This is a genomic window from Lentilitoribacter sp. JB5-8, assembly GCF_055693385.1.
In genome coordinates, this window is record NZ_CM146332.1 from 238187 (window position 1) to 295010 (window position 56824).

General features: G+C 44.9%; 61 protein-coding genes, 1 tRNA gene and 1 pseudogene (2 of these 63 cut by a window edge). 25 read left to right on the forward strand and 38 right to left on the reverse strand.

What is annotated here, in order from left to right:
• The 4 genes and pseudogenes from ACZ1GZ_RS01175 to ACZ1GZ_RS01190 form a co-directional block, all read left to right on the forward strand.
• A protein-coding gene (locus ACZ1GZ_RS01175; protein ID WP_472666596.1) for a phosphoadenylyl-sulfate reductase crosses the window boundary here: on the forward strand, positions 1-647 show its 3' portion. Its footprint begins 79 nt before the window's first position; the window shows 647 of its 726 coding nt (coding positions 80-726); its start codon lies beyond the left edge, outside the window; the stop codon is at positions 645-647.
• Between the two features lie 3 nt (positions 648-650).
• Positions 651-1567 (forward strand): annotated as a pseudogene (gene cysD, locus ACZ1GZ_RS01180) (sulfate adenylyltransferase subunit CysD).
• Positions 1567-3030, forward strand: coding sequence for a sulfate adenylyltransferase subunit CysN (gene cysN, locus ACZ1GZ_RS01185; protein ID WP_472666597.1), 1464 nt, complete (start codon positions 1567-1569; stop codon positions 3028-3030). Before cysD ends, cysN begins: the two are co-directional and overlap by 1 nt.
• 139 nt (positions 3031-3169) lie before the next feature.
• Positions 3170-3952, forward strand: coding sequence for a class II glutamine amidotransferase (locus ACZ1GZ_RS01190; RefSeq protein WP_472666598.1), 783 nt, complete (start codon positions 3170-3172; stop codon positions 3950-3952).
• Positions 3953-3964: 12 nt separating this feature from the next.
• Here the strand turns inward: ACZ1GZ_RS01190 and ACZ1GZ_RS01195 are convergent, their stop codons facing one another.
• From ACZ1GZ_RS01195 to ffh, 12 genes are all read right to left on the reverse strand, one after another.
• Positions 3965-4984, reverse strand: a complete 1020-nt coding sequence (locus ACZ1GZ_RS01195) for an AbrB family transcriptional regulator (RefSeq protein WP_472666599.1) — start codon at positions 4982-4984, stop codon at positions 3965-3967.
• Entirely contained in the window at positions 4981-5619 is a 639-nt protein-coding gene (locus ACZ1GZ_RS01200) for a GntR family transcriptional regulator (RefSeq protein WP_472666600.1), read from the reverse strand. The genes ACZ1GZ_RS01195 and ACZ1GZ_RS01200 overlap by 4 nt, the downstream gene beginning before the upstream one ends.
• 140 nt (positions 5620-5759) lie before the next feature.
• Positions 5760-6242: an L-2-amino-thiazoline-4-carboxylic acid hydrolase gene (locus tag ACZ1GZ_RS01205; RefSeq protein WP_472666601.1), complete on the reverse strand. Its 483-nt coding sequence runs from the start codon at positions 6240-6242 to the stop codon at positions 5760-5762.
• 3 nt (positions 6243-6245) lie between these two features.
• Entirely contained in the window at positions 6246-6620 is a 375-nt protein-coding gene (locus ACZ1GZ_RS01210) for a VOC family protein (RefSeq protein ID WP_472666602.1), read from the reverse strand.
• 87 nt (positions 6621-6707) lie between these two features.
• On the reverse strand, positions 6708-7328 hold the full coding sequence (locus ACZ1GZ_RS01215; protein ID WP_472666603.1) for a VOC family protein: 621 nt from the start codon (positions 7326-7328) through the stop codon (positions 6708-6710).
• 72 nt (positions 7329-7400) lie between these two features.
• On the reverse strand, positions 7401-7934 hold the full coding sequence (gene rplS / locus ACZ1GZ_RS01220; RefSeq protein ID WP_472666604.1) for a 50S ribosomal protein L19: 534 nt from the start codon (positions 7932-7934) through the stop codon (positions 7401-7403).
• A 202-nt stretch (positions 7935-8136) separates the two neighbouring features.
• A complete protein-coding gene (gene trmD, locus ACZ1GZ_RS01225; protein WP_472666605.1) occupies positions 8137-8838 on the reverse strand; it encodes a tRNA (guanosine(37)-N1)-methyltransferase TrmD in 702 nt (233 codons plus the stop codon).
• A gap of 2 nt (positions 8839-8840) precedes the next feature.
• A complete protein-coding gene (gene rimM / locus ACZ1GZ_RS01230) occupies positions 8841-9419 on the reverse strand; it encodes a ribosome maturation factor RimM (protein ID WP_472668209.1) in 579 nt (192 codons plus the stop codon).
• Between the two features lie 141 nt (positions 9420-9560).
• Entirely contained in the window at positions 9561-9977 is a 417-nt protein-coding gene (gene rpsP / locus ACZ1GZ_RS01235; RefSeq protein ID WP_472666606.1) for a 30S ribosomal protein S16, read from the reverse strand.
• Between the two features lie 66 nt (positions 9978-10043).
• Entirely contained in the window at positions 10044-10334 is a 291-nt protein-coding gene (locus ACZ1GZ_RS01240; RefSeq protein ID WP_472666607.1) for a chorismate mutase, read from the reverse strand.
• Positions 10331-10873 carry a GNAT family N-acetyltransferase gene (locus tag ACZ1GZ_RS01245; protein WP_472666608.1) on the reverse strand — a complete coding sequence of 181 codons (543 nt, stop codon included), beginning with the start codon at positions 10871-10873 and terminating at the stop codon, positions 10331-10333. The genes ACZ1GZ_RS01240 and ACZ1GZ_RS01245 overlap by 4 nt, the downstream gene beginning before the upstream one ends.
• Positions 10874-10875: 2 nt before the next feature.
• Positions 10876-12426 (reverse strand): signal recognition particle protein, encoded by a 1551-nt coding sequence (ffh, locus tag ACZ1GZ_RS01250; RefSeq protein WP_472666609.1) that lies wholly within the window; start codon positions 12424-12426, stop codon positions 10876-10878.
• Between the two features lie 353 nt (positions 12427-12779).
• On the opposite strand from ffh, the gene ACZ1GZ_RS01255 reads away from it, so the two are divergent.
• Positions 12780-13775, forward strand: coding sequence for an MBL fold metallo-hydrolase (locus ACZ1GZ_RS01255; RefSeq protein ID WP_472666610.1), 996 nt, complete (start codon positions 12780-12782; stop codon positions 13773-13775).
• 15 nt (positions 13776-13790) lie between these two features.
• On the opposite strand, the gene ACZ1GZ_RS01260 is transcribed toward ACZ1GZ_RS01255, so the two are convergent.
• The gene (locus ACZ1GZ_RS01260) at positions 13791-14240 is read right to left on the reverse strand and encodes a GNAT family N-acetyltransferase (protein WP_472666611.1); all 450 of its coding nucleotides are present in this window, start codon (positions 14238-14240) and stop codon (positions 13791-13793) included.
• Between the two features lie 218 nt (positions 14241-14458).
• Here ACZ1GZ_RS01260 and ACZ1GZ_RS01265 point away from each other — a divergent pair, with 218 nt between their 5' ends.
• A complete protein-coding gene (locus tag ACZ1GZ_RS01265) occupies positions 14459-16306 on the forward strand; it encodes a dihydroxy-acid dehydratase domain-containing protein (protein WP_472666612.1) in 1848 nt (615 codons plus the stop codon).
• A gap of 123 nt (positions 16307-16429) precedes the next feature.
• Positions 16430-17305, forward strand: coding sequence for a diaminopimelate epimerase (gene dapF, locus ACZ1GZ_RS01270; protein WP_472666613.1), 876 nt, complete (start codon positions 16430-16432; stop codon positions 17303-17305).
• Positions 17306-17603: 298 nt separating this feature from the next.
• On the opposite strand, the gene ACZ1GZ_RS01275 is transcribed toward dapF, so the two are convergent.
• Positions 17604-18239, reverse strand: coding sequence for an SH3 domain-containing protein (locus tag ACZ1GZ_RS01275; protein WP_472666614.1), 636 nt, complete (start codon positions 18237-18239; stop codon positions 17604-17606).
• Positions 18240-18391: 152 nt separating this feature from the next.
• On the opposite strand from ACZ1GZ_RS01275, the gene mtaB reads away from it, so the two are divergent.
• The 3 genes from mtaB to ACZ1GZ_RS01290 all read left to right on the forward strand — a co-directional run bounded on the left by mtaB (position 18392) and on the right by ACZ1GZ_RS01290 (position 22337).
• Positions 18392-19723 carry a tRNA (N(6)-L-threonylcarbamoyladenosine(37)-C(2))-methylthiotransferase MtaB gene (gene mtaB / locus ACZ1GZ_RS01280; RefSeq protein WP_472666615.1) on the forward strand — a complete coding sequence of 444 codons (1332 nt, stop codon included), beginning with the start codon at positions 18392-18394 and terminating at the stop codon, positions 19721-19723.
• Between the two features lie 6 nt (positions 19724-19729).
• Positions 19730-21352: a signal recognition particle-docking protein FtsY gene (gene ftsY / locus ACZ1GZ_RS01285; protein WP_472666616.1), complete on the forward strand. Its 1623-nt coding sequence runs from the start codon at positions 19730-19732 to the stop codon at positions 21350-21352.
• 346 nt (positions 21353-21698) lie between these two features.
• A complete protein-coding gene (locus ACZ1GZ_RS01290; RefSeq protein ID WP_472666617.1) occupies positions 21699-22337 on the forward strand; it encodes a septation protein A in 639 nt (212 codons plus the stop codon).
• A 10-nt stretch (positions 22338-22347) separates the two neighbouring features.
• On the opposite strand, the gene ACZ1GZ_RS01295 is transcribed toward ACZ1GZ_RS01290, so the two are convergent.
• The 6 genes from ACZ1GZ_RS01295 to ccmA all read right to left on the reverse strand — a co-directional run bounded on the left by ACZ1GZ_RS01295 (position 22348) and on the right by ccmA (position 26501).
• Entirely contained in the window at positions 22348-23565 is a 1218-nt protein-coding gene (locus ACZ1GZ_RS01295) for an MFS transporter (protein ID WP_472666618.1), read from the reverse strand.
• A gap of 80 nt (positions 23566-23645) precedes the next feature.
• Positions 23646-24227: a DsbE family thiol:disulfide interchange protein gene (locus ACZ1GZ_RS01300; protein WP_472666619.1), complete on the reverse strand. Its 582-nt coding sequence runs from the start codon at positions 24225-24227 to the stop codon at positions 23646-23648.
• Between the two features lie 12 nt (positions 24228-24239).
• Positions 24240-24398: a heme exporter protein CcmD gene (gene ccmD / locus ACZ1GZ_RS01305; RefSeq protein ID WP_472666620.1), complete on the reverse strand. Its 159-nt coding sequence runs from the start codon at positions 24396-24398 to the stop codon at positions 24240-24242.
• An 11-nt stretch (positions 24399-24409) separates the two neighbouring features.
• Positions 24410-25162 (reverse strand): heme ABC transporter permease, encoded by a 753-nt coding sequence (locus tag ACZ1GZ_RS01310; RefSeq protein WP_472666621.1) that lies wholly within the window; start codon positions 25160-25162, stop codon positions 24410-24412.
• Between the two features lie 35 nt (positions 25163-25197).
• A complete protein-coding gene (gene ccmB, locus ACZ1GZ_RS01315; protein ID WP_472666622.1) occupies positions 25198-25854 on the reverse strand; it encodes a heme exporter protein CcmB in 657 nt (218 codons plus the stop codon).
• A complete protein-coding gene (gene ccmA / locus ACZ1GZ_RS01320; RefSeq protein WP_472666623.1) occupies positions 25854-26501 on the reverse strand; it encodes a heme ABC exporter ATP-binding protein CcmA in 648 nt (215 codons plus the stop codon). The genes ccmB and ccmA overlap by 1 nt, the downstream gene beginning before the upstream one ends.
• Before the next feature lie 267 nt (positions 26502-26768).
• Here ccmA and acnA point away from each other — a divergent pair, with 267 nt between their 5' ends.
• The 4 genes from acnA to ACZ1GZ_RS01340 all read left to right on the forward strand — a co-directional run bounded on the left by acnA (position 26769) and on the right by ACZ1GZ_RS01340 (position 31504).
• Positions 26769-29459 carry an aconitate hydratase AcnA gene (gene acnA / locus ACZ1GZ_RS01325; protein WP_472666624.1) on the forward strand — a complete coding sequence of 897 codons (2691 nt, stop codon included), beginning with the start codon at positions 26769-26771 and terminating at the stop codon, positions 29457-29459.
• Between the two features lie 238 nt (positions 29460-29697).
• Entirely contained in the window at positions 29698-30435 is a 738-nt protein-coding gene (locus ACZ1GZ_RS01330) for a helix-turn-helix transcriptional regulator (RefSeq protein ID WP_472666625.1), read from the forward strand.
• A gap of 101 nt (positions 30436-30536) precedes the next feature.
• Entirely contained in the window at positions 30537-31199 is a 663-nt protein-coding gene (locus tag ACZ1GZ_RS01335) for an acyl-homoserine-lactone synthase (RefSeq protein ID WP_472666626.1), read from the forward strand.
• Between the two features lie 119 nt (positions 31200-31318).
• Positions 31319-31504 carry a hypothetical protein gene (locus ACZ1GZ_RS01340; RefSeq protein WP_472666627.1) on the forward strand — a complete coding sequence of 62 codons (186 nt, stop codon included), beginning with the start codon at positions 31319-31321 and terminating at the stop codon, positions 31502-31504.
• 6 nt (positions 31505-31510) lie between these two features.
• Here ACZ1GZ_RS01340 and ACZ1GZ_RS01345 read toward each other — a convergent pair whose 3' ends face one another.
• Positions 31511-31948 (reverse strand): helix-turn-helix domain-containing protein, encoded by a 438-nt coding sequence (locus ACZ1GZ_RS01345; RefSeq protein ID WP_472666628.1) that lies wholly within the window; start codon positions 31946-31948, stop codon positions 31511-31513.
• 393 nt (positions 31949-32341) lie between these two features.
• Here ACZ1GZ_RS01345 and ACZ1GZ_RS01350 point away from each other — a divergent pair, with 393 nt between their 5' ends.
• Positions 32342-33085, forward strand: coding sequence for a DUF1223 domain-containing protein (locus ACZ1GZ_RS01350; protein ID WP_472666629.1), 744 nt, complete (start codon positions 32342-32344; stop codon positions 33083-33085).
• 613 nt (positions 33086-33698) lie between these two features.
• On the forward strand, positions 33699-34079 hold the full coding sequence (locus ACZ1GZ_RS01355) for a DUF2794 domain-containing protein (RefSeq protein ID WP_472666630.1): 381 nt from the start codon (positions 33699-33701) through the stop codon (positions 34077-34079).
• A gap of 2 nt (positions 34080-34081) precedes the next feature.
• Here ACZ1GZ_RS01355 and ACZ1GZ_RS01360 read toward each other — a convergent pair whose 3' ends face one another.
• The 5 genes from ACZ1GZ_RS01360 to ACZ1GZ_RS01380 all read right to left on the reverse strand — a co-directional run bounded on the left by ACZ1GZ_RS01360 (position 34082) and on the right by ACZ1GZ_RS01380 (position 39368).
• Positions 34082-34504 (reverse strand): universal stress protein, encoded by a 423-nt coding sequence (locus tag ACZ1GZ_RS01360; protein ID WP_472666631.1) that lies wholly within the window; start codon positions 34502-34504, stop codon positions 34082-34084.
• An 83-nt stretch (positions 34505-34587) separates the two neighbouring features.
• Positions 34588-35142, reverse strand: coding sequence for a GNAT family N-acetyltransferase (locus tag ACZ1GZ_RS01365; protein ID WP_472666632.1), 555 nt, complete (start codon positions 35140-35142; stop codon positions 34588-34590).
• Between the two features lie 66 nt (positions 35143-35208).
• On the reverse strand, positions 35209-35943 hold the full coding sequence (locus ACZ1GZ_RS01370; protein WP_472666633.1) for a Bax inhibitor-1/YccA family protein: 735 nt from the start codon (positions 35941-35943) through the stop codon (positions 35209-35211).
• Positions 35944-36108: 165 nt separating this feature from the next.
• Complete coding sequence (locus ACZ1GZ_RS01375) at positions 36109-38679, reverse strand: ABC transporter permease (RefSeq protein WP_472666634.1); 2571 nt, start codon at positions 38677-38679, stop codon at positions 36109-36111.
• Positions 38679-39368, reverse strand: a complete 690-nt coding sequence (locus tag ACZ1GZ_RS01380; RefSeq protein WP_472666635.1) for an ABC transporter ATP-binding protein — start codon at positions 39366-39368, stop codon at positions 38679-38681. The genes ACZ1GZ_RS01375 and ACZ1GZ_RS01380 overlap by 1 nt, the downstream gene beginning before the upstream one ends.
• Positions 39369-39439: 71 nt before the next feature.
• Here ACZ1GZ_RS01380 and ACZ1GZ_RS01385 point away from each other — a divergent pair, with 71 nt between their 5' ends.
• Together ACZ1GZ_RS01385 and thpR are read left to right on the forward strand one after the other, a co-directional pair.
• On the forward strand, positions 39440-40096 hold the full coding sequence (locus ACZ1GZ_RS01385) for an arylesterase (RefSeq protein WP_472666636.1): 657 nt from the start codon (positions 39440-39442) through the stop codon (positions 40094-40096).
• Between the two features lie 86 nt (positions 40097-40182).
• Positions 40183-40785 (forward strand): RNA 2',3'-cyclic phosphodiesterase, encoded by a 603-nt coding sequence (gene thpR / locus ACZ1GZ_RS01390; RefSeq protein WP_472666637.1) that lies wholly within the window; start codon positions 40183-40185, stop codon positions 40783-40785.
• Here thpR and ACZ1GZ_RS01395 read toward each other — a convergent pair.
• Positions 40731-41207, reverse strand: coding sequence for a low molecular weight protein-tyrosine-phosphatase (locus ACZ1GZ_RS01395; protein WP_472666638.1), 477 nt, complete (start codon positions 41205-41207; stop codon positions 40731-40733). The two genes, thpR and ACZ1GZ_RS01395, sit on opposite strands and share 55 nt — an antisense overlap.
• A gap of 103 nt (positions 41208-41310) precedes the next feature.
• Here ACZ1GZ_RS01395 and ACZ1GZ_RS01400 point away from each other — a divergent pair, with 103 nt between their 5' ends.
• Positions 41311-41727: a YkvA family protein gene (locus tag ACZ1GZ_RS01400; RefSeq protein WP_472666639.1), complete on the forward strand. Its 417-nt coding sequence runs from the start codon at positions 41311-41313 to the stop codon at positions 41725-41727.
• Positions 41728-41739: 12 nt separating this feature from the next.
• Here ACZ1GZ_RS01400 and ACZ1GZ_RS01405 read toward each other — a convergent pair whose 3' ends face one another.
• Positions 41740-42312, reverse strand: coding sequence for a sigma-70 family RNA polymerase sigma factor (locus tag ACZ1GZ_RS01405; protein WP_472666640.1), 573 nt, complete (start codon positions 42310-42312; stop codon positions 41740-41742).
• A gap of 291 nt (positions 42313-42603) precedes the next feature.
• Here ACZ1GZ_RS01405 and ACZ1GZ_RS01410 point away from each other — a divergent pair, with 291 nt between their 5' ends.
• From ACZ1GZ_RS01410 to ACZ1GZ_RS01420, 3 genes are all read left to right on the forward strand, one after another.
• On the forward strand, positions 42604-43164 hold the full coding sequence (locus tag ACZ1GZ_RS01410) for an invasion associated locus B family protein (RefSeq protein ID WP_472666641.1): 561 nt from the start codon (positions 42604-42606) through the stop codon (positions 43162-43164).
• A 154-nt stretch (positions 43165-43318) separates the two neighbouring features.
• Positions 43319-44569: a dual-specificity RNA methyltransferase RlmN gene (gene rlmN / locus ACZ1GZ_RS01415; protein WP_472666642.1), complete on the forward strand. Its 1251-nt coding sequence runs from the start codon at positions 43319-43321 to the stop codon at positions 44567-44569.
• Positions 44570-44593: 24 nt separating this feature from the next.
• Positions 44594-45028: a hypothetical protein gene (locus ACZ1GZ_RS01420; protein ID WP_472666643.1), complete on the forward strand. Its 435-nt coding sequence runs from the start codon at positions 44594-44596 to the stop codon at positions 45026-45028.
• A gap of 149 nt (positions 45029-45177) precedes the next feature.
• Here the strand turns inward: ACZ1GZ_RS01420 and ACZ1GZ_RS01425 are convergent, their stop codons facing one another.
• The 3 genes from ACZ1GZ_RS01425 to ACZ1GZ_RS01435 all read right to left on the reverse strand — a co-directional run bounded on the left by ACZ1GZ_RS01425 (position 45178) and on the right by ACZ1GZ_RS01435 (position 47977).
• Entirely contained in the window at positions 45178-46494 is a 1317-nt protein-coding gene (locus ACZ1GZ_RS01425) for an ammonium transporter (protein WP_472666644.1), read from the reverse strand.
• Positions 46495-46515: 21 nt separating this feature from the next.
• Positions 46516-46854 carry a P-II family nitrogen regulator gene (locus ACZ1GZ_RS01430; RefSeq protein ID WP_472666645.1) on the reverse strand — a complete coding sequence of 113 codons (339 nt, stop codon included), beginning with the start codon at positions 46852-46854 and terminating at the stop codon, positions 46516-46518.
• A 238-nt stretch (positions 46855-47092) separates the two neighbouring features.
• Positions 47093-47977 carry an acyl-CoA thioesterase gene (locus ACZ1GZ_RS01435; protein WP_472666646.1) on the reverse strand — a complete coding sequence of 295 codons (885 nt, stop codon included), beginning with the start codon at positions 47975-47977 and terminating at the stop codon, positions 47093-47095.
• A gap of 131 nt (positions 47978-48108) precedes the next feature.
• Between ACZ1GZ_RS01435 and ACZ1GZ_RS01440 the strand changes: the two genes are divergently transcribed.
• The gene (locus ACZ1GZ_RS01440; protein ID WP_472666647.1) at positions 48109-49341 is read left to right on the forward strand and encodes a ubiquinone biosynthesis hydroxylase; all 1233 of its coding nucleotides are present in this window, start codon (positions 48109-48111) and stop codon (positions 49339-49341) included.
• Between the two features lie 10 nt (positions 49342-49351).
• On the opposite strand, the gene ACZ1GZ_RS01445 is transcribed toward ACZ1GZ_RS01440, so the two are convergent.
• From ACZ1GZ_RS01445 to ACZ1GZ_RS01475, 7 genes are all read right to left on the reverse strand, one after another.
• Positions 49352-49543: a Trm112 family protein gene (locus tag ACZ1GZ_RS01445; protein WP_472666648.1), complete on the reverse strand. Its 192-nt coding sequence runs from the start codon at positions 49541-49543 to the stop codon at positions 49352-49354.
• Between the two features lie 9 nt (positions 49544-49552).
• Positions 49553-50203 carry an LON peptidase substrate-binding domain-containing protein gene (locus tag ACZ1GZ_RS01450; protein ID WP_472666649.1) on the reverse strand — a complete coding sequence of 217 codons (651 nt, stop codon included), beginning with the start codon at positions 50201-50203 and terminating at the stop codon, positions 49553-49555.
• A gap of 95 nt (positions 50204-50298) precedes the next feature.
• A complete protein-coding gene (gene trxA / locus ACZ1GZ_RS01455; protein WP_472666650.1) occupies positions 50299-51312 on the reverse strand; it encodes a thioredoxin in 1014 nt (337 codons plus the stop codon).
• Between the two features lie 76 nt (positions 51313-51388).
• Complete coding sequence (locus ACZ1GZ_RS01460; RefSeq protein WP_472666651.1) at positions 51389-51892, reverse strand: prolyl-tRNA synthetase associated domain-containing protein; 504 nt, start codon at positions 51890-51892, stop codon at positions 51389-51391.
• Between the two features lie 21 nt (positions 51893-51913).
• Positions 51914-52831, reverse strand: a complete 918-nt coding sequence (locus ACZ1GZ_RS01465; RefSeq protein WP_472666652.1) for a sugar kinase — start codon at positions 52829-52831, stop codon at positions 51914-51916.
• A gap of 35 nt (positions 52832-52866) precedes the next feature.
• Positions 52867-54354, reverse strand: a complete 1488-nt coding sequence (locus ACZ1GZ_RS01470) for a mannitol dehydrogenase family protein (protein ID WP_472666653.1) — start codon at positions 54352-54354, stop codon at positions 52867-52869.
• The gene (locus tag ACZ1GZ_RS01475) at positions 54351-55067 is read right to left on the reverse strand and encodes a GntR family transcriptional regulator (RefSeq protein ID WP_472666654.1); all 717 of its coding nucleotides are present in this window, start codon (positions 55065-55067) and stop codon (positions 54351-54353) included. The genes ACZ1GZ_RS01470 and ACZ1GZ_RS01475 overlap by 4 nt, the downstream gene beginning before the upstream one ends.
• 299 nt (positions 55068-55366) lie before the next feature.
• Here ACZ1GZ_RS01475 and ACZ1GZ_RS01480 point away from each other — a divergent pair.
• A tRNA-Gly gene (locus ACZ1GZ_RS01480) sits at positions 55367-55441 on the forward strand.
• Positions 55442-56292: 851 nt separating this feature from the next.
• A protein-coding gene (locus tag ACZ1GZ_RS01485) for a hypothetical protein (protein ID WP_472666655.1) crosses the window boundary here: on the forward strand, positions 56293-56824 show its 5' portion. The gene runs 5 nt beyond the window's last position; the window shows 532 of its 537 coding nt (coding positions 1-532); its start codon is at positions 56293-56295; its stop codon lies off the right edge, out of view.

Here is a 56824-nt window from a genome sequence, read left to right on the forward strand (position 1 = left end):
ACAATTTTACCAAAAATGCAACATTTACAACAAGCTTAGGCAAAGAGGACCAGCTCATTACGCACCTCATTGATGCTGGTACGCATAATATTTCCATCGCCGCGATCAATACGAGAAGATTATTTCCACAAACGATCGAACTTTTAAACACCACGCGACAAAGATATCAGACCAAAATCAACGAATATCTCCCTGACAATAAGAATGTAAAATCCTACGAGGACAATTTTGGCGCAAACGGATTTTATGAAAGCGTTGAAGCGCGCCATGAATGCTGCCGCATTCGTAAACTTGTGCCGCTTGAACAGATACTAAACCCAGCTGACGCGTGGATCACCGGTTTACGTCGCGAACAATCCAACAATCGTTCGCATGTTCCGTTTTGTGAATGGTCTGAGAAATATCAGGTTCTCAAATTCAATCCGCTCGCCGATCTATCATCGCGAACAATGGACGACCTGATTGCTAAATTTAACGTTCCTATCAACCCGCTTCACAACAAAGGCTTCCCCTCCATCGGGTGTGAACCATGTACACGCGCCATTAAACCGGGCGAAGACGAACGCGCCGGACGTTGGTGGTGGGAAAACGACAATTCACGCGAATGCGGTCTCCATCAAAGAAAAACTCTTGAAACAAACGAATAAATTATGACTGATACAAATACAAAACCGCCACTCGATCCGCATTTAAAGGCGCTTGAGAACGAAGCAATATATATTTTCCGAGAGGTTGCAGCCGAGTTTCAAAACCCGGTTATGCTCTATTCGGTGGGAAAAGACTCATCCGTGCTGCTACATCTTGCGCGCAAAGCATTTTTTCCCGGACCCATCCCGTTTCCGCTTCTGCACGTAAACACCGGATGGAAATTTACCGAAATGATCGCCTTCCGAGACCAAATTGTATCGGACTATGGCCTCGATCTCATCTCCTACACAAATCCGCGTGGACCTGCGGAAAATATCACCCCGTTTAACCATCCGCGTTACACGGATATTATGAAAACCGAAGCCCTGCGCACGGCACTTGATAATGGCGGTTATGATGCAGCCTTTGGCGGGGCGAGACGCGATGAAGAAGCATCCCGCGCCAAGGAGCGGATTTACTCCTTTCGTAAATCAGATCACACTTGGGACCCACGCAATCAGCGCGCTGAACTTTGGTCGATTTATAACGGTGATATTTTCAAAGGCGAGAGCGTTAGAGCCTTCCCTTTATCCAACTGGACCGAGCTTGATATCTGGCAATATATTAAAGCTGAGGATATTCCAATCGTTCCGCTTTATTACGCAAAAGAACGCCAATTTGTTGAACGCGATGGCATGATCATCCTTGCTGATGATGAACGCTTAGAACTCGCGCCCGGCGAAGTTGTCCAAAAAGAAAATATCCGTTTTCGAACCCTAGGGTGTTTCCCGTTAACGGGTGGCGTACGTTCAACAGCATCCGATATTGACGAGGTCATTGCAGAGATCCAAACAGCGACAACGTCTGAACGACAAGGTCGCGCAATTGACAAAGATAAAGCCGGTTCCATGGAACTGAAAAAAGAGAAGGATATTTCTGATGAGCGTCGCTGAGAAAATTTCAGAAACTGAATTACAAACAAATATACAGAGCGCCGCAACGCTGGCTGCGAAAAATTCTATTCCTTTGCGCTTTATCACATGCGGCAGCGTGGATGACGGCAAGTCAACTTTAATCGGTCGATTATTGTGGGACACCAAAGCTGTGTTTGACGATCAAATCGGCGCGATTGAAAAACAACCGGGCCAGATTGGTCATGCTCATGGCTCACTTGAATTTGCTAATCTACTTGATGGTCTACAAGCCGAACAAGAGCAAGGCATCACCATTGACGTGGCTTACCGGTATTTTTCAACGCCGAAAAGATCATTCATCGTTGCGGACACCCCAGGTCATGCTCAATATACCAAAAATATGGTGACCGGTGCGTCAACAGCAGATCTTGCTGTTTTGCTCATCGATGCACGATCGGGCATTTTGGAACAGACACGCCGTCACGCCAATGTCGTCTCATTAATGGGTATCAAGCAAGTCGTTTTGATCATCAACAAAATCGACCTGATTGATTATGATCAGGCACGCTTTGATGAAATCAACGCTGAATTTACAGCGCTTGCAAAATCATTTGACTTCACATCCATTACCGCTATCCCGACCTCTGCAATCAATGGTGAAAATGTCGCCTTCCCGGCGTCTGAAAATATGCCTTGGTATGAAGGAAAAACGCTTCTAGAAACGCTTGAATTAGCGCCTAAATCAAACCCACGTTCCATGGGTTTTCGTTTTCCCGTTCAGCGTATTTCAAGACCGGATGAAAGTTTTCGCGGCTATCAAGGCACGATTGCCGCAGGATCGATTAAACCCGGTGATCCAATCACTGTGCTTCCATCTGGTGAACAGGCAAATGTTAGCAAAATTGTAACCTTCGACTTGGTCAGAAATGCTGGCGTTCAGGGTGATGCAGTGACACTGGTGCTCGATCGTCAGATCGATATTTCACGTGGTGATATGATCGTCTCAAACGATGACAAACCCAATCTTGAATATTCTTATAAAGCTCAGCTGATTGCACTTACCGATCATGGGGTTCAGCCCGGCAAACAATATTGGCTAAAATCCAATACGCGCAAACAATATGTCATTGTAACCGCTGAAGAAACGCTCAATCTGGACACCGCTGTTTGGGAAACTTCTGATAAAATTGCGCTTAATGATCTTGCAAATGTGCAGCTAGATTTTTCTACTCGGATTGCCTTTGACACCTATCTCGATAACAAGACAACAGGGTCCTTCATTCTCATTGATCCTGACACAAATAATACGATTGCTGGCGGCATGATCACCAATGCGATTGATAATGTCGAGAGATTGGCTGCCAAGGACGAAACAAAGCTTCTATCATTTACGATCCCAAGCGGCTTAGTAGATGAATTCTACAAATCGGAATTCTACCAGAAGCACAAGAATGATATTGAGAATATTACGACACAACCCAAGTCATAATCATATAAATATCCCACAGAATTGAAATATCTGGGTAAACATCTCAGACTTTTCCAATTAAGCGGAAAATTTGGGAGGTAATACCCAGATTATTATGGCATAATCATCGTATCTCATCATCAAAAGGACATACGGTTTAATGTGTCGACTAACTGCCTATCTGGGACCAGATATTCCGCTAGAACGGATCATAGTTCTACCCAGTCATTCATTGCTCCAACAAAGCCAGCAAGCCAATGAAGCAAAGCTTGCAGTAAACGGCGATGGATTTGGGATTGCCTGGTATTCTGACGAGACACATCCTGGACTATATCGTGATGTTCTTCCTGCATGGTCAGATGGCAATCTGACCAGCCTATGCCGGATGATCAAATCAAGGTTGTTTTTAGCACATGTGCGCGCCTCAACAGTTGGCGAAACGACACGCTCCAACTGCCATCCTTTTACATTCAAAAACTGGTCCTTTGCCCATAATGGACAAATCGCCGAGTTTGGAAATATCCGTCGCGGGCTAGAGGCTGACTTGTCCGATGATTTATATAATCATCGAAAAGGCACGACAGATTCTGAATTGTTCTTCCTGCTGGCCTTGCAATTTGGATTGCAGTCCGATCCGCAAAAAGCGATTGAAACAACCATTGCAAAAATCCGCGATGCGCAAAATGCTTTGGGTAAAAAAATCCGAGATCCCAACCGAATAGCTTGCGTCTTTTCTGACGGTGAAAACGTTTATGGATTTCGCTGTTCAAGCGACCGCAAAAGCCCAACGCTTTATGCCTCAGGTGATCTAACTTCCGGCGGCCACGCGTTAGCGTCAGAACCTTTAGATGGCACAATGGATAATTGGACAACCATCGACGAGGGCCAGTTTGTAAAAATGAACAAAGACGGCGTTGAATATTCTCAGCTTGTAGTTGCCTAAACTCAAGTTCAGCTATTTTGTGAAGCGCGCAAATAATGGCGCGCCGAGAATGACCATCACAATACGTACAAGATGATGCGCCACAACATGCGCAACATCTGCGCCAGCGACAATGGCAATCACCGCCATTTCTGCTTGCCCGCCTGGTGCGAAAGATAGCAACGTATCAATGTCTGTACCCAAACCTAGCAACAAAATCACTTCGATAAATATACCACTGATTATTGCCAGAACCACGCAAAACCCAATGGCTGCGGTGATATCATGCCGGATCTCTTTCATGGTGATCCCGACATATTTAACACCGATCCCAAGGCCGATGAAAAACTGCGCTAAAAGAATTGCTTCAGTCGGTGGTCTCACCTCAAGCACGCCGGACAATGACAACGTCATGGCCACAATCAAAGGGCCCAAAATGCTGGCACCAAAAAGCTTGATTTTCCTTGCACCCCACCACCCAAAGGCCGCACAAAAAACCATGATTGCTATTTGTGAAAGGGGTGTTTGCTGGGCAGAAATTCCCGGCGAGATCGTCAAATCCACATCTCGATAGAACTGCAAAAAGAAAGGCAGCACGGCAACAATTACCAACACTCGTGTCGCATGGATCAATGATAACGCGCGCACATCGCCGCCCGCTTCCTCGCCAAAGGCAAGCATGTCCTGCAAGCCCCCAGGCATGGCCGCATAAAAACTCGTTGGCTTATCAAATCCAGCGAAACGAAAATAAGGAACACCCACAAGACCGATGACAATCAACATGAGCGGGACAAAAGCGACGCTGCCAATCATCGTATCAAGCCGGGTGAACAATTCCGGCGTAATTGAAGCGCCAATGGCAACGCCCAAAATTGTCCGCATAGAATCCGATACCGGCTTAATGCCGGACATTGGAACACGCGCAATCGCAGCGATTAAACAAAAGAAAATCGGCCCCAGCAAAAAGGGCAGTGGTATACCTAAATATGAGAAGCTGACAGCACCGGCTAAGGAGATAATGATAGCGATGGATAAAGTGACATACCGGTTCATTCGCGCAAGGCCTTTAAACGATAAATCAGCGATGATTCAATATGAGATCCCGCAACCTCAGCTGCCAGTTTTTCATCGCGTGCTTCCATAGCATCAATGATTAAAGCATGTTTTTCACAGACCGACTTAATCCGAGATATACCTTCAAGCGTGGTCGGACCAAGAACAAGCAGAGCGTTAGACAGCGATTGAAAAGAAGCGAGCAAAAAGCGATTGCGTGCGGCATTAAAAATACATCGATGAAAGAGCTCATTAAGCCGCGCAACTTCCCGCGGATTACCAGAGGCTTTTAGCATCGAAGAATTGAGCTCTTTCATCTCTTCAATTTCAGCTAGTGAAGCATGTTTGGCTGCCATGGATGCGGCCGTTCGCTCCAGAACTGCCCGCATTTCATAAAGCTCAACAACTTCTTGATGAGACAGCGATTTAACAACAGCACCAATGCGCGGTTGATGCTCAATCAATCCATCATTTTCAAGACGTTTAATGGCATCGCGCACCGGTGTACGGCTGAGGCCAACAAGCTCAGCTATTTCGGTTTCTCTAATACGGGTACCAGGCGCTAACTGCCCAGATCTAATTGCCTCATATAACTTTTGATAGGCGCGATCGGAGTTGGAGATTTTGTCATTCATGGGTTTTAAACTTGAAGATCATCAAAGATATTTAAATTGTATACATTTGCATACAATTTGTAAATAGACACAATCACGTTTGTGAACTGGCCAAGTTGGGACAATTAAATTGGTTAGAAAAGGTTTGCTGTAGAACCTATTTAGGTAGCGCCATCATCTTCCCAGCGATAGCGAAAATCACAATGGCTCTTGCCTTCCATAATCGTCTGCGTGCGATCGAGCTTGATCTTGGGATTATAGCCCGTGCAAAACGTACCATCACGCCCACAAGACAAGATGTGCCCAATATCCGCTAAATCCATCTCGCGATACATCTCAGCATATTTACAGCGTGTGACATTATAATGAACTTCATGCTCATCTTCTTTGAGCATCTCGACTTCCAGCGCACCACCTGCTTTCCATTGCGGCAATAACGCATGGAAACTATGAAGGGTGGCGTCTCCCTCTTCGCTCTCAGCATAAGCGGCGGCTTGCTCCATCGAATCCTTTGTGATCGCAGTTTGCAAGATCGAATTAGCCTCGGCCTTACCTAGCCGCGAAGCCATTTCATCATAAATTGGCTTGATAATATTAGCTTCAATTCGGCGCTGCTCAAGAATGGGTAAATCTGTTTTCGCCATGGTCTAAATCTCAAAATCAATATGGATGTGATTTCCGTCCGGATCAAACACATTATACTGACGAATGCCCGCTTTTGGTGGCTCTCCACAGCGGTAGTCTATGCCGCGTTCTTCCAAGAGCGCTTTAAATGCATCTTCATCTGTCGCGGAAAAAGCAAAATGCTCAAGCTTCAAATTCACTTCTGAACCAACTGTGTCATCAGTATCTATTTCAACCAAATGCACGACCGGATAATCACCCGCATACATCCATGCCCCACCAAATGGAAAGTTTGGCCGCCATCCAGATTTCAATCCCAAAATATCGCTATACCATGCAATAAGCGCATCTAACTGTGTGGTTTGAATATTGACGTGATCAAGACGTTTAATGGTCATTGGGATCTCTTGCTTTAGTGTGATTGTGTCGTCAGATTATGTAATATTGATGCAATGACATCAATATCATAAAGCCGTACTTCTATGTTAAGTTAGAATTCGCAATCCATTGGGCGTTTCTAAAACGGCTTTAAAACTCTGATTGCCTTGAACAACTGAAATGCGATCATCCTGCAACGAACCTGCGAGAAACTCTTGGATTTGCAATGCATCAGGGTGCGAAATTTCAAATGATTTCAGGCGACAGCCACATTTTCCCATTCGGCCAGCAGGATGCGAAATTTTAGGCCATTCAATGATTTGCGGAAACGCGCCATCGTGTGACAACAATCCATCCTTACGAACGGAGATCTGCCACTTAAGATCACCGCGCGTCATATCAATAATCTGACCATGTGCTGGATCAAAAGTATCTTTAATATCTGAAGTACCCAATAACCAGGCACCAATTCTTGGCGCACCATCAAATCGATCAAGATCAAACCAACGAGCTCTATTTGGCGACATTGCATCTGGATCAATGGCAATCACTTCTAAAAACTCGGTTTCACCTAAAGACAACAAGCGATTATGCGTTCCCATAATCGGATGCGCGCCACCATTTGGCATCTCAATGCCTATTTGCTGACGAACATAGTCGACACCTTCATCAAGATTGCGGGCGACAATTGCAATGTGATCAAAGACGAGCTTGGGGGAATTGGTCATGGACTTTTCTAACAAATAAAAAAGCGCCGGCAAATAGCCAGCGCTTCCAAATATTTGAATTTTCGAAAAAGTCTATTCTTGAGCAGGTGCTTCAGCAGCTGCTGCTTCTTCGGCTGCTTTTGCAGCAGCATCTTCAGCGGCTTTTTCTGCAGCAAGAGCTTGCGCTGCTGCCACTTTTTCTGCCTCAATACGTGCTTTTTCTTCGGCGATAGCTGCGCGCTCAGCATCATTAAGCTTACGAGTACGTGTACCTGTATTTTCCACGATACGTGCAGATTTACCGCGACGACCACGAAGATAGTATAGTTTCGCACGACGAACTTTACCGCGACGAACAACGATTACTTCTTCAACAAGTGGAGAATAGATTGGGAAAACACGCTCAACGCCTTCACCATAAGAAATCTTACGAACTGTGAAGTTCTCGTTCAAACCGCCACCAGAGCGAGCGATACAAACACCTTCATAAGCCTGAAGACGTGTGCGGTTGCCCTCTGTCACGCGAACCATTACGCGAACAGTGTCACCTGGTGAAAATTCTGGAAGAGTACGTTTAGCTTCAATTTTTGCTTTTTGCTCAGCATCGAGCTGTTGGATAATATCCATAAGCTTTAACCTTTCATTCTTTTAGTGGTCAGAGCGCTTTCACTCATCCTGAAGTCATCTTGCTCCAGGATTATGTCCAAGGACAGCAGCGTGTTCACCAAGCATTATCTTTAATGGTTGCGATCATCCATATTTTATCGACCGCGCTCGCTTATATTTCGAGTTGGCGGGTCAATACAGCATCTTGGCGGCTTTGTCACCCCTATTTTCTAGGTTTTTGCGTGTTTCTGGCCTTAATAAGATCAGGGCGGCGTTCGGTTGTTAACGCTTGAGATTGCGCCATACGCCATTCATCAATTTTCTTGTGATTACCCGATAACAGAACCTCAGGGATTTCACGGCCTTCAAACTCCTGCGGACGAGTATAATGCGGATGCTCTAGCAGATCATTTTCAAAGCTCTCAAATTCACCAGATTCGTCATTCCCCATCACGCCTGGCAAAAGACGAATGATCGCATCGAGCATAATAAAAGCCGCAGGCTCACCACCGGATAAAATATAATCACCGATGGAAACCTCTTCTAAGTTTCGCCCGTCAATTACCCGCTGATCAACACCTTCAAAACGACCACAGATGATCACAACACCTTCACCATCAGCCAATTCGCGAACACGCGATTGGGTCAGCGGTTTACCGCGCGGCGACATAAGTAATCTCGGACGGTTATCATCCGGCAAGCTATCAATACCTCGCGCTAAAACATCCGCACGCAAAACCATCCCAGCGCCACCACCAGAGGGGGTGTCATCAACATTACGATGTTTGCCTTCAGCGAATTCCCTTATGTTGATTGCATTGATTTCAACATCACCACGTTCAATCGCACGCCCAGACATAGAATGCCCCAAATGCCCGGGAAACATATCCGGGTACAGCGTTAATATGGACGCTTTAAAGCTCATGGTCAGCTTTCCGGCTTTTGATCGCCATCCTCTTCAGGCCATTCGTCATCAGATGATGAACCATCATCGATTAATCCAGCAGCTTCAGGATCAACGATGATCTTACCAGCCTTAATATCAACATCAACAACTGCGGCTTGGGTGAACGGTATGATCACCGATTTTTCGCCCTTGGCCTGCAACTCAATCAGATCACCACTACCAAAATCAAATATAGCCTTGATGAAACCCCAGCTAGCACCAAATTCATCAAACGCTTCTAAACCTTCCAGATCAGCGTAAAAATACTCGTCTTCATCAAGATCCGCGTCCGAAAGGTTTGCACGTTCTACAAATAAATCTGTGCCGTTTAATGCCTCAGCCGCATTGCGGTCATTGACGCCCAAAAAGCGCACAACCACCACATTTTTATGCGGCCTAATGTCCAAAACTTCAAATCTCTTGCCTTCTTTGGAAAACAAAACGCCATAATCACCCAAAGCAACGGGGTCATCCGTGTGAGATTTTACACGCACTTCGCCGCGCACGCCTTGTGCTCGCCCTATCGTTCCCAGCAAAATTGGATTTTCAAGCTTCATAATATTTTGCCTAAATGACGTTACCCAAATGATTTTAAGTGTCTCTTACAGCGCTTTTGTCTCAAGGGAAATTAAATTCGCATTGCTGATACAAAAAAGGCGGCACATCCGCGCCGCCTTTGAAGAATTACAAAATGTAATTGTTTATTCAGCAGCAGCTTCTTCAGCTGGGGCTTCTTCTGCAGCAGCTTCTTCAGCAGCGGCAGCAGCCTCAGCAGCAGCTTCTTCAGCTTTCGCAGCGGCTTCATCAACACGCTCTTGAGCTTTTTTACCCAGTTTAGCTTTGTTCGGGTTGTTACGTGGCTCGCGCTTAAGAAGACCAGCTTCGTCTAGGAAACGGTGAACACGGTCTGTTGGCTGTGCGCCGCTTTCAAGCCAGAACTTAACGCGCTCTTCGTTCAAACCAACACGGTTTTCATTGTCTTTGCCCAACATTGGGTTCCAGTGACCGATTTGCTCGATGAAGCGACCATCACGTGGTGAACGCACGTCTGCTACTACAATGTGGTAGTAAGGACGCTTTTTTGAGCCGCCACGGGCCAAACGAATTTTAGTTGCCATTTTAATTTCCTTTTCTAATGACGTTTGATGCATCAATCTATTGCATCGGATTTATTGTCGCGAAGGTTACCCTCGCGCCTGTTTATGGTGCTGAATGACTTCCTTGATTATGAATTCAAGAAATTTTTCAGCAAAATCGGGGTCAAGGTTCGAACGTTCTGCCAAACGTCTTAACCGATCGATCTGTTCACCCTCTCTCTTCGGATCAGAAGGAGGGAATTCGTGATTTGCTTTAAGTTTGCCAACTTCTTTGGTAACGCGAAAACGTTCCGCCAAAATATGTACAAGTGCAGCATCAAAATTATCAATAGATGCGCGCAATTCTAAAAGTTGGTCCATTGGAGACTGTTCGCTCATGAGTACCTCGCTAGGAATTCGTTTTTCGGCAAGTGACGCCAAATATCGGCTGTAAAGTCAGTGACATCCACACCAGTTTGATCAAGCGTCGCACCCAGTTTTAGAGCAACATTTTGAGAGGCTACATTTTGCGGGTCAATGAGACTGATCGCAGTGCTCCATTCCAAAGTCTGATAAGCAAATTGGAGCGATGTTTTTGCAGCTTCCGTTGCATAACCTTTACCTTGAGCAGCCTTTGAAAAACCATATCCAATCTCATTTTCAGGCCATCCTTCAGGGCGCCACGGGCCACAATATCCAATTGTTTGCCCAGAAGATCTCTCTTCAACGCAAAAGAAACCAAAGCCTCGTAAAAACCAATGGCCCAAAATTGAAGCCATAGCTCGCCATGTATCTGAACGTGTTTTTTTGCCGCCCAGAAAACGCGTCACATCTTCATCTGCCCAAAGTCCAGCAAGAGCATCAAGGTCACGCTCTTCAAACCCGCGCAAAACCAAGCGCTCGGTCTCTAGAGTTGGTATGTTAAGAGCAAGGCTCATGATTACTTTTTACCCTTCGGTAAACCTGGCAAACCTGGAAGGCCACCACCACCTAAGCCTGGCAATCCGCCACCTGCACCACCTCCAGCAAGACCCGCGGCTTTGGCCTGCTTTTGTAATTCTTCAATTTGTTTTGGATCCATATTGGATAAATCAGGCATTCCCATACCACCGGGCATTCCGCCGCCCATTCCAGGCATACCCATTTTGCCACCCATAGCGCCAAGGGCTTGCTTCATCATGCCGCCACCTTTTTTGCCGCCCATAGCTTTCATCATATCACCCATCTGACGGTGCATTTTAATAAGCTTATTAATGTCAGCAGCTGTGGTGCCTGAACCCGCAGCAATACGTTTCTTACGGGAGTTTTTCAAAAGCTCAGGATTGGTGCGCTCTTTCTTCGTCATGGACGAGATAATCGCAATCTGACGGTCAAAGATTTTATCATCCAAACCTGCAGCAGCCATCTGATTTTTCATTTTGCCCATGCCAGGCATCATGCCCATAATGCCGCCCATACCGCCCATGGATTTCATCTGCCCAAGCTGTTCAGCAAGATCGTTCATATCGAACTTTCCTGCTTTCATGCGCTTGGCCATGTTTGCAGCTTTTTCAGCGTCGATGGTCTCCGCAGCTTTTTCAACAAGGGAGACAATATCGCCCATGCCTAAAATGCGGTCGGCAATCCGTTTTGGATGGAACTCTTCAAGAGCATCCATCTTCTCGCCAACACCAATCAGCTTAATAGGCTTACCAGTGACAGCGCGCATCGATAAAGCTGCACCACCACGGCCATCACCATCCATACGCGTTAGAACAAGACCTGTAATACCAACGCGATCATCAAAATTACGCGCTAAATTCACCGCATCCTGACCAGTCAATGAATCGGCAACGAGAAGAATTTCATGCGGATTAGCTTTGGTTTTGATATCCGCCATTTCCTGCATTAATGGCTCATCAATGCTGGTGCGGCCTGCGGTATCTAGAATAACCACATCGTGGCCACCAAGTTTTGCAGCTTGCACGGCACGCGCTGCAATATCTGTTGGTGATTGACCCTCGATTATTGGCAATGTGTCGGTATCAGTTTGCTCACCCAACTGGCGCAATTGTTCTTGCGCTGCCGGACGACGTGTATCAAGCGACGCCATTAACACTTTTTTGCGGTCACGAGATGCTAAACGCGCAGCGATCTTACCAGATGTGGTTGTCTTACCAGACCCTTGAAGACCCACCATCATAATAACAACAGGAGCAGGTGCGTTTAGATCAATCGACACACCTTCTGAACCGAGCATTTCAACCAGTTCATCATGAACGATTTTGACAACCATCTGCCCAGGTTTGATGGATTTTAAAATCTCAGCACCAACAGACTTTTCGCGAACTTTATCGGTGAAATCTCGAACGACTTCCAAGGCCACATCAGCTTCCAGTAAAGCACGACGAACTTCGCGCAGAGCCATCGACACATCTTTATCAGATAGTGCACCTCTGCCTGTAAGGCCGTTTAAAATGGAACCCAAGCGGTCCTGAAGATTATCAAACATCTGCTTTATCGTCCTTTTTTCCGTAAAATCATTCGTGATCTTACTAAGAAAATCGTCATCCTTGGCAAGAATTTCAACATTTAAGCCAGACTTTGATCAAACCAATGACCAAAGCCAAAACGCACCCGAGGGCGCAACGCGCTGTCGGATGTGAACCTTGGGGATCTCTTTATACCTTTTCGGGTCCCGGTCGGTGGCTTAGAGTTAAAACTCGTAGCTTTCAGATATATGTTGCGGCTTAAACAGCAATTGCATGGATATGTCAAGTAAATCACGCGTTTCAGCACTTTGATGAGACATAATGTGAGAAGCCAGAGTTTGAAATCACTTATGCCCAACCCTATTTGAGAAGCATGAGCAAAAACCCCTATTACCAAGGCCCAGTGTCTGATCACTTTGACGGCACCTATTTTTTCAATCCCAATGGCACTCCACCCGGTAGTTTCAAAGATCTATTGAAATGGCGATTTCGCGACAAAACCGATAAAGCATGGCCTGACGAACACATAAGCCCTTTCGACCCCGCAAAACCGGATGTTGCTTTGGCGCAAGATGCCATGCGGCTCACAATGGTCGGTCACGCAACATTTTTGATACAAACCGGTGGGCTCAATATTTTGACCGATCCTGTTTGGTCATTTCGCACCAGCCCTTTTTCATTCATTGGTCCGAAAAGACGCAATGTTCCTGGCATTGCGATGGAAGATTTACCCAAAATTGATGTGATCTTGCTAACGCACAATCATTATGACCACTTGGATTTGGCCACGCTTAAACAACTACATCAAAAATTCGATCCGCTCGTCATTACCCCACTGGGCAATGATAAAATTGTGCACAAAGCCATTCCAAGTATGAATATCCAAACTGGTGACTGGGGTGATATTGCTGAATTTGCCAGCGTCAAATTTCATTTCGAACCCTGCCATCACTGGTCAGCGCGCGGTATAAACGATCGCCGAATGGCGCTTTGGGCCGCCTTTGTCATCGAAGGTCTTGCGGGCAAGCTCTATCATATTGGCGACACTGGATTCCATGATGGGATCAACTATCGCAATGCAAGTGAGAAGCATGGTGAATTCCGCGCCAGCATCTTACCCATCGGGGCCTATGAACCGCGCTGGTTTATGCAGCATCAACATCAAAACCCATCCGAAGCGGTCAAAGGCTTTAAACTTAGCAATACCAAATATGCAGCTGGCCATCATTTCGGCACGTTCAAACTCACCAATGAAGCTATTCATGAACCTGTTGAACATCTAACCAGAGCGTTAGAAGAAAAAGCTATCGAACCCCATCGTTTCAGACCAATGCGCCCGGGCGAAGTGTGGGATATCCCAAAATCATAATGCCGCTATGAAAGCTTATATCGTGATCTCTGCGATCAGCGTCCCGTCATCTCGGTCACCAACGACTTTAAACCCGAATTTCGCGTAGAGCTTCTTCGCCGCGAAATTTTCGGGATGATAATAAATATCGATCAGTTTTGCGCGGTGATAAGATTTTATTTCCTCTATCACCAATCTCAGCGCAATTGTGCCAATCCCTGTATTTTGATGTTGCTGATCGATCATAAACCGCCAGATCGTACAATCATCCTCGTCAAAATCACCGATTTCGCCAAATTGGTACATTGTAAAACCAACGACCTTATCATCATGACAGATCGCTCGAGGATGAAATAACGGAGACAGAGTAGACTCCGCAATGGAGAATACATTTGATGGCAAAACATCTTTTTGATCATCACGAAGAGAAAGACCAATGACAGCATCAAAGTTCTCTCGGGTAATTTTATGAAGTGAAATCTTCAACTGTCCATCTCTCGCAATTCACGTAAATCATCTCGATCTTAAGCGCTTTATCAGCCTAACATCGATATTCTTGCAATACGAGAGACGAAAAAAGCTACATTTTTGGCTTTTTTTGTGAAAAAATATTGCAGTTGGTTTTAAAAACGATACACAACAACTCGAACAAAATAAAAAGCGCGGATTAACAATCCCTATTGAAACCTGGAAAGAGTATAGTCTTGTCTAAATCTAAACCTGTTACACTTGATGCACATCCCGGTCGTAATGCGCAAGCCATCGGCATCGCGCGCGAATTGGGTACTGATATTAACCTGATCCACAAGCCATCGGTCGGTGTGATTGGTACAAAAGGTGATAGCCAGTGTTACATGGGCGTGCAGGACAAGGTGGAAGCAATTCATCAAAACCTTCTCGACAATATTGGCGATGAAGAAGGCAAAATGGCGCTTCGTCTGGTACAGCCAGAATATACAATTGCGACATCGGATGGCATCCGCAATGGTACGCGCGAAATGCGCTACTCGCTCATCGGCCGTGAAGTGACCAATGACAGTGTATGTGAGCATTTAAGCGCAACCGGTCTTGGTGGCACGATCGCTGTTGTTGCTTGCGACAAACCACCTGTCGGAACGCTTTCTGGTATTTTGGAACATAACCAACCAGCCATCATCATGTCAGATGGCTCAATCCATCCAGGCACGCACCCAGACACAAATGAGCCGATTGATATCGTATCAGCTTATCAGGTTGCGGGTCATGATGATGCGGATTACAAATTCAAAGTTTCATGCGCGGCTTGTCCGGGCATTGGTAGCTGCGGCGGCATGTTCACTTATAACACAATGCAAACATTTATCGGCGTTGTGGGCATGCAGCCATTGCACATGGTAGCCCCAGCATCTGATGATCGCCGCCGCTATGAGCAATTCCCAGCTGAACTTGTTCAACACTTGAAAAACTTGATCGACAAGCAAATTTTGCCACGTGATATCGTAACGCGTGATTCATTGCGTAATGCTTTGATTGTTGCAATGGCTGTGGGCGGTTCAACAAATGTGATCTTGCACATTCCTGAAATCGCACGTGCTGCAGGGTTCGAGCATTTCTGGCGTGATGTTATGCCCCCTGATGAGTTTAACCATCTTTCAAAACACGAAGTTCCTGTTCTAACAGATGCGCGCCCTTATGGCCGTTATTCAATGGTTGATATCGATGCAGTAGGTGGTGTTCAAGTGATCGTGCGCGAACTGCTTGAAGCTGGTCTTCTAAATGGTGATACGCTCACATGTACTGGTGAAACCTTGGCCCAGCAGGTTGAAAGCCTCAACACACCGAAAGCTGATGGCAAAGTGATTTACCCAGCTGAAAAACCATATAAACCAACAGGGGGTTTACGTCTCTTGGGTGGTAACTTGTCACCAGATTTTGGCGCCGTGCTTAAACTTGCAGGCGTTGAAGGTGGTCTTGAAGACAATGTCTTTAAAGGCAAAGCAAAAACATTTGCTGGTGAACAAGCACTTTTGGATGAACTTGAGCAACGCCCAGATCGCTTTGAAAACAACGACATTGTCATTGTTCGTTATGAAGGCCCAAGCGGCGCGCCTGGCATGCCTGAAATGCTGGATTCAACGTCACGTATTACAACGCTTTGCCGTGAAAAAGGTATCGTGGTTGCGCTGATGACAGATGGTCGTTTCTCTGGTGGTTCTGTTGGTCTTGTGATTGGGCATGTGGGTCCAGAAGCAGCTATTGGTGGCGCGATTGGCCTTGTGGAAGATGGTGATGAAATCGTCATCGATCTGAATGACAACGTGCTTGACTGCATCCCGCTTAAAGACGAGAAAATCTTGGCAGAGCGCAAAGCGAAATGGCAAAAAGAAGTTGATGATAATGGCGGCGCGCATCCAAATTGCGGTATTGCAGATACACGCTTGCTTCACCGCATGCGCACATCTGCGGTTCCTGCGGTTCGTGGTGGTGGTATGCATCCAAATCGTGAAGTTTGGGTTCGTAACATGCGTTCTGCAGAACCAACAGGTTTTGAGCCAAAGAATAAATATCGCTAAATTCGATATATCAATTTTATCAGACCATGCGCAGGGCTTTAGGGTCTTGCGCATGGTCTTTTTATTTGAACTAGGAAATTCATTGACCCGACACTATATTGGGGACCTAGATGGATAAATGACATGACTGAGCAAACACCTTTCGCCAAAATGAATGGCGCTGGCAATGAGATTTTAGTGGTGGATATGCGCGGAAAACTCACGCCTGTCACGCCGCAGGCTGCGATAAATTTAGCCCAAAATGAAGCCACTAAGTTTGATCAGATCATGGCAATCCATGATCCACGTGTTGATGGCACCGATGCATATGTGATGATCTTAAATTCTGATGGATCCGAAGCACAAGCATGCGGCAACGGCACGCGCTGTGTGGTGCAAGCTCTATCTGCTGAAACAGGCAAAGATGCCTTCACCTTTCAAACGCTTGCAGGCATTTTGACCGCAAAAGAGCATGCAACCGGACTGATCTCAGTTGATATGGGCGAGCCGGAATTTGCGTGGGACAAAGTCCCCTTAGAAGAAGAATTTGCCGATACCAGCAAAATCGAATTGCAAATAGGACCAATTGACGACCCTATCCTGCATTCACCATCGGTTATGTCGATGGGTAACCCACATGCGATCTTTTGGGTGGATAAAGATGTCTGGTCATATGACTTGGCAAAATTTGGCCCACTATTGGAAAACCATCCGATTTTCCCAGAACGCGCCAATATTTCTATCGCGCAATTAACGGGTGAAGATCAAATGGAAATGCGCACATGGGAACGTGGTGCTGGTCTTACTCTGGCCTGCGGATCAGGCGCATGTGCTGTTGCCGTAAGCGCAGCGCGTACAGAACGCACCGGAAGAAATGTATCGCTGAAAGTCCCAAGCGGCGCTGAGCTTTCAATTGAATGGAAAGACAATAATCATGTCATCATGACAGGCCCGGCTGAATGGGAATGGTCGGGAATGCTGAACCCCGAAACCGGTGATTGGGTTCGGGACGAAGAATAAATCTGAGTAATTTACTGCTTTAGTAATTTTCAACCTATGCGACAATATTTTCCATGTGATATACATCTTATACTCGATTCCCTACAAAAGGAATTATAGTTCAAATTTGAGGTATCTATTTTGAGAAAATTACGGTCCGTCTATCGCCGCCAAACAATGCGAAAAGACAAAAATGGTGAGTATTACAAAGTAACTGATACAAACTATTTCATGGGCATGAAATCAACGACAATACAGGTTAAAATTTCAAAGCAAATGAATCTGGACTTTTCAGAGGATGAAAATACTTTGAAAAAATCTAAGGACACTGCTGCATAATGCCCGGGATTGGTCCGCCAGCTGCGCAAATTGTGCCACCCCATGCATAGGCTTCTGAAACAAAGCCATTGCGTCCGCGATTATATTCAACCTTAAACCAATCAAAACCTTGGTAATTGTTACCCATATTCTCAACAATATAAATCTCTTCATACTGACCGAGCTTTTGCAGACGTCGACTATTAGGTGATGGCTGCTCACGGATAATGCTTTCATAGGCTATGCCATCGGATAAACCATAGCTTTCACTATTGATGATCTCAGCTTGTTGGTCATTGGATTGGCTGGCAAATTCGCAATTGATCAAAAGCCCGCTTTTGAGCTCAATTTCCGCACCATATGCTGAGACATAGATCGATAATTGATTATTGGCGTAAGTTGTCACATCGCCTTCATCGCTGACATAAGGCACTTGTTCCGATGGATCTTGATATCCTTCCAACGCTACCGAATTATCAAACACATATAGGTTTTCACCAAGCGAATAACCATCGCGCTGCAAAAAAGTGCCCGGTGGAACTCGGCACGTAAATGTTGGTTCGGGAGATGCATAAGCGTGACCGAAGGACATCGTAATTAAAATAATGCCCGCCAACAAAAACTTGATATTCGACACAATTACTCTCCCCAGATAAGTAGCTGAACGGAGGGTAAACCGATAGAGATCGTAAAATCAAGCATGACACGCGACATATGATGAACTCATAGTTTTTTATGGATTTAAATCACGACTGGCAATTTTGCCCGACATACGCCATATAGGCTTTTATGTCGGAAAACTCGAACGTTAAAACGCTCACATTTGGCTGCCGCCTCAACACTTATGAAACACAAGTGATGAAACGAGAAGCGGATAAAGCTGGCTTGGAAAACGCGATATTGGTCAATACCTGCGCGGTGACCGGCGAAGCTGTGCGTCAGGCAAAACAGGCAATACGCAAAGCGCGCCGTGAAAACCCAGATGCGCGCATCATCGTGTCAGGATGCGCAGCGCAAACAGAGCCTGAGAGCTTTGCCAGCATGGATGAAATTGACTTGATCATCGGCAATGATGACAAGCTTAAAAGCCAGTCCTATCGCGCGCTGCCGGAATTTGGCATCAATAATTTCGAAAAAGTCCGTGTAAACGATATCTTTGAGGTGGAAGAAAATGCCCCGCAAATGGTTGATGCAATCGAAGGCCATACCCGCGCATTTGTACAAGTTCAAAATGGCTGCGATCACCGCTGCACATTTTGCATTATTCCTTATGGTCGCGGCAATTCGAGATCAGTGCCGATGGGCGCTGTTGTCGATCAGGTGAAAAGCCTTTGCGACAACGGCTATCGTGAGATTGTGCTTACCGGTGTAGACGCGACAAGTTATGGTGCCGATCTTCCCGGCAAACCTTCTCTGGGGCAGCTTGCTAAAGCCATCATTAAACAAGTTCCTAGTTTAAACCGTCTAAGACTGTCTTCAATTGATAGTATCGAAGCCGATCAGGATCTGTTTGATCTGTTAGCACACGAAGAAAAATTCATGCCGCATCTGCATTTGTCTTTGCAGCATGGGGCGGACATGATCTTAAAACGCATGAAGCGGCGTCATTTGCGCAATGATGCGATTGAGTTTTGCAATAAAGTCCGCGAACTACGCCCTGATATCAGTTTTGGTGCGGATATCATTGCAGGATTTCCAACAGAAACAGACGAGATGTTTGAAGAGAGTATTTCGCTGATTGATGCTTGCGGGATATCACTATTACATGTGTTCCCATTTAGCCCGCGCGAGGGTACCCCAGCGGCTAAAATGCCTCAGCTAGATCGTGGATTAATCAAACAACGTGCTGCAAAACTGCGCTCAAAAGGCGAAGCGGCTTATCAAAACCATTTAGATAAAATGGCCAATAATGCTCAACAATCGAAAATTTTGATTGAGAAATCAGGTATCGGCCGCACAGAAAACTTCACGATGGTCGAATTATTCGACGAAAACGGTGGAGTTTTATCCAACTTGCCAACGGGTGCGATTGTCACCGCCCGCATTAATGGCCACAATAGCAAACAATTATCTGCTGTCGTCAAACAAGCAGATCTCAAACAAGTGTTAAGCGAGGCGTAGTCTTTTATGGCGATGGGCTTTATCAAAAAGGTGTTTTCATTCGGCAAGAAAAAGGTCGAAGAAACAACAGACGACGTCGTCGAAAAACAAGGTGATGTCCCTGAAGCTATTCAGACCCATGAGGTCATAAAAATCGGCGTCAGCTCTGATGAAGCCGAAACCCCTGATGCGCCCGCCGAACCAAAACCTGAAGAACAAACTACACCGGAAGTTGAGCCGGAAGCTGCACCCGAAATTTTAAAAGAAAAACCTTCGCTAGAGGTAGCTGAACCGGAAACAGCTCAAGAGCCAGAGCCAGAGCCAGAGCCAGAGCCAGAGCCAGAGCCAGAGCCAGAGCCAGAGCCAGAGCCAGAGCCAGAGCCAGAGCCAGAGCCAGAGCCAGAGCCAGAGCCAGAGCCAGAGCCAGAGCCAGAGCCAGAGCCAGAGCCAGAGCCAGAGCCAGAGCCAGAGCCAGAGCCAGAGCCAGAGCCAGAGCCAGAGCCAGAGCCAGAGCCAGAGCCAGAGCCAGAGCCAGAGCCAGAGCCAGAGCCAGAGCCAGAGCCAGAGAAAACTGCGTCGACGCCTGTTGAAGATCAAGCGGAAACTGATGCTAATGCGGAAAAAACTGACGACCAACCCAGTAAAAAAGTTGCTGTCGCTGATACCGTGTCCGAAATCGAAACGCCTGCGGAACCAGAAACACCGCAACCAGCGGAAGAGCCAAAACTCAGCTGGTTTAAGCGTCTGCGCAAAGGCCTGTCTCGTACATCAAATCAATTGTCCGAGCAGATCACCGGAATTTTCACCAAACGCAAATTGGATGAAGATACGCTGCAGGATTTGGAAGATGTATTAATCCAGTCTGACCTTGGATTGGAAACGGCTATTCGTATTACCGATACGCTGGCATCAACACGTTATGGCAAGGATGTCAGTACTGAAGATGTGACATCCATCATGGCAACCGAGATCGAAAAAGTATTATCGCCTGTCGCAATACCGCTTGAATTGGATTTATCCCACAAGCCACATGTGATTTTGGTTGTTGGCGTAAACGGGACTGGCAAAACTACGACAATCGGCAAATTAGCCGCAAAACTTACCGATGGTGGGTTAAGTGTAATGCTCGCCGCGGGTGATACATTCCGAGCGGCAGCGATTGAACAACTTCACATCTGGGGTGAACGCACCAATTCACCTGTTGTTTCTTCCAAACTGGGAGCAGATGCTGCCGGATTGGCATTCGATGCATTTGAGCAGGCAAAAGCAGCAGGCTCGGATGTTTTAATCATCGATACCGCCGGGCGATTGCAAAACAAAGCAGAGCTGATGGATGAACTTGAAAAAATCGTCCGCGTGCTTGGTAAACACGATCCTGAAGCCCCGCATACTGTCTTGCAAACATTGGATGCAACGACCGGTCAAAACGCGTTAAGTCAGGTTGAGATTTTCCGCAATGTGGCAGGCGTAAACGGCCTTGTCATGACCAAACTTGACGGCACTGCGCGCGGCGGAATTCTGGTGTCCATCTCAGCTAAGCATAAATTACCGGTTTATTTCGTCGGTGTTGGTGAAGGTGTGGATGATCTTGAACCCTTTGAAGCGCATGAATTTGCACAAGCGCTCGCCAATGGTGGCCAAGAAGAATAAAGTTCAAATTTGGCTTGAGAAAAGAAAAACCGCCACTTTAAGAAGTGACGGTTTTTAAGTACCGGTGGGAGACCGGATTTGAACCGCATGAATGGTCGAAAAACATGCGGAATGCTTACATATCTTATGCAGGGTGATACATAAGCAACAAACAAAGAAGAGGGGAACTTTATTTGTTAAAGGGATATACGGGGCTAAATTCTAATCGGATCATCGAGCAATATAATTTTTTTGAAAAAATCTAATTTCGATATCAGCACGTAGAGTTGATAAAGGCTTGCCTTGTAATCAACGACTTTTCATCATATCTGCAGAACAGTAATTTGAACAAATATTGGAACACTTTATGAGTGACACGAAAATCAGTGAAAAACCCCCGATTAATCCAGTACTAAAGATGTCTCTGGAGCTTGGTCCACTTGTAGTGTTCTTTTTTGCAAATTCCCGTGGTGAATGGTTAGCTGAAAAATTTCCAAGCCTTGCAGAACTCGGCGGTCCGATTTTCATCGCAACGGCACTTTTCATGGCCGCAACAAGCATTTCGCTTGCGGTCTCTTGGGTGCTCACACGCACGATACCAATCATGCCGCTCATCACTGGCATGATTGTGCTTATTTTTGGTGCGCTTACACTTTGGTTGCAAGATGAAACCTTCATTAAGATGAAGCCAACCATCGTCAATACGCTCTTCGGCTCAACACTTCTGATCGGCTATCTCTTTGGTAAATCCTTTTTGCGTTACGCTTTTGATGCTGCGTTTAATTTGGACGATGAAGGCTGGAAGAAACTCACTATCCGCTGGGGTTTCTTCTTTTTCTTCCTTGCAGTGATCAATGAAATTGTCTGGCGTAATTTCTCAACCGATTTCTGGGTGGCGTTTAAAGTTTGGGGCGTCATGCCAATCAGCATGATCTTTATGGTGTTCCAAATGCGCGTTGTCATGCAACACTCATTGGATAAAGATACCGACGACGTGAAGGCCTAAATTCGGCTCATTACGCTACAATTATGTTTCGGCTTTTGCGTAAAGCAAATGTGTTGAGCAGTGTTGCTATCAACATATAGACGGCAATCCAAAGCATCTGATCCTCAAAGGAAATTCCGATATCAATCAGCCATCCGGTGAGACCTGGACCAATGGCTGAACCGAGCACCATGGCAACAGCTGCCATTGCTTTAATCGAGCCCAAATATTGCGTACCAAAATATTCCGCCCAAAAAGCCGCAGACAAAGTTGATTGAAGCCCAGCTGTGATCGCCATAATCGCGATGGCGATGGCTGCACCTAACAGACTTTCAACATACCAAAACAAAACAAAACTCACCGCACAGGGAAAGACATAAAACTGCATCAACCGGCCTGATTTAAACCGATCTATCACCCAACCAGACGTCATAGTTACGAGCACGGATAATCCAGTTAAAACTGGAAACAGCGACACAAATTGCAAATGCGTCCAACCTTTAAATTCAGCAAAATGCACTTGGTGAAAAAAGAACGAAGTCCCAAAAATCGCTGGCCCCACATAAGCCGGCAGTATGAGCCAAAACAGCCAATGCTTTAAAACCTCATTCCGCGTCCAGTGTCGATCTTGCATACCTGTCGAATTGTTCTCTTTAGCAACAGCCTGTGGCGTGCGTTCCCTCAGTAAAAGAACATAAAATAGCGGTGCGGCGCACAAAGCTATCACTGCTGCGATTATCCAGGACTGGCGCCATCCCATCATTTCGGTCAACGCAACGAAAGATAATGGCAATATCGCCTGACCAAAGGCAAAACCAAGTGACGCAAACGCTAAGGCTCGCCCGCGTGTTGCAACAAACCATCGAGCCATGGCGACCATGGAAATGTGCGACGACATTCCCTGACCAAATAGGCGCAATGCAAAGACGGCAAAGATTAACAAAAACGCCGAGGAAATCACGGACATCGATAAACATGCAAGTCCCAAACAAACCATCACAATAACGCTTAATGTGCGAGCTCTGAACGTATCCGTCAAACCACCAGCAAAAAACATGGTGAATGCGGAGATCAGTGTTCCAATCATATAGATGCCACCCCACTCACCATGGGTGAGCGAGAACTCGTTTTGCAGTTCGCCAGCGTAAATAGAGATAAAATACGTCTGTCCAAAGGAGCTTAAAAACGCCAACAGGAACCCGGCAACCAACCACCTGAAATTTTCTCGGATAAAGATAAGGCTTTCCATTGTTAAATCCATAGAACAATTCTGGTTCATATGGAAACATATTGGAAAAGTTTTATGACATGATTGTTAAATCACCCAAACTATTTGGCAAGCTCAGCCTCTAAAACCGGCATGATTTTATCAGCAAGCGCGGCATCGGTAATAGGTCCGATATGCTTATAAATAATCGTGCCATCTGGTGCGATGATAAAGGTTTCAGGCACACCATAAACGCCCCAGTCAATCGTTGCTTCCCCGGTGGAATCAACTCCCACTGCAGAATAAGGATTGCCAAGGCCAGTTAAAAATTGTGCTGCGTTGAATGGTTTATCTTTGTAATTGAGACCAACAATGTTTAACCGTTCATCCTTTGCCAGATCAACTAAGTAAGGATGTTCCTGACGGCAAGGCACACACCACGAGGCCCATACATTGAGCAAAGTGAGCTTACCTCTAACAGCCTCATCATTAAGCGCAGGTAAGTCAAATTTTTCAAGGGCAGGCAAATCAATTGATGGCGCTTTTTCGCCAATAAGGACGGATGGTAAATCCTGCGCATTGCGCCCCGAGGTAAGCTGCAGATAGAAAAACACTGCGAGCGCACCAAAGATTAAAAGCGGAGAGAACACAATCAGTTTTTGAAGGAAACTTCTTTGTGGCTTTTGATCAGTATTGTCAGACAAAAGTTGTTCCTTTTATGAGTTTTGTTCCGAGCGCCGCTTAACACCAGCTGCTTCCAATCGTGCCAATTCCGCTTTGCGCGCTTTGCCATCAAGGAAAATCCAACCTATCACCGCACCTAGCACAACAACCGCTGCCGCATAGGATAAAAATACAAACATTTCATGTGACATATTTGGTCCTCCTAAGCTGCGGCTCGCGCAGCTAAGCGACGAAGTGAGCGCACGCGTCTGCGCCAAATCTCATTTCGCATCGCCATAAAATGCAGGGTGAAAAACAGCATCGTAAAGGCAATCGCCATAACCAAAAGCGGATATAACAGGCTTGGGTGAATCGTCGGACCATCAAGACGAACAACGCTTGCAGGCTGATGAAGTGTGTTCCACCAATCAACAGAAAATTTGATGATCGGGATATTCACCCAACCGACAATGGTAATAATCGCAACGGTTTTTGCAGATTTTGCTGGATCATCCATCGCGCGGGTGAGCGCCATCAAACCCAAATACATCAATAAAAGAACGAACACGGATGTTAATCTTGCATCCCAAACCCACCATGCGCCCCACATGGGTCGACCCCATAGCGAACCGGTAATAAGTGCAATTATTGTGAATGCCGCACCCAAAGGCGCAGCAGCGCGTGATGCCACATCCGCCAAAGGGTGACGCCACACTAATGTACCAATAGAAGATATGGTCATTACCGTATAACACATCATACAAAGCCAAGCGGCAGGCACGTGAGTAAACATGATCTGAACGGTGATACCTTGCTGATAATCTTCAGGTGCTGTGAAAGACATATAAAGTCCCACGGCAAATAAACTCAGTGTGATACCCCACATCCACGGCAACAGTTTTCCGGACAAATGCAAAAACTTGGTTGGATTAGCGAGATCGCTCGGGCGCTGAATTGAAAGATCGACTTGGTTCATGAGGTATTTTTAAACGCTAATGCTGCGATGTGCAATTAGTCTGTTGACGCGCGTATCGCCGCAGCAGCCGCAACGGGGCCGATTACCGCAAAAAACATTGTTATCGCACACAAAATCAAAAACGGTGGCAGGAATGGTGCCGGCTCTTCAACTGCTGCATAAGCGGCGCTCACACCAAATATTAATACAGGAATTGCCAGTGGTAGAATAAGAATTGAAACAAGCAATCCACCGCGCGGCAACGTCACAGCAACCGCAGCACCAACGGCTCCAATAAATGTAATTGCCGGCGAACCTACCAACAAGGTCGCGCTTACAGCACCGATGGACAATAGGTCCATATTCATAAGTAAGCCAAGCAAAGGCGTCGCTAATACCAAAGGTAAACCTGTCGCAACCCAATGCGCCACACATTTTATAAATACCGTAAGAATAAATGGCGTTTCCTGCATCAACAAAATATCAAGCGAACCATCATCTCGTTCCGCTTGAAACAAGCGATCAAGGCCTAGAAGCGTGGAGAGCAAAGCGCCGATCCACAGCATCGCAGGTCCTATGCGTTGTAAAAAATTAAGATCGGGTCCGACTGCAAAAGGTACGACAGCAATGACAGCCAAGAAAAACAAAACACCCAATAAGGCACCGCCGCCACTGCGCATTGCTAGCTTAATGTCACGCCAAAACAACGACATTAAAACAAATCCTCATTCAAAGGAGGTGGTGTCATTTCCAATTGCTTGACTTCTTTAAATCCTAAAGGAACATGAGTTGCAGCGATAACGATGCCACCCTTTTCCAAATATTGATTGGTTATCTGCGCAAAATTATCACTTGAAGCTTTGTCCAGTGCAGCAGTAGGTTCGTCCAATAGCCAAACCGGGCGATAAGAAACAAACAGCTTTGCCAATGAGATACGTCGGCGCTGACCTTGAGATAAAAAACCAAAGGGAAGATCTAATGTGTGCGACAGCCCAAGAAGTTCGACAGCAGCTTCAGGCGACATGATCAGATCTTCATCAACCATATCCTCTTGTGCCATTGTCCGTTGCCAAAAGTTTAGGTTTTCCAGCACAGTCAGCTCAGCCTTCATTGCATTTTTATGCCCGATATAATGGCAGTATTCCGCGTTTGGCCTGGCTTCTTTGCCATCAGTACTGATTTCAAAGACACCGCTATCTATGGGAAGCAATCCCGCAAGCGCACGTAAAAGCGTCGATTTTCCAACGCCATTAGGCCCTGAAATCGTCAAAGACTCCGTCGGGAATAATTCAAACGAGACATCTTTGAAAATAAGATCTTCACCACGTTTGACGCTTAAACTTTGAGCAAATATGCGCATCCTATACCTTCTTGGCACTATATTTTGCACTGCGAAGCAAAAAAATCGATTGAATCGCCAGCCACCCTCTAGTCGAATTGGCTAAAATTACCTATATACCACGCAGCAACGCACGCGACCCAGCGTTAATTCTAGTCAATGCCGAACAAGGTTATAAAGACCTTATGCGGATAGCGGAAGGGTCGTAACCGCTTTTGTTTAATGCTTTGTCTTAAAAGCGTTAACGCGCACTTCCAGGTTTCGGCAAGAAAAAGAAAGTGGGCTATAATGGCAAAATCTCTCGATAGCTTTAATTGTCGCTCGACACTCACCGCCGCTGGTAAAGAATACACCTATTTCAACTTAAAAATTGCAGAAGAAAATGGCCTTAAAGGCATATCCAACCTGCCATTTTCTATGAAAGTGTTGCTGGAAAACCTTCTTCGCAATGAAGACGGGCGGTCGGTAACCAAACAAGATATCGAAAATGTTGCCGCGTGGCTCAATAACAAGGGCAAAGACGGCAATGAGATTGCTTATCGCCCTGCCCGCGTGCTTATGCAAGACTTCACTGGCGTTCCCGCAGTTGTAGATCTGGCTGCAATGCGCGATGCCATGGTCAGCCTTGGTGGTGATGCAGAAAAGATCAACCCACTTGTGCCTGTTGATCTTGTTATCGACCATTCCGTCATTGTTGATAAATTCGGCACACCAACCGCTTTTGCGCAAAATGTTGAACTTGAATATCAGCGCAATGGCGAACGCTACCGCTTTCTAAAATGGGGCCAACAGGCGTTTCAAAACTTCCGCGTTGTGCCTCCAGGAACAGGTATCTGCCACCAGGTGAACGTTGAATATCTTGGCCAAACCGTTTGGACTAAAGAAGAAGACGGCGTCACCATCGCATATCCTGATACATGCGTAGGTACAGACAGCCACACAACCATGATCAACGGCCTTGGTGTTTTAGGCTGGGGCGTTGGCGGAATTGAAGCAGAAGCTGCAATGCTCGGCCAACCAATTTCTATGCTTTTGCCTGAAGTTGTTGGGTTTAAACTCACCGGAAAAGCCAAAGAAGGCGTTACAGCAACCGATATCGTTTTGACCGTTGTACAGATGCTTCGCAAAAAAGGCGTCGTTGGTAAATTTGTTGAGTTTTTCGGTGCAGGGCTTGATTCAATGTCACTTGCAGACCGCGCAACCATCGGCAATATGGGCCCCGAATATGGTGCGACATGTGGCTTTTTCCCCGTTGATGGTGAGACAATCAATTACCTAACGCTTTCTGGTCGTGAGGAAGATCGGATTGAGCTTGTCGAAGCCTATTCAAAAGCCCAAGGCATGTGGCGTGATGATGATGGTGCAGATATCGTATTCACAGATACGCTTGAGCTCGATTTGGGCGATGTTGTACCTTCAATGGCGGGTCCAAAACGTCCTGAGGGCCGTATTTCTTTGGAAGGTATTTCAGAAGGTTTTGCAAAGGCACTTGCAGATGAATACAAAAAACCAAATCAACTCAATGATCGTTATGATGTCGAAGGCGAAGATTACGATCTGGGTCATGGTGATGTTGCTATTGCAGCGATTACATCATGCACAAATACGTCCAACCCATCTGTCTTAATCGCAGCTGGTTTAATGGCGCGTAACGCTGTTGCCAAAGGCCTTGATTCAAAACCCTGGGTAAAAACATCATTGGCACCTGGGTCACAAGTTGTTGCTGAATATTTAGAAGCATCAGGCCTGCAAGATTATCTGGATCAAATCGGCTTCAACTTGGTTGGTTTTGGTTGTACGACATGTATTGGCAATTCAGGTCCGCTCAACCCACCGATCTCTAAAACCATCAATGACAAGGGCTTAATTGCGGCAGGGGTGTTATCCGGGAACCGCAATTTTGAAGGTCGCGTATCACCAGATGTGCAGGCAAACTACCTCGCTTCACCTCCACTCGTTGTAGCATATGCATTGGCAGGCACTGTGCAAAAAGATCTTACAAAAGAGCCTTTGGGTCAGGATCAAGATGGTAATGATGTATTCTTAAAAGACATCTGGCCATCAAATGCTGAAATCCAGGAATTTGTCATGAAATATGTTACGCGTGAGCTGTTTGCAGAAAAATACGCAGATGTATTTAACGGTGATGAAAATTGGAAAAATGTTAAAGTCCCAGAAGGCAATACATATGCCTGGGATGACAATTCCACCTATGTTCAAAACCCACCATATTTTATCGGCATGGGTAAAGAAGCTGGCGGCACATCAGACATTCATGATGCGCGCGTACTTGGTCTATTGGGTGACAAGATCACAACAGACCACATTTCCCCTGCCGGCTCCATTAAGGCACAATCACCTGCAGGTGAATACTTAATGGATAACAATGTGGGCGTAGCAGACTTCAACCAATATGGAACGCGCCGAGGAAACCATGAAGTTATGATGCGCGGCACATTTGCAAACATCCGACTTCGCAATCACATGTTGGGACCAAACGGTCGCGAAGGTGGTTACACAATTCACTATCCATCTGCCGAAGAGGTTTCAATTTTCGAGGCCGCCATGCGCTACAAAGCTGAAGGACGTCCTTTGGTGATTTTTGGCGGTGTTGAATATGGTAACGGTTCATCACGCGATTGGGCTGCAAAAGGAACGAACTTGCTTGGTGTTCGCGCGGTCATTACACAGAGCTTTGAGCGTATTCACCGCTCAAATCTGGTTGGCATGGGTGTGATTCCATTCTGTTTAGAAGAAGGGACTTCCTGGGAAAGTTTAAACCTGCAGGGAGATGAGACAGTTACCATTGAAGGATTAACTGACATTAAGCCACGTTCGAAGAAAACTGCTGTAATTACTTATGCAGACGGTACAGTGAAAAACGTACCATTGATCTGCCGCGTCGATACGCTTGATGAGGTGGACTACATAAACAACGGCGGTATCTTACACACCGTTCTTCGTGATCTCGCAGCCTAATTCATTTTATAGAAACCACATTTAAAAACCGGGGCTATGCTCCGGTTTTTTTATAATTTGTTTTATATGATCCAGCTTGCCACAGCGACGATGTGCATGATGGATAAAATAGCACCTTGAATAACAATAAAAATGCCAAATAAAACCAGATTACTTTCAAGTATAAGTAGATAAGAATACTTGCACGTTAGTATTGTATTTTGCTAAAGGTTCTATGTAAGGTTACAGGGGCTAAGCAATGAATAATAAAGCAAATGAGAATGACCAACGGCGCGGTAAAGCCTTTGACGCGATCGTTGACGCCAAAGACGTTGAGAACGCGCTTTTTCTCATTCGCGATTATTATCCTGTAGGACATTGCACCTATCACTTAGCTCAAACCATTGCGATCAATCAAAATGTCGATGCTCCATTTGTTCGTACAACTTACCCATCTGATTGGGTCGCTCGCTATCTGTTAAAGGACTATGTCAAAATAGACCCAGTCCTCAACGAAGGGATGCTAAGAGCACTGCCCTTTGACTGGTCCGAGATTGAACCTGATAAAAACGCTATTGAATTGTTGATTGAGTTCCAATCTCACGGGCTCGGCGCAGGTGGTTATTCCATTCCAATCACAGATAAAGTTGGTCGTAAGGCCCTGTTTTCCCTAAATTCTAATCAAAATGAAGATGCATGGGATGCCGTTGTTGAACAGTTTAAAGAGGATTGGCTAGAGCTGAGCCAAGTTCTTCACAAAAAAGCGATAAACGAGCTGTATGGCGATGTTGATCCCGCGCCAGTCTTGAGCCGCAGAGAGCTTCAAACATTACACTGGGCCGCGATGGGAAAAGACTACAAGGACATCGCAATTATTTTAAATGTTTCCGAACACACGGTACGAACATATATGCGTACCGCTCGGTTTAAATTAAATTGTTCGACAATGGCGCAAGCTGTAGCAAAAGCTACGAAACTTCGCTTAATCAACCCGTAGTTATCTGATACATACCGCACAATTGTACGAGACCATGTGTACGGATTTCACAACGATTATTCATATTACATTATCCCTATAGAAGAATCATGGGGGTTAAAATGTTCATCGCGATTCAAGCACATGAATATAGTAAGCATGAGACGCTGCTTCAGCAAATGTATCATCTTCGAAAGAAAGTCTTTTTTGATCAGCTCAACTGGGATGTACCAGTGAATGGTGACATCGAAAAAGATGACTATGATGAGTTAAATCCTGTATATTTGGTCTGGTGTAATGATGACAAAACAAGACTGTATGGTGCTGTTCGTCTTATGCCAACAACGGGGCCTACTCTGCTGTACGACGTGTTCCGCAGCACATTTCCGGATCTCATGAGTTTTGAAGCTCCCGGAATATGGGAAGGCACACGGATGTGCATTGACCAAAAACATATTCTCAAAGATCACCCTGATATCGAACCCGGACAAGCATTTAGCATGCTATTACTCGCATTATGCGAAGTTGCCATTAAACACGGTATTCACACGATGGTTTCAAACTATGAGCCACAAATGAAGCGTGTTTATCGTCGCGCCGGGATCGAGGTAAACGAATTGGGACGTTCCACAGACTACGGAAAGTATCCAGTATGCTGCAGTACTTTTGAAGTTTCCAAACCCGTATTGGAAAAAATGCGCAAGAAATTGGGCATAAAAGTACCGCTTTACAAAGTTTCTTCACCGAAACGTTCAATTACAGACTATGTACTTGAAGCCGCCTAGCAATTTATATTACACTATAATTGCAAACCAAAGCTATCTTGCGCAGCTGTATCGGTCAGTAGCTAGTCTCTGAGGTTCGCCCGTACGAATGCCAAGTTTTAGACAATAGAAAAAATGACATGCAAAAAACTGATCGAAAACTAGAGCTACTACTAGAAGAGAACCTCGACTACGCAAAGAAAAATGGTACCGAGGCTGTCGTCCATTATCTCAACATGGCTCTTTATGAGCACAAAGAAAATATGAAAATTAATGAGCTAAAGCAGCTGGGAATCGTTCAAACTCCCAGCGAGCATCAATCTTAGCTTGGCTTAGCTATTATCGTCAGCATCAGCCATTGCCTTGATGAGTTCAAGTGCTTTGGCGCGGACTTTTGGATTTTTGATGCGAGCAAATGAGCGGTTTAGCTTGATGCCTTCAGTTGTCGCGATAAATTCGAGATGTTTAGTCGATGAGTTGTCCATGTTAAGGACTTCAGCACCTTTGCTGCTGCCACTGACTTCAGGGGCACCATCAAAGAAAAATTCAACAGGTGTCTGCAAAATTTTTGATACTGCTTGAAGGCGACTTGCACCAACGCGATTGGTACCTTTTTCATATTTCTGAACTTGCTGAAACGTTACACCCAGTGCATCACCCAACTTTTCTTGGCTTAGACCAAGCATGTTGCGGCGTAGCTTGATGCGTCCACCTACGTAAACATCAATTGGGTTTGGTTTCTTGTTCTTCATATTTGTCTCAGTCGTCATTATTTTTCTTCTTTATTCTTCTGATTGTTATTCAACTATTGACCAACAACAACTTGGTGTAAATTCTTAGTCAGTTACAAGCTATAGTCTCACATCGTTTCCAGCTACAAGTCGAAATTTATTATGTAACACGATGTTGCATTATAAATCGTTATATTGCAAACGCGACCTGCATCAAACTTTGTAATATAGTTTTTAGTATCTAAACTGGGTTTAATCAAGATTTGAACGAAAAAATCCAAAGTATTTAAGTTTTAACTCGATATCACAAAAATACTCACCACAACGTGATTTTACCCGTGAACAGGTTTTGACTATAGATTAAATTAGTCGGGGACTGGCGTTATTTGTGCACAAATGCTGCATAACTTGAGTAGGACTATTGGTATAGACATGAAAAAACAGCTTTTCTCACTCCTTGGTGCAGCAAGCATTGCATTGACAATGGCATCAGGGTCACAAGCCTCTGACAACCTTCAAAACCCTATAGGTGTTGTTGAGCTGTTTACATCTCAAGGGTGTTCCTCATGCCCGCCTGCTGACAAAGCGCTTGGTAAGCTCATCGAGGAAGGCAAAGTTTTGGCGCTCTCATATCATGTTGATTACTGGAACTATTTAGGTTGGGAAGACACACTTGCTACCAAAGAAGCCACCGACCGACAATATGCATATGCAAAGACCTTAAAACGTAGAGGTGTTTACACCCCACAAGTCATTGTAAATGGCCGCGACCACCTTGTGGGCAGCAATTACAATGGCATAAAGGCACGTGTCTCGACATTTGAAAGCTCCGAACGCGGATTAGCTGTACCTTTATCAATATCAGCCGCAGATGATGAAATCAGCATTACTATTGGTGCAGGTGAAGGTAAAGCCAGCATTGTGGCAGTCTATTTCGACAACGAGAATACGGTCGATATTAAACGCGGTGAAAACCGCGGAAGACAAATCACCTATCACCACTCAGTTAGAGATATCGAAACGATTGGCATGTGGTACGGCGATGCTCAAGAAATTAAGCTGCCGATGGCGGTAATGGAAAAGGTCAAAGAAGGCGGCGCTGCAATCTTACTGCAATCCATGGCCAAAGAAGGCACGCCTTCTGCAATACTTGGGGCTGCAAGCTATAAAGGCTAGTGATCAAATTAGCCCTAACCAAAAAGACCGACCTTGAGAGGTCGGCCTTTATGGCGGTGTCATCTAATTATTGAACCTGTTCATCGAAAAAGTCGGTGGGCTGGGGGGCTATTGGCCGACTTTAGGAACATTTTTAATCAAATGACAAATGTAAGATCGTCGCCAAATATGGAGAGGATTTGACCAAAAGATGGCAAAAAGATGTTCGCGCAGTAAAGTATCCCTACGTAATTTTAACATGTCGTGAGGAAGATTAACGCAGCGTTAAAATAAGCTGATTAGCCCTATTTCGCCTAATTTTTACGAAAAAATGTAAATAGGAACAAAAAACAAGCTAATAGAAAGAATACACTGCCAAACATAGCCCAAAAACTTCCAATACTTGCCATAATGAACCCAAAAGCTGAGATCACAAACAAGATCCAACCCGCTATTTCTACCTGCCGATTACTCACTGCAACACCTATCCTTAATCTCAAATATTACAGTTATGAGCAATAAAACTACTCATCAAGACAATTCAACACAATTAAAAGAAGTGAATAATCTTGAAGACTAATCTTGCATTTTTGAAAGTCACACGCAAAGATAGGCCATCAATAAGGGATTATAAATGTCAGATCAGGCAAGTAGCAACCAATCAGCCCAAGACAATCAGGTCCTTGTCGACCTTGCGACTTACAAACGCCAAAAAGACCCCATTCCCGTTACATTTCATCGAACTGAGCTCGATCGCATACTACAAGTCTATTCACGGCATGTTGGCACCGGGATCTGGCGCGATTACGCGATTGACCACATGAAAGATCGTGCGGTTTTCTCCATCTACAAACGGGCAAGTGAAGTGCCCATGTTTACCATTGAAAAAGAGCCTAAGCGTGCCCGCAAACAAGGTGCATATAGCGTTGTAAACGCCAGTGGTCTTGTCTTAAAGCGCGGGCACGAACTGCCGCAAGTGCTCAAAGTTCTCGATAAAGTTAAGAGCGATAAATAGAGTTAGTGCTCACCACCCCGATCAACCAAAACAGAACATTGGGCATGACGAACAATACGTGCGGCTGTTGAACCAATCAGAAAATCCTGAATTCCGGGATTGTGCGAAGCTGTCAAAATCAAATCGATTTCGGCCTCTTCTGCATATTCTAGTATTTTCACGTGAGGTCGACCGCGTCTAACAATGACCTCTGCGTGAACACCGTTATCTGAAGCAATCTTTTTGAGCCGCTGACGCGTGTCTTCAACACCTTCATCAATGATATCTTGAGGAACGGCAAAATCCATATAGCTGGGGATTTCCTCACCAACATAGATAATTTTTAACTCGCCGCCTTCGTCACACAATTCTTGGCCCCGTTTTAAAATTTTAAGACCATGCTCTTGGTGAGCGATATCAAACGCAACAAGGACTTTCTGGAACATGACATTCTCCTTACATCATCATTTATAACATCATGATACATGAGAAGAATTTGTCAGCATTGATACAGATCAAGCTACATCTTTTAGTCCTGATATAGGTTCCCAGGATAGGTATTAAGATCAGGATCAGTCTCCTGCCCCTCTCCAAGCGCAAGCTGCATAATCGTTGTGTCTAGCCATTTACCGTGTTTATAACCGGTTGCCTTCATAACACCTGAATGCTCGAACCCCGCTTTGGCATGCACAGCAATGGATGCAGTGCTTGCACCACCAATAACTGCAATCATTTGGCGGAATCCTCTACCCTCTGCAGCTTTAATAAGGTCAACTAGCAATTGGTAGCCCACACCTTTTCCTTGAGCCGAAGGTGAGAGATAAATGGAGTCTTCAACCGACCATCGATATGCCGGCCGGGGTCTGAATGGTCCCGCATAGGCATAACCTAAAATCTCACCGTCTTGCTCTGCAACCAAATAAGGATAGTTTTGAGACGTTAGTATTTCATATCTGCGTTGCATTTCAGCATAATCTGGCACGGTTAACTCATAGGTAGCAGTACCATGCTCAACACTATACTTATAAATCTCTACAATAGCGTCCAGATCTGTTTGGCTAGCAGCGCGAATAACTAAACTCATACTTATATTCCCAATAAAAAAGGCGGCATAAAAGCCGCCTTAAAAATCAACTTTATAAGTTTATTACTATTCGCGATTACCCAAGAATTGCAACAAGAACATAAACATGTTGATGAAGTTAAGGTAAAGGCTAAGAGCACCCATGATTGCCTTACGGCTCATAGTGTCAGCACCATCGCCATCATAGTACATTTCTTTAATACGCTGCGTGTCATAAGCTGTCAGACCAGCAAAGATCAAAACACCCAGAACAGATACAGCAAACTGTAGCGCACTTGATTGTAGGAAGATGTTGACAATTGACGCCAGGATCAAGCCAAACACACCCATGATCAAGAATGAGCCCATACCAGATAGGTCTTTCTTAGTTGTGTAACCATATAGTGACAACGCACCAAATGAAGCAGCAGTAACGAAGAATGTCTGGATAATCGAAGCACCTGTGAACACTAAGAAGATGTATGAGATCGAAATACCCATGATCCCGGCAAACGCCCAGAATGTTGTTTGCGCAGATGCTACACTCATTTTATGCATGCGAGCGCCAAGGAAAAATACAAAGCCCAATGGTGCAAACATAATAACCCATTTTAGTGGGCTGTTATAAAGCGCGTTGAAAACCGCTTGGTTTGATTGAGCGAATGACGCTGTCGCATATGCCGCAAGACCAGTGATACCAAGACCAATAGACATATAGTTGTAAACGCTCAACATATAGCTACGCAGGCCCTCATCAATCTGAGCCGCATCCTGCTCGCGAGCAGTTGCTGTACGCATGTGAGAATTTCTAATATCAGCCATTTGTTCCTCTTTTAAAATAGCCAACGATGAAGCCAATCTCCATCGTGAATTTATATATACCCATAATATGGGAGTTTTTTCAAAAACAACAAGTATTTACTACCATAAATACGGATAATAACAACAAACAAGGTTAATAGTAAAAGCCTATTGCAACCTCATTCTTTACAAATCACGCAAAATTGGCGCAGCTTTTTGTCCCAAAACACGCCAAGTCCCCACAAGACCAATGCCTACAGTTAGTATCAAAGCCGCAAGAAGTGTGGAAATCGCGACATCTGGCAGCACACTATAAGGCAGGTTCATAATCTGATTAATCACATACCAGGAAGCAATTGCACCAGAAATGAGCGCAAATACCGCTGTTGAAAGGCCCAAAATCATATATTCATAACTAAAGGCCCTAATGAGCGTCCGGCGCGTTGCACCAAGCGTTTTAAGAACCACAGAATCATGTCGTCTTGTTTGGTTCCCTGCAGCAAGCGCACCAGCAAGCACTAATATCGACGCGACAAGCGCAACAGCAGCAGCTGCCCGAATAGCAAGAGCAATCTGACCAACCAAGCGTTCTGCAATATCGAGCGCGTCTTTCACACGGACGGTTGTCACTGTCGGATAAGCTTGCGTAACAGCCCTTAAGATTTCACCCTCTTGTTCCGCTGTCGCCTCGCTTTCAAGTAATGTCGCAAGCCACGAATGTGGCGCTCCGGCAAAAGTATTGGGTGAAAACACCATGACAAAATTGATGGATAATGATTCCCACTCAACCAATCTAAAATTGGCAATGCGTGCCGTGATTGTTCGACCAAGCACATTTACCGTTACCGTATCACCAATTTTCAAACCAAGCTCACCCGCTTCTTCAGCAGAGAAAGAAACCAATGGCTCACCACTATGATCTGGCGCCCACCATTCACCTTCAGACAAGACGGAGTTCTCAGGCAGATTTTGTGCATAAGTTACACCGCGATCTCCACGGGTTACCCAACGAGCTTCAGGCGGAATCACCAGGTCTTTAAGTTCAGTGCCATTAAATTCTAAAATACGGCCACGTAACATCGGAACTTCAACCAGCTTTCCATCAGGAGCAACTTCATTGACCAACTTCTCAAACCCTTCAATTTCACTTGATTGAATATCAACGAAAAAGAAGTTTGGAGCCCGCTCCGGTAAATTACCGGATAGTTCACGGCGCAGATTTCCATCAATCAACGCAAGAGCGACAAGAAGCGTAAGCCCAAGCCCAAGAGACATCACAACCGATGATGTTAGCGCACCGGGACGGTGAATATTCCCAATTGCCATGCGTAAAGGTGTAGACTTAACTTGCGGGCTGCGTTTTGCAATCCATTGCACGAGCCAAGCTACAATTCTTAAAACGATGAACGAAAACGCAACAGCACCTAAGAACAAACTCGCAATTTGATCATTGTCGGATGTAAAGATGACCAGCCATGCCAGAAGGACCGCAAACCCGAGAGCCATGATGCTATAGATCGGTTTAGGCCAACCTGATTGCCCAAGGTTCCATTGACGGAATAGTGCTGTAGCAGGAACACTACCTGCATTACCCAATGGTAAAATTGCAAAGGTAAGTGCCGCCAACAAACCAAATATAGCGGCTAACAACAAGGCGCTTGGATAAACTGAGGCGCTGATATCAATTGCAAGCGCTGCCGATAAAAGTGACGCGGTGATGAAGGGGAGTGCCGCGCCCACAACAATACCAATCACAACACCAATGAGTGCGATCATAAACACCTGCATAAGGTAAATTCCAAACACAAATCTGGACGATGCGCCCAGGCACTTAAATGTTGCAATAACCCCGCGCTTGGAATCCAAAAATGCGCGGACGGAATTGCCAACACCAACACCACCAACAACAAGCACTGTTAGTCCCACAAGTGTCAAAAATTGCGAGAAACGCTCAATATTTGCGGTCAAAGCAGGCGCTGCATTTCGGCTGGTTCGCACAGACCATCCTGCATCAGGATGCTCCTCACGCGCCAATGCTCGCACTGCATTTAAATCTGACAAGGTTGGATCACCCTGTAAATCGACCCGGTAGGAATATTCAACCAAGCTACCATTGCGAATGAGGCCCGCACTTTCCAACCCTTCGTTTGAAATCATCATGCGCGGCGCAAAGCCAAAACCTTCAGAAAGCGCATCGGGTTCAGCAATCAGCGTTGCTCTAATTTGAACCGTTGCATCACCCAGCAACAATTCATCTCCAACACTTAAATTTAAACGCTCAAGCATGAGCGGCGCGACAATTGCACCGTAAACATCGCCATTCTTCGCAAATAGTTCAGCCTTAGGCATAGAAGGTTCGGTGACGAGCTCGCCAAAAAGTGGATAGCTTTCATCAACTGAACGCAATTCAACCAAGGCTTGATCGGAGCCATCAGGTTTACGCGCCATTGAGCGTAAACCCGAACCTATTGTGACATCACCTAGGCTTTTAACAAAAGCAACCTCTTCATCACTGGCGCGTCTATTATCGATTTCAAATCGGACATCGGCACCCAAAATAGATTGCCCTTCGGCTGAAATAGACTGATTGATGGAGCGTGAAACTGAATTCACACCCGAAATTGCCGCTGCGCCAAGCGCCACACAGGCCAAGAAGATATAAAAACCCCTCAAGCCACCGCGCATTTCACGCGCTGCAAATCTCAGCGCAAGGCTGATTTTCTCGATCATACCGAGTTGTTGAAATGAATTTTCCATTACTCTGCAGCCTCAGAATAGGACTCAATTTCACCCGAACGCACAGCAATCTTGCGCTGACATTTGTCTGCCAAAGAAGGGTCATGTGTGACCAAAACAAGGGTCATGTCGCGCTCTTTTTGTTTTTGGAACAAAAGATCGGCAATTTGCTGCCCTGTATCACCGTCAAGATTACCAGTTGGCTCATCGGCAATTAAAAGCTTTGGGGAAGGAGCTAATGCACGAGCAATCGCAACACGCTGTTGTTCACCACCAGATAACTCCGACGGGTAATGGGTTAATCGCTCACCCAATCCAACGGCAACAAGCTCTTGTTTTGCTTTTTCAAATGCATCTTTGTCACCGGCCAGTTCGAGTGGTACAGCAACATTTTCAAGTGCAGTCATATTTGGAATGAGGTGAAAACTCTGAAACACAATGCCGATATTGCGTCCACGAAATGCTGCAGCTTCATCTTCGCTCATCTCATGAATAGCAGAACCTGCAATATGAACTTCGCCGCTATCAAGTCGCTCTAATCCAGCAAGAACCATAAGGAGGGTAGATTTCCCAGAACCGGAAGGCCCAACAATACCAGCGCTCTCACCTTCATTTAATTGAAGGTTCATTTTTTTAAGCACATGAACCGAGGATGCCTCGCTTCCCAAAGTCAGATCAGCATTTTTTAGTTCGATAAGTGTTTGCGGCACGGCTCTTAGTCCCTATATGTGTTATCTTACGATTGTTTAAGCTCATTACGTTTGCAAATAGGTATTGGACTATGAAAATAAAAGATCTCTCAACGGCATTTGCCAGCTTCTTCGCAGCATTTTTGATGCTCATTTGCACAACGGTCACATTTGCAACAGCCAAACCGCTGGAAGTAGTCGCTTTTGGAGACAGTTTGATGGCCGGTTATCAGCTTGATCGACAAGACGCTTTCCCCAACAGACTAGCTGAAGCACTCAACGCAAATGGGCTTGAGATTAATATGACAAATGCTGCGGTATCAGGTGATACCACATCAGGTGGATTGGCGCGTTTAGATTGGTCTGTTCCAGATGGCACCGATGTGGTGATCTTGGAACTTGGCGCCAATGATGCGCTGCGCGGCTTGCCAGCCGAAACAACACGTGAGAATTTGGACAAAATGATCGCCCGACTACGTGAGCGTGAAATCACTGTGTTTTTGATGGGCATGCTCGCACCACCCAATATGGGCACAGCATATGAAGAGGCTTTTAATTCTATCTATCCCGAACTTGCCGATAAATATGAGGTTGAATACTACCCCTTCTTTTTAGATGGTGTCGCAGGGGTGCCTGAGCTCAATCTTGCGGATGGCATTCATCCAAATCCAGATGGCATCGCCGTGATGGTCGAGAAAATCCTGCCAGTTGCCGAACCGTTTTTCAAAGCTCAGGCTGTGGACGAATAACTAAGTTATCGTTCCTATTTCAATAGGTCTTGAACTTGTCATGATCTCATGGTCACATCATAGATGATTCGATCAGGAGTACCGCCATGCCAAGGTTATTTGCAGCATTGGAAATCCCGAAGGATGTCGCGCAAAGCTTGTCTCTGCTTCGAGGCGGGTTACAAGGCGCACGTTGGATTGATGTCGAAAACTATCACTTAACACTGCGATTTATCGGCGATATAGATGAGCGAACAGCTGATGATGTGCTCGACGCATTTGATCATGTCGCCAAGCAAGAGTTTGAATTACAGTTAAATGGCATTGATATTTTTGGATCGAAAAAACCGCGAGCTCTTTATGCAAATGTTATTGCTTCACCAGCACTTAATGCTCTGCAATCAGCCATAGACAGTCAATGCAGACGAATTGGCATTATGCCAGATGGGCGAAAATTTACCCCTCACGTTACGCTCGCTAGATTGCGTCATGTCAATTCATTTGCATTGCGTGATTATCTCGATGCCAGAAGCAACTTTAGATCCACAGCGTTTAATGTGAGCAGTTTTGTTGTGATGTCGTCAAAGAATTCGCGCGGTGGTGGACCTTATATTGTTGAAGAACGCTATCCTTTAAGCCACAGCAACGCCCAGGATCATTTGGCTTCAAGCTTTGCAACAAGCCCATCACAGCCCTTGACCAACATGTGATAGACAATATCAAATCCATCACCCTTGCCATAATAAGGGTCTGGAATTGGCACGTCTTCACTCAAGGCGTAGTCCATAAACAAATGGATTTTATGCTGTTCTTCTACCGGCGCATTCGCGATCAATAAATCCAAATTATCATGATCCATCGCCAAAATAAGATCGAACTTTGCGGAATCATATCTAGAAATGGGTCGCGATCGTTGATCTGTAATATCAATATCATATCGCTGCATTGTTTGGACCGCGCGCGGATCGGGTAAATTTCCCTCATGCCAGCTTCCGGTCCCAGCGGAATCTACATAAATCTGTTTTGCCAAAGATGTATCTTCAATTGCTGACTTAAAGACACCTTCGACCATTGGAGATCGGCAAATATTGCCCATGCAAACGAATAAAACTGATTTTACTTTAACTGACATACAACTCTTCTCAGCGCTGAATTGAACCAAATATTGACGCTTTCAAACCGCCAGTAACAATTCATAGATTGAATTTTGCACAAGTGTACCCCAAATCTAATACATGGGTAAGAAAACAATCAGCGAAAACGAGATCAATGCGATTTTGTCGCCTGCCGATATCGAGCAGCAACAGAAACAAGAGAGCAAGATACGACGAAAATTTTGGCCAACGCTAAAAAACGCACTCGCGCAATTGCCTTTTGCAGAAGACGTCGTCACGGCCTATTTTTGCGCCATGGATAAAAATACACCATCGCATGTACGCGGTGTTTTATTGGCAGCACTCGCCTATTTTGTTCTCCCGGCAGATCTTATTCCAGACTTTATTGCCATGATAGGTTTTGGGGATGATGTTGCCGTTTTAACTGTGGCACTCTCGACGTTAAAAAAGCACATGACCGAAGATCAACGCGAAGCCGCACGCCAAGCATTAAAAGACCTTAAAAGCGATATCAAAGACGCGCCGCGGCAAGATTAAGGGAATTGATCACTAATCGTCCAGGGGGCCAATATCCCCCTCTAATGTTTCTCTAAGCTTTTGAAATGCTACACGTATTCGAGATTTAACCGTTCCAAGTGGCAAACCGGACTTCTCTGCAATCTGACTATGAGAAAGACCTAAGAAAAAAGACATGCGAATGATATCAGCGTGCTTATCTTGCAACAAAGAGAGCGCGCGTCTGACATGTTCATCACGTTCTTCTTCTTCAACATAATCATCCGGCGAGATTGGTTCAGGCGGCACGAAAATCGGATCATTGACATCAATCAGCGCTGACCGATCGCGACGCAACAAGTCAATTCTCCGATTTCTAGCAACGCGGAATAGCCAAGTTGAAAGAGATGATTTTGACGGATCAAACAAATGCGCTTTGTGCCACAAAGCGGACATTACATCCTGTGACATGTCTTCTGCCTGCTCGGGCGCTGCCCCAAGCTGGATAAAATACGATTTAATACGTGGTGAAAAATAATCAAAAAGTTCCGCAAATGCTTTTTGATCACGATTAACCGCTACTGCATTGGTCAGCTTCGCAAAGTGACCATGCTGATCACGCCCCATTCAAAATAATCCTTTTTTATTCTTATTTGCCCCTACCAAAATCGACCGCAGTTTCGATTTTTACAATTGGTTTGAACTTAGCTGCCAAACTATTGCCGAAATTCATTCATAATAAAAGGGCTAATGGGCTGAAATTACTTGTTAATCAAAAAAAATCTCAAAAATCGAATTGTTTGTTACTTGTTGACGGTTTGGTAACTACAATTGTTGCAAAATGGCACACGGCGACAGAACAGCTTAGTCGACAAAGTTGATCAGGCGCCAAGGGTATACAAAGTGAGGGGGATGACAATGTTTTTGACGAAAGAGATCATCGCTATGTTTAGTAAAAAAATTACATTTACATTGGCACTGGGCGCCGTATGCGCATTCGCAAGCCCCATGACCGCCAATGCACAAACACCTGCGCTCATAAAAGAGTTCACTGACTGGGGTGCTTATTCTTACCAATCAGCAAATGGAAAAGTTTGTTACGTTTTATCACCACATAAAACAGCTGCGCCACTTTCAGAAGAAGGCCGCACACTTTCGCACGGGCAAAACTATCTTTTGGTTGCACAACGCGTGGGTCAAAATGTGGTGTATGAACCGCAAGTTATGATGAGCTATAAATTGCGCCAGGATTCAAAAGTGAAAGTGCAAATTGGCGATAAATCCTATCAATTTATTTCACGTGGCAAAGTTGCCCATATTGAAAATGCAGCGGAAGGCCCTGCATTTGTAGCAGCCTTAAGAGCTGGCAGCTCAGCGACAGTTCAGGTTGTTTCATCCAGAAATGGCAAAAACCGCGACTACAGCTTCTCACTATCTGGCATTACCGCCGCTTTGAAGAACATCGCGACTTGTAACTAATCTGCAAATTGTATTTACTGATATCAGATAAGGCCGGTTCTCCGGCCTTTTTGCTGCGCAGGACTTTTTATTTGGTACGAGATAACTCGTGACGGTTACGCAAATTGATGTTATCCCATCAAACAACCATGAAATCATAAAGGCATAGACAACAATGGCTATATCCATTGACTTGACCGATAAAGACGTCCGCAATGAAGTTGATACGCGAGTAAAAGCGGGTGCAACCAGCAAAAAACATCTTATTGGCCTTCCAAAATCTGAGCTTATTGAGGAACTTAGATCTATTGGCATTGCAGAAAAACAACTCAAAATGCGCGCCAGTCAGCTGTGGCACTGGTTCTATGTGCGCGGAGTTTCTGATTTTGCTGATATGCACAATGTCTCAAAAGACTTAAGACAAAAACTTGATGAACACTTTGATATTTCTCGACCTGAAATTATTGAAGAACAAATTTCAAATGATGGCACACGAAAGTGGCTAATGCGCTTTCCATCCGGTGGCGCGGGTAAACCGGTTGAAGTAGAAACCGTTTATATACCCGAAGATGATCGCGGCACTTTATGTATCTCAAGCCAGGTTGGCTGCACGCTCACTTGCACATTCTGCCATACAGGCACACAAAAGCTCGTGCGAAATCTCACCGCAGGTGAAATTTTAGCGCAGCTGCTCATTGCGCGAGATCGTTTGGGAGATTTCCCAAACAAAGACACACCAACTGGCGGAATTATTCCATCAAGCGAACGCAAAGTATCCAACATTGTGATGATGGGCATGGGTGAACCTCTCTACAACTTCGAGAATGTCAAAAAAGCCCTACACATTGCAATTGACGGTGATGGCATTGCGTTGTCACGTCGACGTGTCACTCTTTCAACATCTGGTGTTGTTCCAGAGATTTATAAAACTGGTGAAGAGATTGGTGTAATGCTGGCGATCTCGCTCCACGCAACACGCAATGATTTACGCGATGTGTTGGTGCCAATTAATAAGAAATACCCACTCGAAGAACTATTAGACGCCTGTCGAAACTACAAAGGCGCGAACAATGCGCGCCGCATCACATTTGAATATGTCATGCTCAAAGGTGTCAATGACAGCCTGCAAGATGCCAAAGAACTGGTGATATTGCTTAAAAATATCCCGGCAAAGATTAATCTGATACCATTTAATCCATGGCCGGGATCAGAATATGAATGCTCCGATTGGGAACAAATTGAAAAGTTTGCGGACTTCATCAATCAAGCTGGATATGCCTCCCCAATTCGCACACCGCGTGGGCGTGATATTCTAGCAGCATGTGGTCAACTCAAATCTGAATCCGAGCGCTTGCGCAAAAGCGAACGCTTGGCGCTGGAATCGCAACTCATGACAAGCATGATTGCCGGACACGGCGAAACCTAAATCAAAACCCCAAGGGTATCTTAAATGACGCAACTGGTTCGCCTGATAATTCGATTTATGGGCATTGTATTCGGTTATTTTATAGCCTGTATAACCGCAGCTTTAATCTTCGCATTTTTATCCGGTTTGATCACATTACAAGATTTCGAGATCTATAACGATTTTGAGGTTTATTTGGCATTGATATTAACTGTCGGTGCACTGACATTTCAATTTGCAAATTTGGCCTGGATACCAACTTTCGTGATCATCATTTTCTTTGAACTCAAACCAATCAAAGACTGGCTATACTATTTAGTCAGCGCCGGCCTTATCACCATCGCCATTTTGTTTTCACCTTTCGCCTCAGCTTCAGTGCAAGATGATGCGCTTGCTTATATTGTGAGTGCTATGGCGGGTGGATTTATCTATTGGCTTTTGGTGGGTGGGCGAGCAGGAAATTGGCGCTCAAAATCATAAAGCCACATCTTCATATACAAGATCATACTTGCTGAGTTTCTGACATAAAAAAAGGGCCCGATAGTTTTCGGGCCCTTCTTCTTTTGATCGTAAGCTTGCTGTTTGGGAAAGGGAGGAGGAGGTACAGCAAGCCTACTTTCGATTTGAGTTTAGCCTTTACTAAATTCTGGGTAAGCTTCGATACCAACCTCAGCTTTATCCATACCCATCATTTCATCTTCATCAGATGCACGCAGACCGATTGTTACTTTCAGTGCGTACCAAACGATAGCTGATGTCACGACAGTGAATGCACCCATTGCAAAGATACCAAGGATCTGTGAACCGAAGTTTGCGTCTGAGTTAGTTACAGGAACTACGATAGTACCCCAGATACCAGCAAATAGGTGAACTGGGATCGCACCAACAACATCATCGATTTTGAACTTGTCGAGCATTGGAACCGCAAATACTACGATAACACCACCAACAGCACCGATTAGGATAGATGCGCCACCTGAAGGAGCCAAAGGCTCAGCAGTGATTGAAACAAGACCAGCAAGTGCACCGTTAAGAGCCATTGTTACGTCGATTTTCTTATACATGATTTGTGTCAAGATAACCGCAGCAACAACACCACCAGCAGCAGCTAGGTTTGTGTTTGCAAAGATGCGTGAAACGTCAGAAGCATCGCCGATTGTACCCATTGCTAGCTGAGACGCACCGTTAAAGCCGAACCAACCGAGCCAAAGGATGAATGTACCCAATGTTGCAAGCGCAATGTTTGAACCAGGCATTGGAACTGTACGGCCGTCAACATATTTGCCTTTACGAGCACCAAGAATGATAGCACCTGTTAGAGCTGCCCAACCGCCAACAGAGTGTACGATTGTTGAACCAGCAAAGTCAGAGAAACCTGCTTCGCTCAACCAACCTGCACCCCATGTCCAAGCACCAGTGATTGGATAAAGAACACCAGTCAAAATTGCTGTGAAGATAAGGAAAGGCCAAACTTTAATACGTTCTGCAACTGTACCTGAAACGATTGAAGCAGTTGTTGCAACAAACACCATTTGGAAGAACCAGTCAGACGCTGTTGAATAACCTGTGTCCAATGCGTCAGCGCCTACAGCATCAAAGCCGTAACCCCAACCGATTGAACCGACATAACCGCCGTCAACGCCAGAATACATAAGGTTATAACCAATTGCCCAGAACATGATGCCGGCAATTGAATATAGAGCGATGTTTTTCAAACACTGCATTGAAACGTTTTTAGAACGTACCAAGCCAGCTTCCAGCATAGCAAAACCAGCTGCCATGAACATAACTAGGAAGCCACCAATAAGGAATAGCAACGTGTTAAAGATATAAGCTGTTTCAGCTGATGGGCTTGCCGCTGCATCTTGAGCAAGCGCAGGAACTGAACTCACAGCCATCCCCGCCAATGTCATCGCCACAAGCGATTTTTTACTAAGTGATTTCATAATCATAAACTCCTGTGGGCCTTAAAGGGCTTCTGCGTCTGTTTCACCAGTACGGATGCGTACTGCGTGATCAATTGAATATGTGAAGATTTTACCATCACCAATCTGGCCAGTTTTGGCAGCAGATGAGATAGCTTCAATTGCGCCGTCAACAGCATCTGCTGCTACCGCAATTTCAATTTTTAATTTTGGCAAGAAACTCACAGCATATTCAGTGCCGCGATAGATTTCTGTGTGCCCTTTTTGACGTCCGTAACCTTTTACTTCCGTCACTGTTAACCCCTGAATGCCGATTGATGTAAGAGCTTCACGCACCTCATCCAATTTAAACGGCTTGATAATGGCCATAACGATTTTCATCTCGTTTCCCGTCCTTTGATTACTTGCGGGTATTAATCCGCATCTAACGACCTGCGCAGCAACATCACCGCGCAGCTGACGTAATAGAATCAAATGCCGTGCCAACTTCACAATTTGTTAACTAATCATTTGGTTTTTAAAGGAAATTTTTGTAACAACAGGAAAAATACGGTATTCGCCTATTTTTTAGGCATCCAATGTATGATGAAAAAATAGGCAGAAATATAAAAATGACTATTTATCGAGCAGATGCACGTTTACGAATCAAACCTTCCTGCGTAACGGATATCAAAAGTTCACCTTCTTTTGAGAAAATCTGCCCGCGAGCAAGCCCGCGAGAACCAAATGCTGTTGGGCTATCCATGTGATAAAGCACCCAATCATCAAGCTTAAAAGGTCGATGAAACCATAATGCATGGTCAAGACTTGCCCCTTGTATGCTGCCATCAAATATATTGGTTGAATGGGGAAACAACGCTGTATCAATTAACAAAGCATCAGAAATGTAAGCCAGCATAGCCACATCATATTCTGCATGATCTTCAACTTTGATATCGCTCACTAACTTTAACCAAACGGACTGATGCGGCTCGAGCGCGCCTTCATTAAGATAACGCTCAACGGAAACTGGCCTAAACTCAAAAGGACGCTCTTTGTCTATGTAAGCCTTTAATGGACGGATGACCTGATCAGCAGACTGGTTAAGCCTATCATGTAAATCCAGCGCCTCCGGCCGGCTTACATTTGGCATGTCAGATTGATGCGACAGCCCTCTTTCATCACGATGGAAAGAGCATTGAAGTGTAAATACCTGCCGATCACCCTGATAACCATCTACAATTCGCATAGAAAAGCTGGCGCCATCGCGAACCTTCGTCACCTTATACAAAACCTGTACTTCCGGATCACCCGGGCGCAGGAAGTAACAATGCAAAGAATGAATGCGCTTCTCTTTTTGAACTGTTCTTTGTGCCGCAACGATTGCCTGCGCGATAAATTGGCCACCGAAAATACGCTGCCAGCCAAAATCTGGCGTGTGTGCTACAAACTCAGTCTCAGAGTGATTTTCCAAATTCAGACAATTTAAAAACTTCCTCATTGTTGAAGATCGGTCACGCGACATTTTGAACCCACAAATTAATTTCGAACTCTGACAGACTTACGATATAGTGTTGCCAGATTGCAAACGGAACTGCATATGTTTTCGCAAAATAAGTCAGGCCTTTGCGCGATCAGATTTTGGAAAGTGACACCATGTCGGATAAACTTAAAAACGTTGATATATTAGTTGCTGGCGCAGGATATGTCGGACTGGCAACAGCCGTGGCGATCAAGGCAGCCTCTCCACATTTAAACATAATGATTGTGGATGCAGCTCCTAAAGACGTATGGAAAAATGATACGCGCGCCTCGGCAATCGCTGTTGCAGCAGAAAACATGCTGGCCGCGCTTGGCCTTTGGCAAGACATCTTACCTGATGCGCAACCGATTAATAAAATGATCGTCACCGATTCCGAAGTTAACGACCCCATTAGGCCAATTTTTTTAAACTTTGACGGTACAGTTGAGGGAGATCGACCTTTTGCACATATGACCCCTAACCTTTCCATGGTTACCGCGCTTCGTCAAAAAGCCGATGAATTAAACGTGCCAATCTTGCAAAGCAGCCCCGTTACCGATTTTAATAAAACAGATAGCCAGGCAATTATCACGCTGGCAAATGGTGATATCATCAATGCAAAACTGCTTATTGCAGCTGATGGTGTTAATTCACGCATTCGCAAAATGGCAGGTATTAAAACCATGCGCTGGCAATATGGTCAGTCCGGTATCGTCACAACTGTCGCCCATGAACGGGAACACCACGGCATGGCAGAAGAACACTTCTTGCCAAGCGGACCATTTGCCATACTTCCATTAACCGGTAATCGATCATCACTGGTTTGGACGGAAAAAACCGAAGAAGCGAACAAGCTTGTCGAAAGCGATGATCTTGTCTTTGAGATGGAGCTAGAACGGCGCTTTGGCCACAAACTAGGTGAAATCCAATTGGAAGGTTCGCGCAAAGCATTTCCGCTCGGCTTAACACTCGCACGCGATTACGTACAAAATCGTTTAGCACTCGTTGGAGATGCAGCACATGGCATTCACCCGATTGCAGGGCAAGGCCTAAATTTAGGCTTCAAAGGCGCAGCAGCGCTGGCCGAAACTATTGTAGACGCGGACCGTTTAGGATTGGATTTCGGCTCCAAAAGTATACTTGAACGCTACCAAATGTGGCGGCGTTTTGATACGGTACAAATGGGTGTCACGACCGATGTGCTCAACCGATTGTTCTCAAACGACATTGCACCTATCCGACATTTAAGGGATTTAGGATTGGGTTTAGTCGATCGCATGCCAAAGCTGAAAAACTATTTCATTGAACAAGCGGCAGGCCTACAACAACAATCAGGACCAAAATTGCTAAAAGGCATAATGATATAAAACGCCAAGCTTATAATTGCCGCGCTTCAGAAACCAGCATGATTGGAATATTATCGCGCACTGGATAAGCAAGCTTTGCCTTTTCTGAAATCAGCTCAGATGTATCCTTATCATATGACAATGATCCTTTTGTGAGCGGGCAAACCAGCAGCTGTAGCAATTGCGGGTCGATATCAGGTTGTTTTTGCTTTTTCTCACTCATAAACGAACCCTACTGAACTGTTTGCCGGGTATCAGAAGCATCGCTTGAAAAACCCATTTCTAAGAGCGCGATTAAAGTTTGAACTCTCACTTCAAAATCAGCTTCTAAAAGGGCCTGCTTCTCTGCCAAGTCGAAAGGAAGCAAACCCGATAGCAAATTCACAAGATCCGAGACTTGCAACTGTTCGATATCTTCATAATCAACTTCAATATTATTCTCTTCAACATAGTTACGCATATGTTGGAGCAATTCCGCTTTAGCCTCAGGCATTTCGAAGTCTTTCGCTTCAATATCGGTCATAAACGGTGTGATATTTGCAACGCGGTAAGGTGTCTTAACGCTCAGTTCTTCTTTGATACGGAAACGGCACACACCACCCAATGAGATAAGATATCGTCCATCTCCAGACTCTGCGATGGATATGATACGGCCAAGTGTTCCAACACTACAGAGATCTTCTACGGGTGTATTGGCCTTGTTGAGAAAATTTGGCTGCACCATGGCAACGATACGGTCACTTGCAAGTGCATCATCAAACAATTCAAGATATCGCGGCTCAAATATATTTAAAGGCATAATGCTGCCAGGTAATAGTAGGGCACCTGATAATGGGAACAACCTCACCTGTTTGGGAAGGTCTGTATCCTTTATATAGTGCATATTTCCAACTTGCATATTTTACGCCTTTCGCACCAACAACTCTACAACATGATAGGCTGTTACGAAGGTAACACAATATGCGTCACCTGATTATTTTACGAAAATAAAATCGACGATAACTTGCGGCGCCCGGAAGCACTTGCAGGGTCAGTTGGACCCCATGCTTCAAAGAAATCCAAAAGCATCTTGCGCGCGCCATCGTCTTGCCACTCACGATCTTTACGCATAATAGAAATCAATGCATCGACCGCCTCATCACGCTGTCCTTGAGCGGCAAAAATCTTTGCTAAATCGGCACGAGCTTCGTGATCATTTTCATCATTATCTATACGCGCTTGCAACGCATTTGGATCGCCGAGCTTAGCGACCTCTTGCGCCATTTCCACACGCTTTATCGCACCTGAAATCTCCGGTGCAGATTTATCATCCTCTGGCAACTTCGCCAAAAGTGCAGCCGCTTGATCAACTCTGCCTGTCTTCAGCATGCAATCGACAATACCTGCAACAGCACGTTTGTTGCCACGATCGTGTTGCATAACCATCGAATAGGCCTGCGCAGCTTGTTCAAAATCACCTTCTGCAAGCGCCGCATCACCAGCATCTAACACTTGATCAAGTTGTTCCTGCATATCATTTTGCGGATTTGCAGCAGCAAGCTTTGCAATAAATTCTTTTATCTGGGCCTCTGGCTGCACACCCATAAATCCATCAACCGGTTGACCGTTAGAAAATGCAACAACTGCAGGGATGGATTTCACGCCCATCTGATTGGCGATATCTGGGTATTTCTCAATATCCATTTTCACCAGCTTAACCGCACCACCGGCTTCTTGAACTGCTTTTTCAATTATAGGTGTGAGTTGACGACAGGGCCCGCACCATGGTGCCCAAAAATCAACAATAACAGGTTGATGTTCTGACTGATCAATCACATCAATTTTAAACTCATTAAGCGTTGTGTCTTTAATAAGTTCACCAGGGGTTGGAGCCGCAGGGGCAGCAGCTGGAGGCACCGGTGCTCCGCTTGTCATAGTGCTTGTGCCATATGATGCAGATCCCTGATATTGTGCGCCAGAATTATAAGCGTAAGGATTATCATCATCAGTCATATTTATTCCCATCCCATTACGGAAAATTGCGTTACGTCGCTTGTCTTTATTTTTAAAGCGGACTTATTTTATAGATTTATTGCGAAACTTTAATAATTAAAGGGTCATGACCAAAATGTTTTGCAAATTTGATCAAATCATCGCGCGCTATAGACGTTGTCGCATCATTTAAAAGCGGATGACAATTGATAATGTCATTTTCCAACAGTGGCGCATCAAGAACCATGGTCACATTTGATTGCGTATCATTGATCACCGACAAGGCTGTAACGGAGCCAGGCGCAACACCCAAATATTCCATCAATTTATCGGGCTTACCAAAAGACACCCGCCCTTTTGCACCAATCAAAGTGTGAATGACCTTTAAATCAACAACAGCATTTTCTTCCAGAGTAACCAGGAAGTAATTGCTCTTTTTGTCCTTTAAAAACAGGTTTTTCGTGTGACCACCTGGGATATCGTCGCGCAACGATGTAGACTCTTCAACGGTAAAGACCGGCTCATGATCAAAATTCTTATATTCAATTTCTAATGCGTCCAGCGCATCAAACAAATCCTGCTTTGATTTAACGTCGGTCAATATTCCATCTCACTTCAATAATCACATATGTGACTTATCAATGATCGCACCTTGATGTGCAATCACTTTCATTGCCATGTTGTGTCCCGCTAGCATTGATAGTTCAATCGAGCGCCCAATTAGAAAACTTGCAAAAAATCCACCATTAAAACTGTCACCTGCTGCAGTGGTATCAACCACCTTTTGCACAGGAGGATAGTCTAATTCATAATTTTGCAACTCACCATTGATCAATGCTATGGGTCCACGTTCACCGCGCTTAATAACAACATCAGCGATATTATACGACTGAAATCTTTCAATCAGTGCCTTCTCGTCTTTATCTTGGAATAATTCCATTTCGTCATCTATGGATGGGACTGCAATATCAGTTAAACGCCAGGCTTTTTCGACAATCTCCAAAGCATGTTCCCGGCTTGGCCACAACCGCGGACGATAGTTGGAATCAAAGGCAACTTTTCCGCCATTTTCACGATAGCCAACAAGCCAATCAAACAAAGCTGTCACCACGTCTTGTGGCAGGATAGCAAGCGTAATTGCGCTGAAATAAACGACATCCATCTGCGCAAGGCTGTTAAAATCTATCTCGCCATCGGCATTTTTAAAAAGTGTACGAGCAGCGGAATTCTCACGCCAATATGTAAAGGTGCGATCACCCAATTCATTTTTTGAAATCGAGTAAATCCCAGGCAATAAGTCTTCATGTTTAAAAATGGTTGAACAATCTACATCTTCATTGTCGATATAACTAAGCATCCAGTCTGAAAACTGGTCTTGCCCCAAAACGCTGGTGAAATAAACATTATGATCATCCCCCATATTACGGCGCAAATATATCGCGGTATTCAGCGTGTCACCTGCATAACCCACCGCCGCATTTCGCCCTGATGGATCAACAGATAATTCAATCATTGCTTCGCCTACACATGCAATTTTCATAATAAATCTTTCAGATATTTCTTAAATAGTTGGTTTTATTTACTACCTGCATTGGCAGCAATTTTATCGAGTTCGCCGGTTAGTAACTGGCTTAAATTTGATATAACAAGCGTCTGCCAATTCTGACTTTGCAACAGCTCAACAGGCATGAAATCAGGGAAAGCTTTCAACCGAGAATAAATATCGACTGCTTCTAACTTTACACCTGATAGCGCAGACTTAATCTCTGCCTCTCGCGGATCACGCAGCGGATAGGTTTTCATCTCAAAATTATCGCATCCATTTACACCAAGATAACAATAATTCATCCAGGCGGCTGTCGCCAAAGCAAAGCTGTCAAGCTCAGCATTGTTTTGCAACGCATCAACGGCGGGCGCAAAAATCCGTTGTGGAAGCTTTTGCGTTCCATCCATCGCAATTTGATAGGTTTCGTGCGCTATATTTGGATTTTCAAAACGTTCGGTCAATTGAGCCGCATATTCGCCAAAATCCACACCCTCAAGCGGAGATAAAGTTTGCGACGCTGCATCAAAATGCCGACCCACCAATTTGCTGATAGATAGATTTGCCATCGCATCGCGCACATACTTGCAATTATGGGTGTATCCAAGATAAGCGATGAGAGAATGTGCACCATTTAGCATGCGAAGTTTCATATGCTCAAAAGGCGCAACATCATCGACAATCAACGCGCCAACTTTGTCCCACATCGGACGCGGTCCGCAAAAATTATTTTCAATCACCCATTGGGTAAATGGCTCCGTCTCAATAGCAAGCCTATCCTCAACACCCAAAATATCCCTTGCATTATCTAACACATCTTGTGTCGCAGCAGGAGTTATACGATCAACCATGGTATTAGGGAAACATCCATGTTGGGCTATCCATTGATAAAGCTCATCATCAATTTGCTGCGCAAAATCCAAAATGCCAGATCGCACCAGATCACCATTATTCGGTAGATTATCACAGCACAAGACAGTAAATGGCGCCAAACCTGCCGCCTTGCGCAACATCAAACCTCTTGCAATCATTCCAATAACACCGATTGGATTGTCAAAATTTTCAAGATCATGAGCAATATCTGTATGCGTATGATCCACTGCACCAGACATACGATCAATCCCATATGCTTTTTCTGTGACCGTCAAACTTAATATATGTGTGTTTGGTGATGCGAGCATTTCAAACACATAGTCAGTCGAACGCGCCGCAGCTTCTGCGCGCGCAATGGAGCCAATAATATCTAATTGGTTCTCACCATTTTTAGATTTTATTAGGAGCGAATATCGTCCATCCTGCTCGTTTAAATCATCAACAGTTTTGGTACTTTTTAAGCTCACCGCCAAGATGCGCCAATCGCCACCAAACTTGGATAAGACTTGATCGGTATAATAGGCCTGATGCGCGCGATGAAATGCGCCAGGCCCGAAATGAACAATACCCGTTCCCAGTTCATCAGCTGCATAATTCAATGCCGCCCCACCTTCGGGCGCAGTAAAATGTTGGTTTAAAAGCTTCATGATGATGTATTCTCGGAAGTATATTTATCCATATCGATAAAGATCGTTTCAATATGTTTGCTAATGAGCATAGACGCTGTTTCCACATCACGTTCCTTTAACGCATCAATAAGCTTTAAATGCTCATCAAAAGCTTGATCCATCCGATCGGGTAAATTGCTGGTGATACGAATGCGTGCTCGATCAATATGCGCCTTCACCGATTGCGCCAATCGCCAGGCAGATGGGATACCGGCTAATTCTGCCAACATGAGATGAAACGCTTCGTCCTGCTTGAAAAACTCGATATGATCAGATTGCGAAATTGCCACTTGCTGCAACGCAATATTGGCTGAAAATTTATCCAGATCAGCACCGTTTTCACAAATAAGTCGAACCACTTCGCGTTCAAGCGCACGCCGTATAATGATGCCTTCTAAAATCCGATCATTATCTATTGTTGAAACAACAGAGCCAACTTTGGGCTGCGTAATAACCAAACCATCACGCATCAACCGCTGATAGGCTTCACGTATGGGCGTGCGGCTGACACCCAACCATTTTCCAATATCTTGTTCATTAATCTGGACACCGGGTTTTAAGCGGTCCAAAATGATAAAAAGCCGCATCAACTGATAAACCTGATCACCAATCGCGCGCGAACGATCGATTTGAGCGTTTTCAAACAAACTTGAAAGATCAGTCTTTTCATCAGACTTTTTAGGTCGCGGCATAAGTTAACTCATCATAACTGGATAATTTTATCAAAACATCAATGATGTATTCATATATACTAGTTTTTAAATGAGATGCAAACCCACATCCTTAATGCGCAGGCTCAATCAACTAAAAAAGGCGCTTTAAAAGTAAGGCTCATAAGGGATCACCGCGCATTAAAAATGGTCAAAATTAGAAAACTGCATTTTCCGCGAAATTCTTGACATTTTGTTGTTGCAATTCATTTCATCTTGCGTCATATAGCGCAGGTCTTCACTGACAGTCATATTCATAACACCTCAGAATATGATGATGAGCGGGCGTAGCTCAGGGGTAGAGCATAACCTTGCCAAGGTTAGGGTCGGGCGTTCGAATCGCCTCGCCCGCTCCAATTTTCCAAATAAAATCAAAGACTTATATTCACAGCCATCACCGGCATCACCCATGCTATTTGCTAGCACATCACTAGCACAGCATGGATTTAGCAAAATTGAGATCAATGATTTCAATGCTTTAACAAACAGCGTTTCTCAAATCTAGCACACTTCTAGCACAGTCACTGACCCTTGCACTTTTTTGGAGCGGGGTGTTTGGGTTGATATCTTACAAAAATTTAGCATGCGCTCGTTTGCGTCAGTTAGGAGAGCTTGATTAAAAGAACCTTTGGTTGATTCCATGCATGAAAATTTTGTGATGGACCAACCATACTGGCACAAGAATGATTATCGACATAAAAACCATCCCTAAATCCGTACCATTCAAGAAATGAGCGCCTATAGTCGGGAAAAAGCTACCAAGTAATGCAATAAGAACGAATGAAAATGTACCGCACAGCATTGTTGTAAAAAATATTGCCCATTTTGGAAAATTTGCAGGTAGCATAAGCGCCTCTCGTAAATCTCTATACAAAACTATTCTCGCACAAAATCGTAAATCTTACATACAAACAATCACTAAAATTTTTAATATTGGCGATACATTTTTGGTTAATTTACGGGCAGTTTTAAATCTCTGAATTGACAGTTGAAACTGGGTATTTATGGCCACATCCGAATTAGAATCGAGCCGTCTACTTTCTATCAAATGATAGCTATTTTGTTTTTGACCTTGCCCGGCATCAAACACGAACAAACATTTGTAATAGACGCTCCAATTAAACTAACTATTTTTGCTAATATGCAGTCGATTTAAAACATGGTTGAACTTTAATTTAGAGAAATGATATGAAAGTTCAGATAAAAAATGAACGCAATACTAGTGAAAGCCAGCCGCCATTGTTTGTTGGTTATTGGGTTAGCGCTATCTTCTCCTTTCCCAACTGGATCACCACTAGCGAGTGAATTCCAAAGCAAAGTAGTCAATTCCAATAACTGTACCAATCAAGTCGTACATACAAACTCACTTTTGGTTGTTCTTGAAGACGGCTCGACGGCTGCAAAGCCGATAAACCTGGATAAAGCAAAAGGAGACCAGATCGATGAAGCTTTAGAAACTATGTTATCCTGTAAATTGATGCCAACACAGGTAAAAATAATTATGCAATATTGGGATGCTGAATTCGAACATGAGCGAAACTCCCCGTCTGGTTTGTATCTCTATTATCAATTTCATCATGATGGGTGGGAATGGGTGGCATCTCCCGTCGCAAATGGTTGCAATTTAGGCTGGTTCACATGTTGGTTTGAAGGCTTTGTCAATTCAGTTGAACGCAGATTCATTTTTAAGTTTGATAATGAAAATAGACTGTCATCCGCTACGACAGGTATTGCATCAT

Excerpts from the sequence above, each read along its gene's own strand:
- trmD (WP_472666605.1), bottom strand. The coding sequence starts at position 8,838 with ATGAGCTTTAAAGCGTCCATATTAACGCTGTACCCGGATATGTTTCCC.
- ACZ1GZ_RS01205 (WP_472666601.1), bottom strand. The coding sequence starts at position 6,242 with ATGGCGAAAACAGATTTACCCATTCTTGAGCAGCGCCGAATTGAAGCT.
- ACZ1GZ_RS01255 (WP_472666610.1), top strand. The coding sequence starts at position 12,780 with ATGAGCAAAAACCCCTATTACCAAGGCCCAGTGTCTGATCACTTTGAC.
- mtaB (WP_472666615.1), top strand. The coding sequence starts at position 18,392 with ATGTCGGAAAACTCGAACGTTAAAACGCTCACATTTGGCTGCCGCCTC.
- ccmB (WP_472666622.1), bottom strand. The coding sequence starts at position 25,854 with ATGTCGTTGTTTTGGCGTGACATTAAGCTAGCAATGCGCAGTGGCGGC.
- ACZ1GZ_RS01210 (WP_472666602.1), bottom strand. The coding sequence starts at position 6,620 with ATGACCATTAAACGTCTTGATCACGTCAATATTCAAACCACACAGTTA.
- ACZ1GZ_RS01240 (WP_472666607.1), bottom strand. The coding sequence starts at position 10,334 with ATGAGCGAACAGTCTCCAATGGACCAACTTTTAGAATTGCGCGCATCT.
- ACZ1GZ_RS01310 (WP_472666621.1), bottom strand. The coding sequence starts at position 25,162 with ATGAACCAAGTCGATCTTTCAATTCAGCGCCCGAGCGATCTCGCTAAT.
- acnA (WP_472666624.1), top strand. The coding sequence starts at position 26,769 with ATGGCAAAATCTCTCGATAGCTTTAATTGTCGCTCGACACTCACCGCC.
- ACZ1GZ_RS01360 (WP_472666631.1), bottom strand. The coding sequence starts at position 34,504 with ATGTTCCAGAAAGTCCTTGTTGCGTTTGATATCGCTCACCAAGAGCAT.
- ACZ1GZ_RS01470 (WP_472666653.1), bottom strand. The coding sequence starts at position 54,354 with ATGAAGCTTTTAAACCAACATTTTACTGCGCCCGAAGGTGGGGCGGCA.
- ACZ1GZ_RS01340 (WP_472666627.1), top strand. The coding sequence starts at position 31,319 with ATGCAAAAAACTGATCGAAAACTAGAGCTACTACTAGAAGAGAACCTC.
- ACZ1GZ_RS01345 (WP_472666628.1), bottom strand. The coding sequence starts at position 31,948 with ATGACGACTGAGACAAATATGAAGAACAAGAAACCAAACCCAATTGAT.
- ACZ1GZ_RS01330 (WP_472666625.1), top strand. The coding sequence starts at position 29,698 with ATGAATAATAAAGCAAATGAGAATGACCAACGGCGCGGTAAAGCCTTT.
- ACZ1GZ_RS01475 (WP_472666654.1), bottom strand. The coding sequence starts at position 55,067 with ATGCCGCGACCTAAAAAGTCTGATGAAAAGACTGATCTTTCAAGTTTG.
- ACZ1GZ_RS01355 (WP_472666630.1), top strand. The coding sequence starts at position 33,699 with ATGTCAGATCAGGCAAGTAGCAACCAATCAGCCCAAGACAATCAGGTC.
- rlmN (WP_472666642.1), top strand. The coding sequence starts at position 43,319 with ATGGCTATATCCATTGACTTGACCGATAAAGACGTCCGCAATGAAGTT.
- rpsP (WP_472666606.1), bottom strand. The coding sequence starts at position 9,977 with ATGGCAACTAAAATTCGTTTGGCCCGTGGCGGCTCAAAAAAGCGTCCT.
- ACZ1GZ_RS01290 (WP_472666617.1), top strand. The coding sequence starts at position 21,699 with ATGAGTGACACGAAAATCAGTGAAAAACCCCCGATTAATCCAGTACTA.
- ACZ1GZ_RS01195 (WP_472666599.1), bottom strand. The coding sequence starts at position 4,984 with ATGAACCGGTATGTCACTTTATCCATCGCTATCATTATCTCCTTAGCC.
- ACZ1GZ_RS01465 (WP_472666652.1), bottom strand. The coding sequence starts at position 52,831 with ATGAAAATTGCATGTGTAGGCGAAGCAATGATTGAATTATCTGTTGAT.
- ACZ1GZ_RS01245 (WP_472666608.1), bottom strand. The coding sequence starts at position 10,873 with ATGAGCCTTGCTCTTAACATACCAACTCTAGAGACCGAGCGCTTGGTT.
- ACZ1GZ_RS01370 (WP_472666633.1), bottom strand. The coding sequence starts at position 35,943 with ATGGCTGATATTAGAAATTCTCACATGCGTACAGCAACTGCTCGCGAG.
- ACZ1GZ_RS01200 (WP_472666600.1), bottom strand. The coding sequence starts at position 5,619 with ATGAATGACAAAATCTCCAACTCCGATCGCGCCTATCAAAAGTTATAT.
- ACZ1GZ_RS01365 (WP_472666632.1), bottom strand. The coding sequence starts at position 35,142 with ATGAGTTTAGTTATTCGCGCTGCTAGCCAAACAGATCTGGACGCTATT.
- ACZ1GZ_RS01215 (WP_472666603.1), bottom strand. The coding sequence starts at position 7,328 with ATGACCAATTCCCCCAAGCTCGTCTTTGATCACATTGCAATTGTCGCC.
- trxA (WP_472666650.1), bottom strand. The coding sequence starts at position 51,312 with ATGACTGATGATGATAATCCTTACGCTTATAATTCTGGCGCACAATAT.
- ACZ1GZ_RS01430 (WP_472666645.1), bottom strand. The coding sequence starts at position 46,854 with ATGAAAATCGTTATGGCCATTATCAAGCCGTTTAAATTGGATGAGGTG.
- ffh (WP_472666609.1), bottom strand. The coding sequence starts at position 12,426 with ATGTTTGATAATCTTCAGGACCGCTTGGGTTCCATTTTAAACGGCCTT.
- ACZ1GZ_RS01400 (WP_472666639.1), top strand. The coding sequence starts at position 41,311 with ATGGGTAAGAAAACAATCAGCGAAAACGAGATCAATGCGATTTTGTCG.
- ACZ1GZ_RS01395 (WP_472666638.1), bottom strand. The coding sequence starts at position 41,207 with ATGTCAGTTAAAGTAAAATCAGTTTTATTCGTTTGCATGGGCAATATT.
- ACZ1GZ_RS01440 (WP_472666647.1), top strand. The coding sequence starts at position 48,109 with ATGTCGGATAAACTTAAAAACGTTGATATATTAGTTGCTGGCGCAGGA.
- ccmD (WP_472666620.1), bottom strand. The coding sequence starts at position 24,398 with ATGTCACATGAAATGTTTGTATTTTTATCCTATGCGGCAGCGGTTGTT.
- ACZ1GZ_RS01435 (WP_472666646.1), bottom strand. The coding sequence starts at position 47,977 with ATGTCGCGTGACCGATCTTCAACAATGAGGAAGTTTTTAAATTGTCTG.
- ACZ1GZ_RS01335 (WP_472666626.1), top strand. The coding sequence starts at position 30,537 with ATGTTCATCGCGATTCAAGCACATGAATATAGTAAGCATGAGACGCTG.
- ACZ1GZ_RS01190 (WP_472666598.1), top strand. The coding sequence starts at position 3,170 with ATGTGTCGACTAACTGCCTATCTGGGACCAGATATTCCGCTAGAACGG.
- ACZ1GZ_RS01405 (WP_472666640.1), bottom strand. The coding sequence starts at position 42,312 with ATGGGGCGTGATCAGCATGGTCACTTTGCGAAGCTGACCAATGCAGTA.
- ftsY (WP_472666616.1), top strand. The coding sequence starts at position 19,730 with ATGGCGATGGGCTTTATCAAAAAGGTGTTTTCATTCGGCAAGAAAAAG.
- ACZ1GZ_RS01425 (WP_472666644.1), bottom strand. The coding sequence starts at position 46,494 with ATGAAATCACTTAGTAAAAAATCGCTTGTGGCGATGACATTGGCGGGG.
- ccmA (WP_472666623.1), bottom strand. The coding sequence starts at position 26,501 with ATGCGCATATTTGCTCAAAGTTTAAGCGTCAAACGTGGTGAAGATCTT.
- ACZ1GZ_RS01295 (WP_472666618.1), bottom strand. The coding sequence starts at position 23,565 with ATGGAAAGCCTTATCTTTATCCGAGAAAATTTCAGGTGGTTGGTTGCC.
- ACZ1GZ_RS01445 (WP_472666648.1), bottom strand. The coding sequence starts at position 49,543 with ATGAGTGAGAAAAAGCAAAAACAACCTGATATCGACCCGCAATTGCTA.
- ACZ1GZ_RS01385 (WP_472666636.1), top strand. The coding sequence starts at position 39,440 with ATGAAAATAAAAGATCTCTCAACGGCATTTGCCAGCTTCTTCGCAGCA.
- rplS (WP_472666604.1), bottom strand. The coding sequence starts at position 7,934 with ATGGATATTATCCAACAGCTCGATGCTGAGCAAAAAGCAAAAATTGAA.
- ACZ1GZ_RS01410 (WP_472666641.1), top strand. The coding sequence starts at position 42,604 with ATGTTTTTGACGAAAGAGATCATCGCTATGTTTAGTAAAAAAATTACA.
- ACZ1GZ_RS01350 (WP_472666629.1), top strand. The coding sequence starts at position 32,342 with ATGAAAAAACAGCTTTTCTCACTCCTTGGTGCAGCAAGCATTGCATTG.
- ACZ1GZ_RS01420 (WP_472666643.1), top strand. The coding sequence starts at position 44,594 with ATGACGCAACTGGTTCGCCTGATAATTCGATTTATGGGCATTGTATTC.
- cysN (WP_472666597.1), top strand. The coding sequence starts at position 1,567 with ATGAGCGTCGCTGAGAAAATTTCAGAAACTGAATTACAAACAAATATA.
- ACZ1GZ_RS01450 (WP_472666649.1), bottom strand. The coding sequence starts at position 50,203 with ATGCACTATATAAAGGATACAGACCTTCCCAAACAGGTGAGGTTGTTC.
- thpR (WP_472666637.1), top strand. The coding sequence starts at position 40,183 with ATGCCAAGGTTATTTGCAGCATTGGAAATCCCGAAGGATGTCGCGCAA.
- ACZ1GZ_RS01375 (WP_472666634.1), bottom strand. The coding sequence starts at position 38,679 with ATGGAAAATTCATTTCAACAACTCGGTATGATCGAGAAAATCAGCCTT.
- dapF (WP_472666613.1), top strand. The coding sequence starts at position 16,430 with ATGACTGAGCAAACACCTTTCGCCAAAATGAATGGCGCTGGCAATGAG.